Annotated in this window: 56 protein-coding genes (1 of these 56 cut by a window edge); 45 read left to right on the top strand and 11 right to left on the bottom strand. The window is 55.8% G+C overall.

Annotation, left to right across the window (positions count from 1 at the left end):
• A protein-coding gene (locus tag L991_RS03195; RefSeq protein WP_047392159.1) for a primosomal protein N' crosses the window boundary here: on the top strand, positions 1-1,471 show its 3' portion. 710 nt of this gene lie to the left of the window's left edge; only the last 1,471 of its 2,181 coding nucleotides appear in the window; the start codon falls outside the window, past its left edge; its stop codon occupies positions 1,469-1,471.
• Positions 1,472-1,520: 49 nt separating this feature from the next.
• Here the strand turns inward: L991_RS03195 and L991_RS03190 are convergent, their stop codons facing one another.
• From L991_RS03190 to L991_RS17900, 3 genes are all read right to left on the bottom strand, one after another.
• Positions 1,521-2,825, bottom strand: a complete 1,305-nt coding sequence (locus L991_RS03190; protein ID WP_047392155.1) for a replication-associated recombination protein A — start codon at positions 2,823-2,825, stop codon at positions 1,521-1,523.
• An 18-nt stretch (positions 2,826-2,843) separates the two neighbouring features.
• Positions 2,844-3,452 carry an outer membrane lipoprotein chaperone LolA gene (lolA, locus tag L991_RS03185; RefSeq protein ID WP_047392153.1) on the bottom strand — a complete coding sequence of 203 codons (609 nt, stop codon included), beginning with the start codon at positions 3,450-3,452 and terminating at the stop codon, positions 2,844-2,846.
• Between the two features lie 82 nt (positions 3,453-3,534).
• Positions 3,535-4,233 (bottom strand): OmpA family protein, encoded by a 699-nt coding sequence (locus tag L991_RS17900; protein WP_047392149.1) that lies wholly within the window; start codon positions 4,231-4,233, stop codon positions 3,535-3,537.
• A gap of 427 nt (positions 4,234-4,660) precedes the next feature.
• Between L991_RS17900 and gyrA the strand changes: the two genes are divergently transcribed.
• The 10 genes from gyrA to L991_RS16825 all read left to right on the top strand — a co-directional run bounded on the left by gyrA (position 4,661) and on the right by L991_RS16825 (position 13,405).
• On the top strand, positions 4,661-7,381 hold the full coding sequence (gene gyrA / locus L991_RS03175; protein WP_047392146.1) for a DNA gyrase subunit A: 2,721 nt from the start codon (positions 4,661-4,663) through the stop codon (positions 7,379-7,381).
• 42 nt (positions 7,382-7,423) lie between these two features.
• Positions 7,424-7,882, top strand: coding sequence for a PaaI family thioesterase (locus L991_RS03170; RefSeq protein ID WP_028450924.1), 459 nt, complete (start codon positions 7,424-7,426; stop codon positions 7,880-7,882).
• Positions 7,883-7,890: 8 nt separating this feature from the next.
• On the top strand, positions 7,891-8,292 hold the full coding sequence (locus L991_RS03165; RefSeq protein ID WP_231550473.1) for a PaaI family thioesterase: 402 nt from the start codon (positions 7,891-7,893) through the stop codon (positions 8,290-8,292).
• A 59-nt stretch (positions 8,293-8,351) separates the two neighbouring features.
• Positions 8,352-9,437, top strand: a complete 1,086-nt coding sequence (serC, locus tag L991_RS03160) for a 3-phosphoserine/phosphohydroxythreonine transaminase (protein ID WP_047392139.1) — start codon at positions 8,352-8,354, stop codon at positions 9,435-9,437.
• A 19-nt stretch (positions 9,438-9,456) separates the two neighbouring features.
• A complete protein-coding gene (locus L991_RS03155; protein ID WP_028450921.1) occupies positions 9,457-9,663 on the top strand; it encodes a hypothetical protein in 207 nt (68 codons plus the stop codon).
• The gene (gene pheA / locus L991_RS03150; RefSeq protein ID WP_028450920.1) at positions 9,663-10,745 is read left to right on the top strand and encodes a prephenate dehydratase; all 1,083 of its coding nucleotides are present in this window, start codon (positions 9,663-9,665) and stop codon (positions 10,743-10,745) included. Before L991_RS03155 ends, pheA begins: the two co-directional genes overlap by 1 nt.
• 42 nt (positions 10,746-10,787) lie before the next feature.
• Positions 10,788-11,369 carry a TIGR00730 family Rossman fold protein gene (locus L991_RS03145; protein WP_231550472.1) on the top strand — a complete coding sequence of 194 codons (582 nt, stop codon included), beginning with the start codon at positions 10,788-10,790 and terminating at the stop codon, positions 11,367-11,369.
• Positions 11,357-11,965, top strand: coding sequence for an N-acetyltransferase (locus L991_RS03140; protein WP_197053785.1), 609 nt, complete (start codon positions 11,357-11,359; stop codon positions 11,963-11,965). Before L991_RS03145 ends, L991_RS03140 begins: the two co-directional genes overlap by 13 nt.
• Before the next feature lie 36 nt (positions 11,966-12,001).
• A complete protein-coding gene (gene hisC, locus L991_RS03135; RefSeq protein WP_047392134.1) occupies positions 12,002-13,102 on the top strand; it encodes a histidinol-phosphate transaminase in 1,101 nt (366 codons plus the stop codon).
• A gap of 132 nt (positions 13,103-13,234) precedes the next feature.
• Positions 13,235-13,405, top strand: coding sequence for a DUF3460 family protein (locus L991_RS16825; protein ID WP_231550471.1), 171 nt, complete (start codon positions 13,235-13,237; stop codon positions 13,403-13,405).
• Positions 13,406-13,462: 57 nt separating this feature from the next.
• On the opposite strand, the gene L991_RS03130 is transcribed toward L991_RS16825, so the two are convergent.
• The 5 genes from L991_RS03130 to radC all read right to left on the bottom strand — a co-directional run bounded on the left by L991_RS03130 (position 13,463) and on the right by radC (position 18,701).
• Positions 13,463-13,954 carry a hypothetical protein gene (locus L991_RS03130; RefSeq protein WP_156128966.1) on the bottom strand — a complete coding sequence of 164 codons (492 nt, stop codon included), beginning with the start codon at positions 13,952-13,954 and terminating at the stop codon, positions 13,463-13,465.
• 78 nt (positions 13,955-14,032) lie between these two features.
• Positions 14,033-15,238, bottom strand: coding sequence for a branched-chain amino acid ABC transporter substrate-binding protein (locus tag L991_RS03125; RefSeq protein WP_028450916.1), 1,206 nt, complete (start codon positions 15,236-15,238; stop codon positions 14,033-14,035).
• A gap of 408 nt (positions 15,239-15,646) precedes the next feature.
• Positions 15,647-16,846 (bottom strand): branched-chain amino acid ABC transporter substrate-binding protein, encoded by a 1,200-nt coding sequence (locus tag L991_RS03120; RefSeq protein ID WP_047392128.1) that lies wholly within the window; start codon positions 16,844-16,846, stop codon positions 15,647-15,649.
• A gap of 138 nt (positions 16,847-16,984) precedes the next feature.
• Positions 16,985-17,965, bottom strand: coding sequence for a hypothetical protein (locus L991_RS03115; protein ID WP_052190544.1), 981 nt, complete (start codon positions 17,963-17,965; stop codon positions 16,985-16,987).
• 61 nt (positions 17,966-18,026) lie between these two features.
• Positions 18,027-18,701, bottom strand: coding sequence for a DNA repair protein RadC (gene radC / locus L991_RS03110; RefSeq protein ID WP_047392125.1), 675 nt, complete (start codon positions 18,699-18,701; stop codon positions 18,027-18,029).
• Between the two features lie 51 nt (positions 18,702-18,752).
• Between radC and coaBC the strand changes: the two genes are divergently transcribed.
• Together coaBC and dut are read left to right on the top strand one after the other, a co-directional pair.
• Entirely contained in the window at positions 18,753-19,952 is a 1,200-nt protein-coding gene (gene coaBC, locus L991_RS03105) for a bifunctional phosphopantothenoylcysteine decarboxylase/phosphopantothenate--cysteine ligase CoaBC (protein ID WP_047392122.1), read from the top strand.
• 100 nt (positions 19,953-20,052) lie between these two features.
• The gene (gene dut, locus L991_RS03100) at positions 20,053-20,508 is read left to right on the top strand and encodes a dUTP diphosphatase (RefSeq protein WP_047392119.1); all 456 of its coding nucleotides are present in this window, start codon (positions 20,053-20,055) and stop codon (positions 20,506-20,508) included.
• Between the two features lie 59 nt (positions 20,509-20,567).
• Here the strand turns inward: dut and L991_RS16275 are convergent, their stop codons facing one another.
• Positions 20,568-21,239, bottom strand: coding sequence for a glycerophosphodiester phosphodiesterase (locus tag L991_RS16275; RefSeq protein ID WP_052190543.1), 672 nt, complete (start codon positions 21,237-21,239; stop codon positions 20,568-20,570).
• A gap of 68 nt (positions 21,240-21,307) precedes the next feature.
• On the opposite strand from L991_RS16275, the gene L991_RS03090 reads away from it, so the two are divergent.
• From L991_RS03090 to L991_RS02995, 20 genes are all read left to right on the top strand, one after another.
• Positions 21,308-23,563, top strand: coding sequence for a patatin-like phospholipase family protein (locus L991_RS03090; RefSeq protein ID WP_231550470.1), 2,256 nt, complete (start codon positions 21,308-21,310; stop codon positions 23,561-23,563).
• 71 nt (positions 23,564-23,634) lie between these two features.
• A complete protein-coding gene (gene apbC / locus L991_RS03085; protein WP_081986460.1) occupies positions 23,635-24,798 on the top strand; it encodes an iron-sulfur cluster carrier protein ApbC in 1,164 nt (387 codons plus the stop codon).
• A gap of 141 nt (positions 24,799-24,939) precedes the next feature.
• On the top strand, positions 24,940-26,316 hold the full coding sequence (locus L991_RS16270; protein ID WP_052190541.1) for a cell division protein ZipA C-terminal FtsZ-binding domain-containing protein: 1,377 nt from the start codon (positions 24,940-24,942) through the stop codon (positions 26,314-26,316).
• Between the two features lie 71 nt (positions 26,317-26,387).
• A complete protein-coding gene (gene ligA, locus L991_RS03075; RefSeq protein ID WP_052190540.1) occupies positions 26,388-28,475 on the top strand; it encodes an NAD-dependent DNA ligase LigA in 2,088 nt (695 codons plus the stop codon).
• Between the two features lie 287 nt (positions 28,476-28,762).
• Positions 28,763-29,638, top strand: a complete 876-nt coding sequence (galU, locus tag L991_RS03070; protein WP_028450906.1) for a UTP--glucose-1-phosphate uridylyltransferase GalU — start codon at positions 28,763-28,765, stop codon at positions 29,636-29,638.
• A gap of 375 nt (positions 29,639-30,013) precedes the next feature.
• Entirely contained in the window at positions 30,014-30,316 is a 303-nt protein-coding gene (locus tag L991_RS03065; protein WP_047392114.1) for a YqjD family protein, read from the top strand.
• Between the two features lie 12 nt (positions 30,317-30,328).
• Positions 30,329-30,703, top strand: coding sequence for a phage holin family protein (locus tag L991_RS03060; RefSeq protein ID WP_047392112.1), 375 nt, complete (start codon positions 30,329-30,331; stop codon positions 30,701-30,703).
• The gene (locus L991_RS03055; RefSeq protein ID WP_028450903.1) at positions 30,696-30,962 is read left to right on the top strand and encodes a hypothetical protein; all 267 of its coding nucleotides are present in this window, start codon (positions 30,696-30,698) and stop codon (positions 30,960-30,962) included. The genes L991_RS03060 and L991_RS03055 overlap by 8 nt, the downstream gene beginning before the upstream one ends.
• Positions 30,963-31,028: 66 nt before the next feature.
• A complete protein-coding gene (gene cysM, locus L991_RS03050) occupies positions 31,029-31,907 on the top strand; it encodes a cysteine synthase CysM (protein ID WP_047392109.1) in 879 nt (292 codons plus the stop codon).
• Positions 31,904-32,212, top strand: a complete 309-nt coding sequence (locus tag L991_RS03045) for a SemiSWEET transporter (RefSeq protein WP_047392106.1) — start codon at positions 31,904-31,906, stop codon at positions 32,210-32,212. The genes cysM and L991_RS03045 overlap by 4 nt, the downstream gene beginning before the upstream one ends.
• Positions 32,196-33,062, top strand: a complete 867-nt coding sequence (locus tag L991_RS03040; RefSeq protein ID WP_052190539.1) for a 3',5'-nucleoside bisphosphate phosphatase — start codon at positions 32,196-32,198, stop codon at positions 33,060-33,062. Before L991_RS03045 ends, L991_RS03040 begins: the two co-directional genes overlap by 17 nt.
• A gap of 13 nt (positions 33,063-33,075) precedes the next feature.
• Entirely contained in the window at positions 33,076-33,699 is a 624-nt protein-coding gene (locus L991_RS03035; RefSeq protein ID WP_028450901.1) for an L-threonylcarbamoyladenylate synthase, read from the top strand.
• An 85-nt stretch (positions 33,700-33,784) separates the two neighbouring features.
• Positions 33,785-34,429, top strand: coding sequence for a site-2 protease family protein (locus L991_RS03030; RefSeq protein ID WP_047392104.1), 645 nt, complete (start codon positions 33,785-33,787; stop codon positions 34,427-34,429).
• Positions 34,430-34,454: 25 nt separating this feature from the next.
• Entirely contained in the window at positions 34,455-34,766 is a 312-nt protein-coding gene (locus L991_RS03025) for a hypothetical protein (RefSeq protein WP_052190538.1), read from the top strand.
• A gap of 413 nt (positions 34,767-35,179) precedes the next feature.
• Positions 35,180-36,382: an aspartate aminotransferase family protein gene (locus L991_RS03020; RefSeq protein ID WP_028450899.1), complete on the top strand. Its 1,203-nt coding sequence runs from the start codon at positions 35,180-35,182 to the stop codon at positions 36,380-36,382.
• A 271-nt stretch (positions 36,383-36,653) separates the two neighbouring features.
• Positions 36,654-37,361, top strand: a complete 708-nt coding sequence (locus L991_RS03015) for an SDR family NAD(P)-dependent oxidoreductase (RefSeq protein WP_047392101.1) — start codon at positions 36,654-36,656, stop codon at positions 37,359-37,361.
• A gap of 203 nt (positions 37,362-37,564) precedes the next feature.
• The gene (locus L991_RS03010; protein WP_028450898.1) at positions 37,565-38,494 is read left to right on the top strand and encodes a branched-chain amino acid ABC transporter permease; all 930 of its coding nucleotides are present in this window, start codon (positions 37,565-37,567) and stop codon (positions 38,492-38,494) included.
• A gap of 10 nt (positions 38,495-38,504) precedes the next feature.
• Positions 38,505-39,647 carry a branched-chain amino acid ABC transporter permease gene (locus L991_RS03005; protein ID WP_156128965.1) on the top strand — a complete coding sequence of 381 codons (1,143 nt, stop codon included), beginning with the start codon at positions 38,505-38,507 and terminating at the stop codon, positions 39,645-39,647.
• Positions 39,640-40,410: an ABC transporter ATP-binding protein gene (locus L991_RS03000; protein WP_047392097.1), complete on the top strand. Its 771-nt coding sequence runs from the start codon at positions 39,640-39,642 to the stop codon at positions 40,408-40,410. The genes L991_RS03005 and L991_RS03000 overlap by 8 nt, the downstream gene beginning before the upstream one ends.
• Entirely contained in the window at positions 40,407-41,120 is a 714-nt protein-coding gene (locus tag L991_RS02995; protein ID WP_028450895.1) for an ABC transporter ATP-binding protein, read from the top strand. Before L991_RS03000 ends, L991_RS02995 begins: the two co-directional genes overlap by 4 nt.
• Positions 41,121-41,290: 170 nt before the next feature.
• Here the strand turns inward: L991_RS02995 and L991_RS02990 are convergent, their stop codons facing one another.
• A complete protein-coding gene (locus L991_RS02990) occupies positions 41,291-42,271 on the bottom strand; it encodes a malate dehydrogenase (RefSeq protein WP_047392261.1) in 981 nt (326 codons plus the stop codon).
• 249 nt (positions 42,272-42,520) lie between these two features.
• Between L991_RS02990 and L991_RS02985 the strand changes: the two genes are divergently transcribed.
• The 12 genes from L991_RS02985 (at position 42,521) to sucD (ending at position 56,166) form a co-directional block, all read left to right on the top strand.
• On the top strand, positions 42,521-43,240 hold the full coding sequence (locus L991_RS02985) for a GntR family transcriptional regulator (protein WP_047392095.1): 720 nt from the start codon (positions 42,521-42,523) through the stop codon (positions 43,238-43,240).
• A gap of 118 nt (positions 43,241-43,358) precedes the next feature.
• On the top strand, positions 43,359-43,733 hold the full coding sequence (gene sdhC, locus L991_RS02980) for a succinate dehydrogenase, cytochrome b556 subunit (RefSeq protein WP_047392093.1): 375 nt from the start codon (positions 43,359-43,361) through the stop codon (positions 43,731-43,733).
• Positions 43,727-44,074: a succinate dehydrogenase, hydrophobic membrane anchor protein gene (gene sdhD / locus L991_RS02975; protein WP_047392090.1), complete on the top strand. Its 348-nt coding sequence runs from the start codon at positions 43,727-43,729 to the stop codon at positions 44,072-44,074. Before sdhC ends, sdhD begins: the two co-directional genes overlap by 7 nt.
• Before the next feature lie 2 nt (positions 44,075-44,076).
• Positions 44,077-45,852, top strand: a complete 1,776-nt coding sequence (sdhA, locus tag L991_RS02970) for a succinate dehydrogenase flavoprotein subunit (RefSeq protein WP_197053782.1) — start codon at positions 44,077-44,079, stop codon at positions 45,850-45,852.
• 13 nt (positions 45,853-45,865) lie between these two features.
• Entirely contained in the window at positions 45,866-46,579 is a 714-nt protein-coding gene (locus L991_RS02965) for a succinate dehydrogenase iron-sulfur subunit (protein ID WP_028450889.1), read from the top strand.
• A gap of 69 nt (positions 46,580-46,648) precedes the next feature.
• Positions 46,649-46,894, top strand: a complete 246-nt coding sequence (locus L991_RS02960) for a succinate dehydrogenase assembly factor 2 (protein WP_047392083.1) — start codon at positions 46,649-46,651, stop codon at positions 46,892-46,894.
• 41 nt (positions 46,895-46,935) lie between these two features.
• Positions 46,936-48,222 carry a citrate synthase gene (gltA, locus tag L991_RS02955; RefSeq protein ID WP_047392080.1) on the top strand — a complete coding sequence of 429 codons (1,287 nt, stop codon included), beginning with the start codon at positions 46,936-46,938 and terminating at the stop codon, positions 48,220-48,222.
• Positions 48,223-48,329: 107 nt separating this feature from the next.
• Entirely contained in the window at positions 48,330-51,137 is a 2,808-nt protein-coding gene (locus L991_RS02950) for a 2-oxoglutarate dehydrogenase E1 component (RefSeq protein WP_047392078.1), read from the top strand.
• A gap of 100 nt (positions 51,138-51,237) precedes the next feature.
• Entirely contained in the window at positions 51,238-52,425 is a 1,188-nt protein-coding gene (odhB, locus tag L991_RS02945; protein WP_047392076.1) for a 2-oxoglutarate dehydrogenase complex dihydrolipoyllysine-residue succinyltransferase, read from the top strand.
• Between the two features lie 96 nt (positions 52,426-52,521).
• The gene (lpdA, locus tag L991_RS02940) at positions 52,522-53,955 is read left to right on the top strand and encodes a dihydrolipoyl dehydrogenase (protein ID WP_028450884.1); all 1,434 of its coding nucleotides are present in this window, start codon (positions 52,522-52,524) and stop codon (positions 53,953-53,955) included.
• A gap of 134 nt (positions 53,956-54,089) precedes the next feature.
• Positions 54,090-55,259, top strand: coding sequence for an ADP-forming succinate--CoA ligase subunit beta (sucC, locus tag L991_RS02935; protein WP_028450883.1), 1,170 nt, complete (start codon positions 54,090-54,092; stop codon positions 55,257-55,259).
• Positions 55,260-55,281: 22 nt separating this feature from the next.
• On the top strand, positions 55,282-56,166 hold the full coding sequence (gene sucD / locus L991_RS02930) for a succinate--CoA ligase subunit alpha (RefSeq protein ID WP_028450882.1): 885 nt from the start codon (positions 55,282-55,284) through the stop codon (positions 56,164-56,166).
• A 129-nt stretch (positions 56,167-56,295) separates the two neighbouring features.
• Here the strand turns inward: sucD and L991_RS02925 are convergent, their stop codons facing one another.
• On the bottom strand, positions 56,296-56,592 hold the full coding sequence (locus L991_RS02925) for a hypothetical protein (protein WP_047392073.1): 297 nt from the start codon (positions 56,590-56,592) through the stop codon (positions 56,296-56,298).
• Positions 56,593-56,929 lie beyond the last annotated feature (337 nt).

The raw sequence follows: 56,929 nt of genomic DNA, 5'->3' as shown, positions 1-56,929 counted from the left end.
CGAACAGGCGCTGGTGCTGATTCCGGAAATCAACCTAACTCCACAACTAGAAGGTCGGTTTCGGGCGCGTTTTCCTGGCGTGCACATGGCCAGCCTGCATAGCGGGCTTAATGACACTGAGCGCGCATGTAACTGGCTGGCGGCGCTGCGGGGTGAAGCGCAAATTGTGCTGGGTACGCGCCTAGCGGTCTTTACCCCCATGCCCACGCTCGGGCTGATTGTGATCGATGAAGAGCACGATCCTTCATTCAAGCAGCAAGAGGGTTTGCGCTATTCTGCGCGCGATGTGGCGGTGTATCGGGCGCGGCAGGCGCAGGTACCGATTGTCTTGGGCAGCGCAACCCCAAGCATCGAAACCTGGGCCAATGCCCGCGCCGGGCGCTATACCACGCTGGCCCTGCCGGAGCGGGCGGTGCCGGGTGCGGTTTTGCCCAAAATTACGCTGTTGCCCGTCAAAAAAGCTGGCTTGATCGATGGCCTGAATCGCATGGCGCTGGCCGCGATGCATGCGGCGCTGGCTCGTGATGAGCAAGTGTTGGTGTTTATCAATCGGCGTGGGTATTCGCCGGTGCTGCAGTGTGGGGAATGTGGCTGGATGGCGGCCTGCCCGCATTGTTCGGCGCGCTTGGTGCTGCATCTACGTGATCGGCGCTTGCGCTGCCATCACTGCGGGCACGAAGCGCAGATTGATGCCAGCTGCCCGGATTGTGGCAATCAGGATCTCAAACCAGTCGGGCAGGGCACGCAGCGGCTGGAAGACGCTTTGGCGGTGCATTTTCCGGGTAAACGGATTTTGCGGATTGATCGCGATAGCACCCGCCGCAAAGGCGAGCTGGATGCAGTGTTGGCGCAAGTGCATGCCGGCGAGGCTGATATTTTAATCGGCACGCAAATGCTGGCCAAAGGGCATGATTTTGCCCGGCTAAATCTGGTGGTGGTGCTCAATGCCGATACAGGCTTGTATAGCGTTGATTTTCGCGCGGAAGAGCGATTATTTGCGCTACTCACCCAAGTGGCAGGGCGGGCTGGCCGGCGCGAAACGCCGGGCGAAGTGATGATTCAGACCGCGTTTGCCGATCACCCGTTTTACCATCAATTGCTCGGGCGGGATTACGCGCCCTTTGCTGAGCGCACCTGGCGCGAGCGGCAAGAGTTAGCCTTACCGCCGGCCGCTGCCTGGGTACTGTTTCGTGCCGAAGCCCCGCAAGCAGAAGAAGCACTGGCGCTCTTGCAGCAAATTCGCGCCTGCTTTGCGGGTTTGCCGGCGCAACTATTAGATGGCCTCACTCTGAATCAGCCGGTGCTGGCCACCATGGTGAAAAAGGCCGGAGTGGAGCGCGCGCAATGGCTGCTGAGCGCCGCAAATAAAAATCAGCTACAGCGCGCTTTGCATCAGGCTATGCCTTTTGTTGAGGCGATACAAACTGCGCGGGCGCGCTGGATTGTGGATGTCGATCCACTAGAGGTGTAGGGGTATTGCCTGCTAGCTTGTTCTATACAAGCTCTGCAGCAATATACCCCTATTTGTTACCAGCCTTGCGATCTAGCTCACGTAAGAACGCCAGCTTCTCGGCGATTTTGCTTTCCAGCCCTCGCTCGACTGGTTGATACCAGCCCGGCTCGGCTATGCCATCCGGGAAATATTGCTCACCCGCGGCATAGGCATGCGGCTCATCGTGGGCATAACGATAGGCATGGCCATAACCCAGCTCTTTCATCAGCTTGGTGGGGGCATTGCGTAGGTGCACCGGCACCTCGCGGCTACGATCCTGCTTCACAAAAGCCATGGCCTGCTTATAGGCTAGGTAGCCGGCATTACTCTTTGGTGCCGCCGCCAGATACAGCACCGCCTGCGCCAGCGCCAGTTCGCCCTCGGGCGAACCTAAGCGTTCAAAGGTGGTGGCGGCATCGTTGGCAATTTGCAAGGCGCGCGGATCGGCCAAACCAATGTCTTCCCACGCCATGCGCACAATCCGCCGCGCCAGATAGCGCGCATCTACACCGCCATCGAGCATGCGGCAAAACCAGTACAGTGCCGCATCGGGATGCGAGCCGCGCACTGATTTATGCAAGGCGGAAATCTGGTCGTAAAACTGATCGCCGCCCTTATCAAAGCGGCGCATCGCGCTGCTGAGGGCGTTGCGAATAAACTCGCCATCGACGGCTATGGAGCCCGTCGCTTGGGCGGCGGTCTGGCATTGCTGCAGTAAATTCAACAAGCGGCGCGCATCGCCATCGGCGTAGGTGATCAGCTGCTCGATGGCATCCTCGGCCAAATTTAAGTCGCTGAGGGCTTCGCTGTGCGCCCGAGCAATCAGCTGGCGCAGTTCGGCCGGGCTAAGCGCTTGCAGCACATACACCTGCGCGCGGGATAACAGGGCGGAATTTACCTCGAAAGACGGATTTTCGGTGGTAGCGCCAATCAGCGTAATCAGCCCGGATTCGGCATAAGGCAGTAAGGCATCTTGCTGCGATTTATTAAAGCGATGAATCTCGTCGACAAACAAAATGGTGGGCTTACCCAGCTGCAGATTCAGCTCGGCTTGTTCCATCGCAGCACGGATGTCCTTCACCCCGGAAAATACCGCGCTTAGCGCAATAAATTCGCAGGCAAAGGCCGTGGCGGTTAAGCGTGCCAGCGTGGTTTTGCCCACGCCGGGCGGCCCCCACAGAATCATTGAATGTGGCCGGCCAGATTGAAAAGCGAGACGCAAAGGCTTACCAGGCCCCAGCAAGTGGCTTTGCCCGATCACTTCGCTGATGTTTTGTGGGCGTAATAGCTCGGCCAGTGGCGCACTAGGCGGCGCTGAAAATAAATCACTCATATCCGATTGATCTGCTGCTTATTCACGGATGATATCGGTGCCCGCGGGGGGGGTAAATGTAAATTGCGCTGGATTGAGGCCACCATTGCGCTGAATTTGTTGCAAGCTGATGGTGGTGGTTTGATTGAAGTGATCATCCAGCTCCATCCGCTCAAGCTGGCCTTTGACCATGCCCAGCCGAATCTGTGCAAAACTGCCATCCTTGCTTTTGGGGGTGAGCGCAACCCACTCGGCTCCACCACGGCTTGGTAAATTTTGCAGTTGATAGCTGGCAGCCAGATTATTGCTGCCGGTGAGAATTGCGGCAGGGCTGGCATCGAGTGCTTTGCCGATCGGTTTGATGGTGACTTGCGCCAGATCGATATCATATAGCCACACCGATTGACCATTGCTGATAATGTCCTGCTGGTATGGCTTGCTGTAACTCCACTTGAATTTACCCGGGCGCTGCAGGGCAAACTGGCCGCTGGATTGTTCTTGTTTACCATTTTTATTGCGCACCACCTGATTAAAACTGGCAGCAAGCGTTTTCGTGTCCGCGAGGTATTTTTGCAGATCGCTAATATTGTCAGCGAAAGCGGGTTGAAGTATTAATGCGGCGCTGAGGGCAAGCAAACTAAGGCGCATAGAGCCTCCAAAAAACGGATAGAGCAGTTGTGACATAAAAAAAGCCCCGCAGTGCGGGGCCTTTGACATAGCAGGCTAAAAATTATTTAGCTTGTACGGTCTCAACGGTAACACCGTTCACTTCGATTTCAACGCGGCGATCGTTAGCCAGGCACTCGATCAGTTTAGCGCGAGTTTTCTTGGTGTTTTTGATCTCGTCGCAAGCGTTGCCAGTCACTGGGTTAGCTTTACCGCGACCTTCAACTTTCAGAGCCGCTTCTGGAGCACCTTTCGATACCAGGTAAGCTTTCACAGCTTCAGCACGACGCTCAGACAGCGCTTGGTTGTATTTGTCAGAACCCAGACGGTCAGTGTAACCAACGATTACAGCAGAGCCATCTTTTGGATCCAGATCTTTCACTTCGCCTACCAGTTTGTCCAGCGCGTCTTTACCAGCTGGAGTCAGGGTAGCTTTGTCGAAGGCGAACAGAGTGTCAGCTTTCAGAGTAAACTGTTTCTTAACTGCAACAGGAGCTGGTTTTGGTGCAACTGGAGTTGGAGTTGGCGCAGGAGCAGCAACTGTTGGCTCAACATAACCTGGGCAGCCTTTTACAGTTTTTGCTTTTTCAGCAGTCCAAGAACCGGTTTGCCAGCACTCACCCTTGTTGTTTTTAACCACGCCTTCTGGATTGGCTTCAGATTTAGTTTGGCTGTTGGTCACATAAGCGTCGGTTGCAGCTTGAGCGCCGAAAGATGCAAAGGCAGCAACGATGGCCAGTGAAGCGATAGATTGCTTGATCATGAGTGGTTCTCCGTTTGTAAAGCTCAAATTTGTAATTTAGTAAGGCCTATGTGGGCTTTTGGCCGGTTATAGACTACACCGTCGAAATTTAGCAGTATCGAAGTACTTATTCAAAATAAATATTCACAACGCTTCAGGCTGTGTGGCTTTGCCACCGAATCCCAGGTTGCTTGTTTCTGCTTGATTTCAGATAAATGTCATTTTAGTGGTTTCGCATTGTTTACGCCAAGGGTATTTCTGTAAACAAATGCACAATTTCCTTACATCTACAGCCTTTTTGGTCGTGTCGCGGGGCTGTGATAGAATCAGCTAGCAAAAACTAATCAGCGCCAGCTCTTACTGCAGCAGTGTCAAGCTGCAGGGGGCGTAAGCCCGTATACCTTTTGCACCATTTATCTTGATCACCTATTGAAGTTGCCACTTACGAATGTCAGAACAATTTAGCTTCGCGAAAGAAACGATTCCGGTTAGCCTCGAAGAGGAAATGCGGCATTCCTATCTCGACTATGCGATGAGCGTCATCGTAGGCCGGGCACTTCCCGATGTGCGGGATGGTTTGAAGCCCGTTCATCGGCGGATTTTGTTCGCGATGCACGAAAGCAGCAATGTCTGGAATCGCCCCTACGTTAAATGCGCCCGGGTGATCGGGGATGTGCTGGGTAAATATCACCCGCATGGCGACTCCGCTGCGTACGAAGCTTTGGTGCGGATGGCGCAGGATTTCTCGCTGCGTTACACACTGATTGATGGCCAGGGTAACTTTGGTTCGATCGATGGTGACCGTGCCGCAGCCTACCGTTACACCGAGTGTCGTCTTGAAAAAGTATCGAGCGAGCTGCTAGCTGATATCGACAAAGAAACGGTCGATTTCACGCCCAACTACGATGAAAAAGAGCTCGAGCCTACCGTCCTGCCAACCCGCATTCCAAACCTGCTAGTCAATGGCTCGTCCGGTATTGCCGTAGGTATGGCGACCAATATTCCGCCGCACAATCTTAGCGAAGTGATCGATGCCAGTTTGGCCTTGCTGGCTAATCCTGAGCTCAGCATTGATGAGCTGATTGATTTCGTTCCGGCGCCTGATTTCCCGACTGCTGGGATTATTTATGGTGTGGCGGGGGTGCGCGAAGGCTATCGTACTGGCCGTGGCCGTGTGGTGATGCGCGCGCGCACGCACATCGAAGACTGCGGTAAAAACAGCGACCGTCAAGCCATCATCGTGGATGAGCTGCCATATCAAGTGAACAAAGCCCGTTTGCTCGAGCGAATTGCCGAGCTGGTGCGGGAAAAAACGCTGGAAGGGATTTCAGATCTGCGCGATGAATCGGATAAATCCGGTATGCGCGTCGTAATTGAGCTTAAACGCGGTGAAGTTGCCGATGTGGTGCTCAATAATCTCTTTAAGCACACCCAGCTGCAAGATAGTTTCGGTATCAATATGGTGGCGCTGGTGGATGGGCAGCCACGCTTGTTGAATCTGAAGCAGGTGCTGGAATGCTTCCTCAAGCACCGCCGTGAAGTGGTGACGCGCCGCACGGTATTCGAGCTGCGTAAAGCGCGCGAGCGTGGCCATGTCCTCGAAGGCTTGGCTGTTGCGCTGTCCAACGTCGACGAAATGATCGCCCTGATTAAGGCCGCGGCAACCCCACCGGAAGCCAAAATCGCCTTGATGAACCGCGAATGGCGTTCCGAGCTGGTGGAAGACATGCTCTCGCGCACCGACATCAACGCTTCACGCCCGGATGGCTTGAGTGCCGACTTTGGTTTGACCGCCACCGGCTATCGCCTCTCGGATGTGCAGGCGCAAGAGATTCTGCAAATGCGGTTGCAGCGTCTGACCGGCCTTGAGCAAGACAAAATCGTTGGTGAATATAAAGAAGTCATGGATAAGATCCTCGACTTGCTGGATATCCTGGCACGCACCGAGCGTGTTACCGCCATCATTGAGGGTGAATTAAGCGAAATCAAAGCTGGCTATGGCGATGCACGTAAATCAGAAATCATCGCCCATGGTGAAGATTTGTGCCTGGAAGACCTGATTACACCGCAAGACATGGTGGTTACGCTAACCCACGGTGGCTATATGAAAGCCACCCCTGCTGAAGAGTATCGAGCGCAGAAGCGTGGCGGACGCGGTAAGCAGGCGGCGGCTACCAAAGATGATGACTTCATTGATAGTCTCTTTGTTGCCAATACCCATGACTATATCCTGTGCTTTAGCTCGCGCGGCCGCGTGTATTGGCTGAAGGTGTATGAACTGCCGCAAGGCGGCCGCACTAGCCGCGGCAAACCGATCATTAATCTGTTGCCACTGGAAGACGACGAGAAAATCAACGCCATCCTGCCAATCAAGGATTTTAGCGAAGACAAATATGTCTTCATGGCCACGGCGGACGGCACAGTGAAGAAAACGCCGTTGGCCGATTTCTCTCGCCCAATGAAGCGGGGCATTATCGCGATCAATCTGGAAGAAGGTAATTATCTGGTCGGCGTAGCGCTCACCCGTGGTGCGGGTGGTGTCGTCATCGACGACGAAGCTGCTGACGACGATGCAGTACTGGATGACGATAGCCAAGACGAAAGCGTGGAAAGCTTGAGCATCGATGATGATCAAGTGATGCTGTTCTCGGATGCGGGCAAATCGGTTCGCTTTAGCCAGAGTAAAGTACGCCCGATGGGCCGTAATTCCAAAGGCGTACGTGGCATGAAACTGGGTGACGAGCAGAAAGTGATTTCTCTGCTGGTGGCCAATTCAGATCAGCAAATGGTACTCACCGCTAGCAACGGCGGTTATGGCAAACGTACGCCAGTTGGCGACTTCCGTCTGTCTGGTCGCGGCACCCAAGGGGTGATCGCGATGGATCTCACCGACAAAACTGGCCTGAAACTGGTTGCGGCGAGCTTGGTCGACGAAACCGACGATGTGATGCTGATTACCACCGGCGGCGTGTTGATCCGCACCAAAGTGGCTGAAATCCGTGAAACCGGCCGTTCGGCGCAAGGTGTGCGGCTGATTAATCTGGATGATGGCGAGCAATTGTCGGGTCTGGAAAAAGTCTGCGAGCCGGATGATGAAGGCGATGAGCTGCCACTGGACGGCGAGGCGCCGGCTGCGGGTGCTGACGAGGCCCCTGCCAGCGGCGAATAATCTGATCGGCCGCCTCGCAGGCGGCGCTAACAAGGGGTGGTGATGAACGATTTGTGGTTACCCGTAGCAAATCCGGCTTTCTTTGCGCAAGTCGGCCCCTGGTTTATGGCGCTGCCGCATTGCAAAACCTTGGGGCTGGAGCTGGTGGCGGCCGAAAAGGGCAAAGTCACGCTCAAGCTACCTTTCAAGCCCGAACTGATTGGCAACCCGGAAACGCGGGTTTTGCACGGTGGGGTGGTTACTTCGCTAATCGACACCAGTAGCGGTGTGGCTCTGTATACCTTGCTGATGCAACCAGAAGCTGCCGCGACACTGGATTTGCGCATCGATTATCTGCGCCCGGCCAAGCCGGATCTACCGCTGTATTGCACGGCTGAATGTTATCGCCTGACCGAATCGGTGGCCTTTACCCGGGCTACGGCGTATCAGGATGATCCGACCAAGCCGGTGGCACACAGTGTGGCGACCTTTGCGCGTACTTCATCACCAACAGACAACTAGGGGGTATCGTGTCCTGCGATAATCTGGAAAAGGCGTTGGAGCAGATACCCTATGCCAAATTGCTGGGGGTGCAAGTCAGCCTGCAAGAGGGGCAGCCCCAGTTTTACCTACCCTATGCCGAGCACAATATCGGCAATATCTTGTTGCCGGCGCTGCATGGCGGTGTGATTGGCGGCTTTCTGGAAAACGCCGCCGTACTGCACTTGATGTGGGCGCGCGAATCGGCCGGTATCCCGCGGATTGTGGATTTCTCGATTGATTTTCTCCGCTCTGGCAAACCGCTGGATCTCTATGGCCAGTGCGAGATCGTGCGCCAGGGCAAGCGCGTTGCCAATGTGCTGATGACTGCTTGGCAAGATGATCGCAGCAAACCCGTGGCGATGGCGCGAGCCCATTTTCTGTTAAATTAAAGTCGGCGGCGCCGGCTGGCGCCACGGCGGTTTTCCCACCTTGATGTAGAGAATTTCCGATGACGCAAGTATTTAATTTTTCTTCGGGTCCTGCTGTGTTACCGGCAGACGTGTTGCGCCAAGTACAGGCAGAATTGCTCGACTGGCATGGCTCGGGGATGAGCGTGATGGAAATGAGCCACCGCGGCCCTGAATTTGGGCAAATCTTGGCCGAAGCCGAGGCCGATTTGCGGACTTTGCTGAATATCCCGGCCAATTACAAAGTGCTGTTTTTGCAGGGGGGGGCGCATTTGCAGTTTGCGATGCTGCCGTTTAACTTTGCCCCAGCAGGCAGTACGGTTGATTTTGTGAATACCGGGCATTGGTCTAAAGTCGCGATCAAAGAAGTGAGCCGTTACGCGCAGGTGAATGTCGCCGCCAGTAGCGAAGATCGCAATTTTAGTTATGTGCCGGCTGAAGACACTTGGCAGCGCAGCCCGAATGCGGCGTTTTTGCATTATTGCAGCAATGAAACCATCGGCGGCGTGGAGTTTAATTTCATACCCAAAGCCAATGGCGTACCGCTGATTTGCGATATGTCGTCCAATATTCTCTCGCGCCCAGTCGATGTCAGCCAGTTCGGCATGATTTACGCCGGCGCGCAAAAAAACATGGGGCCATCCGGGGTGGCGGTGAGTATCGTGCGCGAGGATCTGCTGGGTAAAGCCCGGCCGGAAACCCCAACCATGCTCAATTACACCACTTTTGCCGACAATGGCTCGATGTACAACACCCCGCCTTCATTCGGTATTTATGTGGCAGGCTTGGTTTACAAACACGTGCTGGCCCGAGGCGGCTTGGCGGCGATGGAAGCGCAAAACATTGCCAAGGCCAATATCGTGTATGCCGCGATCGATGCCTCGGCCGGTTTCTACCGTTGCCCAACCGCATTGGCAGATCGCTCGCGAATGAATATCCCGTTCACGCTGGCCGATAGCCAACTGGATGCGGCCTTCCTGCAAGGCGCTGAAGCGCGGCATTTGTTGCAGCTGAAAGGCCATCGCTCGGTAGGCGGCATGCGTGCCTCGATCTATAACGCGATGCCGGTCGCTGGTTGTCAGGCGCTGGCCGACTATATGCGTGAATTCGCACAACAACACGGCTGATCCAAATCAAGGAGCAAGCATGGCAGGTCAAGGCTCGGGTGGTAATGTAATTGCTGCGCTCTGCAGTTTCTTTATTCCTGGCTTGGGCCAATTGCTCCAAGGGCGTTTGCTGAAAGCGGCGCTGATGTTTGTGCTGGCTGGCGCCTTGTGGTTCATTCTGCTGGGCTGGGTGGTGCACCTGTGGTCCATTCTGGATGCGGCAAAATTTAATCCGGGTAATAACTGATGTCTGATGAGCAACTGAATTTATTAAAAGAACACCGTGATGCAATTGATGCGCTGGATGCGCAAATTCTGCAGCTGATCAATCAGCGCGCGCAGCATGCCCACCAGATTGGGGTTATCAAAGGCGGCGGCATTATTTATCGCCCTGAGCGCGAAGCGCAGGTGCTAACCCGTATCAAGGAAATCAACCAAGGTCCGCTCTCCGGCGAGGCAGTGGCACGCTTGTTTCGCGAGATTATGTCGGCCTGCCTGGCGCTGGAAAAACCACTGACGATTGCTTACCTTGGCCCGGAAGGCACCTTTACCCAAGCGGCCGCGATCAAGCATTTTGGCCATGCCGCGCATACCTTGCCTTGCGCCTCCATTGATGAAGTTTTCCGGGTGGTAGAAGCCGGTAGCGCCGATTACGCCGTGGCACCGGTAGAAAACTCGACCGAAGGCGCGGTAGGGCGCACACTCGATCTGATGGTGGGTAGTGCCCTGAAAATCTGTGGTGAAGTGGTGCTGCGCATTCACCATCATCTGCTGCGGGTGAACGAAGGGCTGGCGGGGATTGAGCGCGTGTATTCGCATGCGCAAAGCCTGGCTCAGTGTCACGAATGGCTGAATAAAAACCTGCCTAGCCACGTAGAGCGGATTTCGGTATCCAGCAATGCTGAAGCGGCACGGCTTGCAAGCCTTGATCCAAGCAGCGCCGCAATTGCGGGCGACGCCGCCGCCGAGAAATATAATCTGTTAAAACTGGCGCAGAACATCGAAGACGAGCCCAATAACACCACCCGCTTTTTGGTGCTGGGCCAGCAATATGCCGCACGCTCTGGCCGCGACAAAACCTCGCTGGTGATTTCTGCTCCAAATCGCGCGGGGGCACTGCATTGTGTGGTCGAGCCCTTGGCGCGCAATGGCGTGTCGATGACCAAATTTGAATCTCGCCCGAGCCGCACCGGTTTGTGGGAATACGTCTTTTTTGCCGATGTGGAAGGCTTTGTCGAAGACGCCAATATGCAAACGGCGTTGCAAGAATTGCAAGACGTGGCGGCCTTTGTGAAGGTGTTGGGCTCTTATCCTCAAGCTGTCATCTAGCCGCGCTAGATTGCAAGAGCCTACCTTTCAAAGAGAGAAACCATGATGACTCTTCGTGCCGTAACCGTATTTTGTGGTGCCCGCATGGGGCACAACGCGGTTTATCAGCAAGCCGCCCGCAGCCTGGGGCAAAACTTGGCCGCTCGTGACATCACCCTGATTTATGGCGGCGGCCATGTGGGTCTGATGGGCGCAGTCGCCGAAGGCTGCCTCGCGGCTGGCGGCAAAGTGATCGGGGTGATCCCCGAATTCATGGTCGAGCGCGAATTGGGCTACGGCGCCTGCACCGAGCTGGAAGTGGTGGATTCAATGCACACCCGCAAGGCGCGCATGGCTGAGCTGACCGATGGCTTTATAGCTATGCCCGGTGGGTTTGGCACTTTTGATGAGTTATTCGAAATTCTGACTTGGTCGCAAATCGGTTTGCACAACAAGCCGGTTGGGCTTTTGAATATCAATCAGTATTTCGAGCCGCTGCGCGCTATGGTGGCGCATGCGGTGCGCGAAGGTTTTGTCGGCGAGCGCGATGCTGCCAAGCTGCTGTGCAATGCCGAGGCCGAAGGGCTGCTGGATTTATTGCAGGCAGCGCCGAATCAAGCAGCGGGGGAGTGGTGGAAAACCTAAGTCTGGCCAATCCACAAGATGCCAAACGGGCGGCCGAGCTGATCTATGAATCAGATGCCGCCTTTTATGATTACTGGTTTGCGCTGCCGCGCGAACTGACGCTACTGAATTTAGCGCAGCTCTGGCAGGCCGAAGCGGGCAGCTACAGCTATCGTAACGCGCAGGTGCTGCGCAATAGCGAAGAAGCGCTGATCGCACTGGTATTTCATTACCCCGCCACGTATGGCGCGCAACTACAGCTATCTGATGGCTTGCAGGTCAATACCCTGCCACTTGATAGCGATATTTTGCGCGCGCGCCAGCGGCAGCTGGATTTTCTGTTTCCGCACTTACCACCCGATGCCTGGTATTTACGCACCATCGCCACTCATCCCGATTATCGCGACCGCGGCCTCGGTGCCCGTATGCTCGAGCAAGTGATGTTTGCCGCCCGCGAAGCCGGCTACGGCAGCCTGCATGTCGATGTCGATAGCGGCAACCCGGCTGCCGTGCGCTTTTATACCCGCCACGGCTTTGAAATCTGGGCCGAAACCCGCGTGCGCCATCTGGCGCAATTCAATCTGCCTGCCAGCCTGCGGCTGGTGAAATCGCTTTAGCCGCCTGCGCGACTTATCTTGCAAGGAACTCGCACAATGTCTCTCGCTGCACTCGCTCCGGATCATGTTCGCGCCATTGCGCCTTACCAACCGGGCAAACCGGTGTCCGAGCTCGCCCGTGAAATGGGGCTGGATCCGGCCGCTATTGTGAAACTCGCCTCGAACGAAAACCCGCTCGGCATGAGCCCACTGGCCCGCGCCGCGGTGGAGCGCGAGCTTGCCGAATTAGCCCGCTATCCAGATGGCAATGGCTTTGAGCTCAAAGCCAAAATCGCCAGCAAATTTGCCGTCAACCTCGATCAAATCGTACTCGGCAATGGCTCGAACGATATTCTGGAGCTGATCGCCCACGCCTTTTTGCAAACCGGTGATTCGGCGGTGTTCTCTGAATACGCTTTTGCCGTGTACCCGCTGGCCACACAGGCCGTTGGTGCTACCAATATCTGTGTGAAAGCGGTGGATTATGGCCACGATCTGGACGCCATGCGCGCCGCTATTCGCCCTGATACCAAAGTGGTGTGGATTGCCAACCCCAACAATCCGACCGGCACTTTGGCACGGCCCGGCGATCTGATCGAGTTTTTGGAGCTATGCCCAGCCAATGTCTTGGTGGTGCTCGATGAGGCCTACACCGAATACCTGCCGCGCGAAAAGCGTAGCGATTCGATTGGCTGGCTCAAGCAGTTTCCTAATCTGATCGTGGTGCGCACTTTCAGCAAAGCCTATGGTTTGGCGGGCTTGCGCGTGGGCTTTGCGCTGGCCAATCCGGCGGTGGCTGATATTCTCAATCGCGTGCGCCAGCCGTTTAATGTCAATAGCCTCGCTCAGGCCGCTGCCTGCGCTGCACTGGATGATGTCGAGTTTCTGCGCCGCTCGGTTGAGGTGAACACCGCCGGTATGCAGCAAATCACCACCGCTTTGCGCGAGCTGGGGCTGGGGTTTATCGAAAGTCATGGCAACTTTGTGACTTTCCATTGTGGCGATGCGGCGCTACTGAATCAGTTTATGCTCGAGCGCGGCGTGATTGTACGGCCATTGGCTGGTTACAAGATGGCTAATAGCCTGCGCGTGTCGATTGGTTTGCCCGAAGAAAACGCCCGCTTTATCGAAGTGCTACGCGAGGCCATGGCTGACTAGGGGTATTGCTCTGTAGCCATTTAAAATCAATGCATTCGATGTGGTACCAGCTGGGGTATAGAAATCTCGCTCCGGCTGCCTGCCTCGGTTATAATGACGCCAATCACAAGAATCAGTTTGCCGGGGTTGATGATGTTTGATCGCAAGTATGTTTCCGAATACACCCAATTCATGAACCAGTTTTTGCAAGAAAATCCTGAAGTGGCCAAAGGCCAGCTGGAAGGTCGCGCATTGCTGTGGGATAAAGCGCCCATCGATCTGGACGAGCGCAAACGCAACGACGAATCGCGCGTAAACAAATAAGCGCGGTTAAGTCGGCCCAATAAAAACGCCATCGCAGGATGGCGTTTTTTATTGCCTCTAGTCTGCTGCATATTGCCAGCGGCGCTCCCTAAAATCGTAAAAATGTTTGGCATAGATCATTTTATTATCGAGGTAGAGTAGCGCAGGGGGCTTGGGGAGATAGCGTAGTTTATGTTCTTCCCAAATATCTTCTGCGCTCAAACCTAGCTCGGCCAGACTTTGGGGGTAGCGGTGATGCTGCATTTGAAATTGCCGCACTTGTGAAACGACTTTTTCAGCAAACTCCTGCCGTGCTTGTGCGCGCAGAGAATGCACAACATGGCTCAAACCTAACCCAGTTAGCCAGATTAAACCTACGATAAGCACATGCTGCCATCTGGCACAGCCAATCAAGCTTTGCAGGCTGCGCACCAACAGCCAAATACTGAGCAGGGCCGCAGCAAAAAATACCCAGATGTAGCCAAAATCCATGCATGCTAGCGTCGAGACACCGAGGCACATTGATAGCGCCAGTCGGTACTCGGTAATGAATGACGTTAATTTGCTCATGGCTTGGCTCATCTAAAAGTAAAAAGGGAGGCTAAGTGCCTCCCTTGCTGTTACCCGCTAGCGGGTGCGGTGCGCGAATTATTTCGCTGCGCCACCGCCGACCACTTCCAGCGTTTCCCACTTGCCGCCTTTCACGGTGTAGAGGGCAATCGCACCATTTTTGATGTCGCCTTTCTCATCAAAAGTCACCGAGCCAGTTACGCCTTGGTAGTCGGTTTTGGCCAGCTCTGGCAAGTACTTCGCTGGATCAGCCGAGCCCGCTTTTTGCATCGCCGCTACCATTACTTTGACTGCGTCGTAGCAGTATGGGGCGTACAGCTGTACTTCGGTGCCAAACTTGGCTTTGAATTTATCCAGGAAAGCCTGACCGCCAGCCAGTTTGTCTTTTGGCATGCCTGGTGAAGAAGAAATCATACCTTCGGCATCGGCGCCAGCCAGTTTGATGAATTCTGGTGTTTGCGTGCCGTCACCACCCATTACTTTTGCGTTCAGACCCAGTTTCTTGGCTTGTTTTTTCAGTGGCGCTGCTTGCGCATCCATGCCGCCGTAGAAAATCAGATCAGGTTTGGCACCCTTGATGCTGGTCAGGATCGCGTTGAAGTCGGTTTCCTGATTGGTGGTGAATTCACGTTTCACGACTTCAGCGCCCGCAGCTTTGGCGGCTTTTTCAAATTCGTCGGCCAAACCCTGACCATATGCTGTACGGTCATCGATGATGGCTACCTTTTTCGCGCCCAGTTTCACGGCGTATTCGCCCAGCACTTTACCTTGCTGTGCATCGTTGGCCATCACGCGGAAGGCGGTTTTAAAGCCTTGTGCGGTGTAGGCTACTGCGGTGGCCGATGGTGAAATTTGGGCAATGCCCGCATCCGAGTAAATTTTCGAAGCTGGGATGGTGGTGCCAGAATTCAGGTGGCCGATCACGCCGGCTACTTTCTGATCAACAAAACGCTGGGCCACGGTGGTGGCAGTTTTCGGATCGGCCTGGTCGTCTTCCGACACCATTTCCAGTTTCATTTTTTTGCCGCCGATATCCACGCCGCCGGCTTCGTTGATTTCATCAATGGCCATTTTCACGCCATTTTCATTGTCTTTACCCAGGTGGGCGATATTACCGGTCAGCGGAGCGGCGTGACCGATTTTGATGATGTCACCGGCTGGGGCGGCTTCGGCTTTGGCCGCTGGCTGGCTGGCCGCTTCCGGAGCGGCGGCGGGTTCTTGTTTGCCGCATGCGGTCATGGCCACAATGGCGGCAGCGATCAGGCTGTAACGGGCGATTGTCATGTCGAAGTATCCCCAAGGGTGTGTTTGTTTGGTTGCGCGATATTCATGTGTACCGACTTATTCCAATGCGGCGCATGAGTGCGTGAATGCATTAGAAGGCACAAATATCCCCTTAGCAATGTAGCCCATTGAATAAGGATAATCCTGTAGTTGCACCGCAACAGTAGTGCGCAAAATCAACCATAACAGTTTTAAACGCTAACACTGTAAGGTGAAAACTGGCCGCAAGGGCGCATCTCAGCTGCGCTGCAGAATGCCGGATTGCAAGTAATGGTTTCGCCGTGTGTAAGTTTTTGCGTGGGTGTTGTCGCGACAGCCAAAGTGGCTAAATGTTGCACTAATGCGACGAATGACCATAAAAAAGGGAGCCAGCTGGCTCCCTTTTTTAGCGCTAATGCTTGCGGGCGGTTATTTCGCCACGGCGCCACCAACCACTTCTACGATTTCCCACTTGCCGTTTTTCACGCTGTAAACCGTGATCGCGCCATTGTTGATATCGCCTTTGGCATCAAAGCTGATCGGGCCAGTAACGCCTTGATATTTGATCGCAGCCAGTTTTGGTAGGTACTTAGCTGGCTCAGCTGAGCCGGCTTCTTGCATGGCTTGCACCATGATTTTCACCGAGTCATAGCAATACGGTGAATACAGCTGCACTTCATTGCCAAACTTGGCTTTGAATTTATCCAGGAATGCTTTGCCGCCAGCCAGTTGGTCTTTAGGCGTGCCTGGGCTCGTGGCCAGCATGCCTTCAGCGTCGGCGCCGGCCAGTTTGATAAATTCGGGGGTTTGCGCGCCATCGCCGCCCATGATCTGAGCGTTGATGCCCAGCTTTTTGGCTTGTTTTTTCAGCGGCGCTGCTTGCGCATCCATGCCACCGTAGAAAATCAGATCAGGCTGCGTGCCCTTAATGCCGGTGAGTAGGGCATTGAAATCGGTTTCGTTGTTGCTGGTGAATTCGCGTTTAACGATTTGCGCGCCAGCGGCTTTGGCGGCTTTTTCAAATTCATCGGCCAAGCCCTGACCGTAGGCGGTACGGTCATCCACGATAGCGATTTTTTTCGCGCCCAGTTTCACGGCATATTCGCCCAGCACTTTGCCTTGCTGCGCATCATTGGCCATCACGCGGAAGGCGGTTTTAAAGCCTTGTGCGGTGTAGGCCACCGCGGTGGCCGAAGGTGAAATCTGCGCAATGCCGGCATCGGAGTAAATTTTCGAGGCTGGAATCGTCGTGCCTGAATTCATGTGGCCAATCACACCTGCCACTTTTTGATCGACAAAGCGCTGCGCCACGGTCGTTGCGGTTTTCGGATCGCCCTGATCATCTTCCGACAGCATTTCCAGCTTCATTTTCTTGCCGCCGATATCTACGCCGCCTGCCGCGTTGATCTCGTCGATCGCCAGCTTCACGCCGTTTTCATTGTCTTTACCAAAATGCGCGGCGGGGCCGGTCAGGGCGGCCACATGGCCGATCTTGATCACGTCGGTCGCGGTTTCGGCGGCCGCTTGTGGCGCGCTGGCATCGGCCGCTGGTGTTTGGGTTTGTTGTTTGCACGCAGCAAGGCCGGTAATGGCGGCTGCAATCAGGCTGTAGGCAGCAATTTTTTTCATGATGGGAATCGAGTCCAAGCGTGTTCAGTGGTGTGGGCAGACGCACGGCACCTGCGTGCCCTTATCTTGCGAGGACGTATGCAAAATAAATACTGGGGTATTCCTGTAGATGGCTGTAAGTGATTGATTGAAATTGTTTTAAACGCTGAGATCAAGCTGCTGCAGGCTGCCGGCCTGGCCATTTTCGCGCAGGTAAATGCCACTGGCGCGCAGCTGTCCTAGATTGCGGTTTTGGCCGTCATTCAGATCAAAATCGGCTTTGGCGTAGCCCAGATACAAGGCGCCAATCTGGGCCTGCGCCAGCGATTGCAATTGATCATTGCCACTGGCGTCTTTGAGCCAGATTTTCAGCTCGCCAAATATGGCGTCACCTTCATCAATCCAGCCATTGCGGTCCTGATCAAATTGGGCAAGATCAGCAAAGCCATTGCCGCTTTTCGCGCCAAAAAGCTCGCCACCATGATTGATTTTGCCATCCTGATTGCGATCGAGCGCCAGATAAGCGCTGCCGTGATTAAGCAGGCTGATGTTCTCGCGTCGGCCATCCTGATCCAGATCGAACTGGAAAGTTTGCGGGCTAAGCGTCGCCGCTGGTGCGGCGTAGTTGAGCACCAGGGGGTCTTTTTTCGGCCGCGCTGCGCTGCCGGTGGCGACATCCAGCGTGACGCTGCGCTGAAATTGCCGGCTGAGGCTTAATTCGGCGCTAAAGCTGATGTGCATGCCATCGCTGGTTTCAATGGTGCCGCTGGCGGCGTACTGGGTGCTTTCCTGTACTTGTTCCTCGGCGGCGTAATGCAAAATAAAACCGCCCTCATCTAAGGTGGTGGGGGTATTACTCTCAGTGTTAGGTTTGGATTGCTCTTTGGGGTGATACTCGGTGAGGGTAATCGATTCGCCGAGCATGATTTCCAAGAGCGAGCGTATCAGCTTGAGCCGTGGGTCATTATCGATGGCAGCTTGTAATTCTTCCTGCACGCGGGCCGGGGCGGAGATATCGACCGTGCTGCTGGCGGGTGTGCTGGGCCGTGGGGGTTGATATTGCAGCGATAATTTTTCACTGCGATGCTGGTTAAATTGGCGCTGGGCACTCAATTGCAGTTGGCTATCGGTGATACGCATGGTCGGCTCCGCTGGGGGGGCGATCTGCCCCTATCAGCGCTATCGGCAGCCTGGCCGCGAGTTATAGCGCGCCGCGTTCGGCCAAGGACACCACCTGATGAGCGGCAACGATGAAATGATCCAGAAGCTGGATATCCAAGAGCTGCAGCGCGGCCTGTAATTGGCGGGTGAGTTGCAGATCGGCAGCTGAAGGCTCGGCCTGCCCGCTAGGGTGGTTGTGCGCCACAATCACCGCCGCGGCATGGTATTGCAGCGCCAGTCGGGCGAGTTCGCGCGGATAAACATGGGTTTCAGCAAGGGTGCCTTTGCTCAGCACCTCGGCGCGAATCAGCCGGTAGCCGCTATCGAGTAGCAAGACATGAAATTCTTCCTGCGCCAAACCGCGCAGCCGCAAACGCAGCAAATCGCGCACAGCGGCCGGATTATGCAAGGCATCGCGCTGGGCTAGCTCTTCGCTCAGCGCACGGCGGCTCATTTCCAGCACCGCTTGCAGCTGCGCGTATTTGGCGTCGCCCACGCCGGCTATCGGCGCAAAATCGCTCAGGCTGGCGGCAAACAGCGCTTGCAGCGAGCCAAAATGGCTGAGTAAATCTTGCGCGAGCTCCACCGCCGATTTGCCGGGCAAGCCCACCCGTAAAAAGATCGCCAAGAGCTCGGCATCGCTAAGGGTGCTGGCGCCGCGCTGCAACAATTTCTCGCGCGGGCGACTTTCGCTGGGCCAATCGCTGATCGACATGGGCTTTTTCGGTAAACTAGACGATTCTTTCTAGCAAAAGGCGCGCAGGACGTGAGCCCGAATCCAAAGAAAAAAATCGTGCTGGGCGTGAGCGGCGGGGTGGCGGCGTATAAATCGGCCGAGCTCACTCGACTGCTCGTGAAGGCCGGCTACGATGTGCATGTGGTGATGACCGAAGCGGCCACCCACTTCGTCGGCCCGGTCACCTTTCAAGCCCTGAGTGGCAATCTGGTCTACACGGATCAGTGGGATCCGCGCCGGCCCAATAATATGCCGCACATTGATCTCACCCGCGGCGCGGCGGCGGTGCTGGTGGCGCCGGCATCGGCTGATCTGCTGGCCAAGCTCGCCAATGGTTTGTGCGGTGATTTGCTGACCACCTTGCTGGCCGCACGCGATTGCCCGCTGCTGGTGGCGCCGGCGATGAATCGGCAAATGTGGGAAAACCCGCCCAATCAGCGCAATATCGCGCAATTAAAAGCCGATGGTGTCACGATTCTCGGCCCCGGGCATGGCGAGCAGGCCTGCGGTGAAGTGGGTGATGGCCGCATGCTGGAAGCTGAGCAACTGTTTGAATTACTCGAGGCGGCGCTGCAGCCCAAAGCCCTGAGCGGCCAGCGCGTGCTGATTACCGCTGGGCCCACCTTTGAGCGCATTGATGCCGTGCGCGGGATCACCAATGTCAGCAGCGGCAAAATGGGCTATGCGATTGCCCGCGCGGCCTACGAGGCCGGCGCCGAAGTGGTGCTGGTGTCGGGCGAAACCAGCCTGCCTACGCCGATTGGTGCGCGGCGCATTAATGTGAAATCGGCGCAGCAAATGTTGGCCGCGGTGGAAGCCGAGGTGGCGCGCGCAGATATTTTCATTGGCGTAGCGGCGGTGGCTGATTATTACGTGCTCAACCCTTCCGAGCAGAAAATCAAAAAAGACGCGCATATCCTCACGCTGGAATTAGCGCCCAACCCGGATATCCTCGCGGGGGTTTCCGCCCGCGAGCAGCCGCCATTCTGTGTCGGCTTTGCGGCCGAATCGGAAAACCTGCTGGAGTATGCCGAAGCCAAGCGCCAGCGTAAAAAGCTGCCGCTGCTGGTGGCCAATCTGGTGCAAACCGCTTTCGGGGCGGATACCAATGAAGTGGTGCTGCTGGATGATCATGGCGAAACCCGCCTGCATTCGGCGCCTAAAATCGAAATCGCCCGCAAGCTGGTGGCGCATATTGCGCGGCTGCTGCCGGAATATCGCCGCGACTAAGTGCTGGCCTGCCCGATTTATGCTGCGCTCCCCTTGGGGTATTGCCAGCCAAGTTATGAATTAATTGATTTTGAGGTAAATACCTCGCTGGAGTATTGTAATGAGCCAATCCGTCATTGATGTCAAAATTCTCGATCAACGCCTGCATGACAATTTGCCCGCCTATGCCACGCCTGGCTCGGCCGGGCTGGATCTGCGCGCCTGCCTTGATGCGCCGCTGGAGCTTGCGCCCGGCGCCACCACGCTGATCCCGACCGGGATGGCGATTCACCTTGATGACCCGAGTCTGGCGGCCATGATTTTGCCGCGCTCGGGGCTAGGCCATAAGCACGGCATCGTGCTGGGCAATCTGGTGGGGCTGATCGATTCGGATTACCAAGGCCAGCTGTTTGTGTCGGTATGGAATCGCGGCAGCAGCAGCTTTATCATCCAGCCGCTGGAGCGGATTGCCCAGCTGATTATTGTGCCGGTGGTGCAGGTGGGCTTTAATCTGGTGGATGAATTTGGCGCCTCCAGCCGCGGCGAGGGCGGCTTTGGTAGCACCGGCAAGCAGTAATCTCGCGCCTCATTCACATCTAAGCGCCAGCTGGCCAGCAACGCAGGCCGGCGCGGCGCTTAGGCGGGGCGGGGGCTCAGGCCCGGTAGTTGCTCGGTTTGATCGCTAATCAAACCCGCCAGCGGCCAGCCCAGCACTGCTGCATATTCGCTTGGGTGTTGTACGCCATACAGCCAGCAGGGCACCTGATTGCGGCTCAGTTCGCTAATTTGCTCAGCGTTGGCGATTTCATAATCAAACACCAGCCCCACGGCGCGGGGTACGGTGGCCAGCATGGTAAAGAGGCCAATCGTGCGCACTGGCGCATTGGCCAGCAACAGGGCGCAAGGTAGGCGCGTTTCGCGCGCCAGTGTCAGGATCAGCGGGTGGTGAAACGAGCTGATCAGGCCATGAAAGGGCTGCGCCAAGCTGGCCAGCACCGCGCGCGTGGCCGGTAGGCTATCGGCCGATTTGAGTTCCAGATTCCAGAATGCCTGCGGGAAAGCCGCCAGCGCCTGAGCTAAGCTCGGCACGGCGTAACCTTGAATCTCGCTAAGTTCTTGCTGGCTGAGCTCGCTCACCAAGGCGCCGTTGGCGGCGGTGCGGTCATGAAACAAAATCGCCTGCCCATCGCGATCAACCCGGATATCGGTTTCAAAGCCCGCCATCCCGGCGGCCCAGGCTGCGGCAAACGCGGCTAATGTGTTGTCGGGATGACTGCGGGTCCAGCCGCGATGCGCAATGAAATACATGTCGGGTACACTCGATGCTGCGGTAAAAAGCCGCAGCGAAGAAAAATGACGATCAGGAATCTGCAATGATGGCACGCCGGCCTTGGATGGCTTTGCTTTCGCTGCTCTGCGCGCTCGGCGCCAGTGTAGCACCGACCCACGCGCAAGAACCACAGCCCACCAGCAAGGGCAGTAACAATGCCAGCGCACCGGCCTGGGCGGCCAAAGGTCAGCGCCCCCGCATCGGGCTGGTGCTCGGGGGTGGCGGCGCGCGCGGCTTTGCGCATATCGGGGCGCTAAAAGTGCTGCAGGATAATCGCATTCCGATCGATTGTGTGGTGGGGACGAGTATCGGCTCGCTGGTGGGCGCCGCCTATGCCGCCGGCCGCACGCCGGACGACATGGCCGCACGGGTTGGCAAAGCCAATTGGGATGACCTCTTGTCATCCACCCTGCCACGGCAGGTGAGCTCTTATCGGAAAAAACAGGATGACGCGCTGGCGCTGATTCCGCTGGAGCTGGGCATTGGCGATGATCTGCAAGTTAAACTGCCCAATGCCGCGATTAGTACGCAGAAAATCGAGTTTTTCCTGCGCGACCTGACTTTTGCCGGCACCGCGCCCAATTTTGACGCGCTGCCGATTCCGTATCGGGCGATTGCCACTGATCTGGCCACCGGTGAAATGGTGGTGTTTAAAGAGGGCGATCTGGTCACCGCCATGCGCGCCAGTATGGCGGTGCCGGGGGTGTTTCCGCCGGTGTTGCAAGGCGAGCGCTTGCTGGTGGATGGCGGCTTGGTGCGCAATGTGCCGGTGGATGTGGCGCGACAAACCTGCGCCGATGTGGTAATCGCGATTGATGTCGGCTCTGAGCCCTTGCGCCGCGATGAGCTCACCAGCGTGCTGTCGTTTGCCGATCAATACACGCGGCTGATGATGATTCAAAACGTGAAACCGCAGCTTGAATCCCTCACCGCCGATGATGTGCTGATTTCGCCAGCGCTGGGCAATCTCTCCTCCAGCGATTTTAAAAAATCGGCCGAGCTGATCAATGCCGGCGAGCTGGCCACGCTGAAAGTGCTCAGCCAGCTGCAACGCTATGCCTTACCGGCCGACGAATACGCCGCTTGGGATGCCCAGCGGGTGGGGCAACATCTGCAATCCAAGCCGGTGTTGGCCGTGAAGGTGAAAGACAGCGTGCACGTGAACCCGGAAGTGGTGAAAAAAGAGCTGGATGTCCCGCTGAACGAGCCGCTGGATATCGCCGAATTTCAAGATAATCTGTCGCGCGTGTACGCACGTGGCGACTTTTCACAGCTGGATTACGAGCTAACCCGCGATCCGGCCGGGCAGGGCGATGAGCTCACCGTACTGCCCATCGAGAAAAGCTGGGGGCCCAATTATCTGAATCTGGGGCTGGGCTTTGGTTCGGATTTTCGTAATTCCACCCCGTGGAGCTTTAGCGCCCAATATCGCCGCACCTGGATGAATTCCCTGGGCGCCGAATGGAAAACGCTGGTGAAACTGGGCTCGAGTCAGGTCTTGCAGAGCGAGTTTTATCAGCCATTACAGCTCGATGGGTTGGTGTTTTTGTCGCCCTATTTGCAGTTGCGTGATCAGCCGATTGATTTGTGGCTCGATGGCGAGCCGATTGCCAGTTATTCGGTGCAACGCAATAGTTTCGGCGTGGATTTGGGCTCGACGCTAACCAAATACGGCGAGCTGCGTCTCGGGGCGGTGTTTAATGATTATCGCCTCACTAAACAAGTCGGGCTGGGCGCGCTGGATGATGATACAGGGCGCGATTATGGTCTGCGCCTTAGCCTGCATTACGATCAGCTGGATAATTACTTCTTCCCGAAAGAAGGTCAGTATCTCAATCTGCAGGGGTATATCTCGCTAAAAGACAGCCTGGGTAGCTTTGAAGACTATACCCGCCTGTTTGCCGAATACCGCATGGCGCGCCCGATGGGCAAAGGCGCGTGGCAGCTGACGCTGCGCGGGCAGGAAACCACGGGCAATGCACCGCTGTATACCGATATCCGCTGGCTCGGCGGCTTTTTGAATATGTCCAGCTATGGTTACCAAGAGCGGCTGACCAATCGCTTTCTGTATGCTTCATGGCAGTATTATCAGCCCACGAGCTGGCTGACCGGTTCGTATTGGGGGCTGGGGTTGGAATTCGGTAAGAACTTTGATGCCTTTGACTTTATTGCCGGCGATACGATGTTCAGTGCGGTGGCGTATCTGGCCTACGACAGCTTTATGGGGCCGGTGTATCTGGGGGCGAGCTATGGCGACAATAACCAGGCCACCTTGTACTTTATGCTGGGTAAACAGTTCTAAGCCCATGACATCCTCTTGTAATGACGGCGCCCGCCCTGATCTATTGCGGGCTACCGTTTTTCCGAATGACTATGTCTATTTTTGATCGCTGGCTGGGTAAAGCCCCGGCCGAAACAGGAACACCTGCCGTGACTGATACCGCCACTCATCCGCTGCTGGACAGCGTTCGCCAGACTTTAGCCACCCTGATCGATCCCGATTCAGGCAAGGATTATCTGAGCAGCAAAAATGTGAAAAATCTCAGCTGCGATGCGGGTGTGGTGTCGCTGGATTTGGTGCTGGGCTATCCGGCGCAAAGCCAATTTGCGGCGCGCGAAGCACAGGTGGCGTCGGCCTTGGCGGCAATTCCGGGAGTGGTGAAAACCGAAGTCAAAGTCAGCAGCCAGATTGTGGCGCACAGCGTAGCGCGCGGTATTCCGCTGTTGAAAGGCATTAAAAACGTCATTGCCGTGGCCTCGGGCAAGGGCGGGGTGGGTAAATCGACCACGTCAGCCAATCTGGCGCTGGCGCTGGCGGCAGAAGGCGCCAAAGTGGGCTTGCTGGATGCCGATATTTACGGCCCGAGCCAGCCACAAATGATGGGCGTGGCCGGCCAGCATCCCGAATCGGACGACAATAAACACATCAAACCGATTGATCAGCACGGCGTGCGCAATATGTCGATCGGTTTTCTGATCGACCCGGAGCAGCCGATGGTTTGGCGCGGCCCGATGGTCACGCAGGCGCTCACCCAGCTATTGCACGACACCGAGTGGGGCGAGCTGGATTATCTGGTGATCGACCTACCACCGGGTACTGGCGATATTCAGCTCACGCTTAGCCAGAAAGTGCCGCTGACTGGCGCGGTGATTGTGACCACGCCGCAAGACATTGCCCTCTTGGATGCGCGCAAGGGCCTGAAAATGTTTGAAAAAGTCGGCGTGCCGATTTTGGGTATTGTCGAGAATATGAGCATGCATATCTGCAGTAATTGCGGACATGCCGAGCCGATTTTTGGTGAAGGCGGCGGCGAGAAAATGGGCGCTGAATATGGTACCGAGCTGATTGGCAAGCTGCCGCTAGATTTATCCATTCGCCTGCATGCCGATGAAGGCCGCCCCACGGTGGTGGCGCAGCCCGATGGCGAAATTGCGGCGATTTACAAGCAGATTGCCCGCAAGGTGGCGGTGAAAGTGGCGGCGAAGGCGCAGGATTTCTCCAGTAAATTCCCGAAAATCGTCATTCAAAGTACATAATTTCGGTCAAAGTAAGCCGCAGCGATAGGCTGCGAGCCGGCAAGTCTGGTATCCTGTTGCGTGAATGGCCAAGATGGCTGTGAATCACGCCACAGGATACAACAAGAACAAGCCCAAACGGGCTAGCTGAGACATAACACGATGACCGACACGCAATTGGGCGCGCTAATCATCGCCGGCGCATTTGTTGGCGCAGTATTTGCCTATAACCAGTGGCAAGAGTATCGCTACAAAAAGCAGGCCAACAAAGCATTTGCCCGCAATCAGGATGATGTCCTGATCAATACCCCGAAAAATGTCGTGCGCCAGGGCGAAAGCCAGCGCCTTGAGCCAGTGCTCGATACGCCTGCGCGAGTGTCCGAGCCGGTGACTGAGCCGCCAAGCACCGAATACGATGTGCCTGAGCTCAATACCGAAGCGCCCGCCAAAGCGCGCTACGACGACGATATGCCGGATGACATTCCTGATTTGCCACCCGGATACCGCCCGCAGTATCTGCAGCAAGAGCAATACCGCGCTAAGCCTGAGGGCTATACCCCGGTTATCCAGCCGGTAGAAGAGGCGCAGGAGCGCCAATTTGCCCCTGAGCCGGTATTAGTTGCCAGCCGCCCAGAGCCGGTGCAGCCAGTGGTTGCGAGCTACAGCGCCCCTGCTGCCCCAAGTTACACAGCCCCCGCCGCCGCGCCGGTGCTGAATTTAAGCGCGCTGGACGAAGCCGATGATGGCATGCTGGTCACCAGCCTGATTGATCCGGCGGTGGATTTTATTGCCGAGATTCATGCCGGCACGGCGATTGCCGCGAGCGAAGTACCGCCATTTCCGGCCAATAAACGCGTGCAGGTGATTGGCTTAAATCAGCTCGATCAGTGGGAAGTAGTAACCAGCACGAGCCGTAATCGCTATCTGGAACTGCGCGCTGGCCTGCAAATGGCCGATCGCCAAGGCCCGATTACCCAAGAAACGCTCAATGCCTTCTGCATGGGTGTGCAGCAATTTGCCGATGAGCACGAAGCCGTTGTGACTTTCCCGCAACGCTCGGCCAAGCTGGGCGCGGCGCGTGATCTGGATGAATTCTGTGCATCGGTTGATGTGTTGATCGGGCTGAATTTGCCGGCCGGGCAGCGCCCGATTCCGATGGAAAAAGTGCGTATTCATGCGGAAAATGCGGGCCTCGTGCGCGCTAATGACGGCACTTTCCAATACCGTAGCGATTCGGGCAAAACCCTGTTTGTGCTCGCCAATCAGGATCAAACCCCGCTGATGGCTACTTCAATGGGTCTGAGCTTGCTGTTTGATGTGCCGCGGGTTGCGGGCGGGATTGCGGTATTTGATTACCTGACCGAATTTGCGCAAAGCCTGTCGCAAGCGCTGAATCTGCCGCTGGTGGATGACAATGGCAAAGTGCTGAATCCACAAAGCCTTGCCAATATCCGCCGCCAACTGGCCGAGCTGTATGCCAGTATGGATGATCGCGGCATTGCGCCCGGCTCGGTGGTGGCGCTGCGGCTGTTTGCCTGAGTTTTTTAGCGATAAAGATGAATTGATCAACGCCGCTCTTGAGCGGCGTTGCTGTTTTGAGGTGCAGAAAAATGACTTCCGAAGTGCAGGCACAGGCCGCCCAACTGCGAGCGCAGCTCAATCAATATGCGCATGAATATTATGTGCTGGATGCGCCCAGCGTGCCCGATAGCGAATACGACCGGCTGTTTCAGGCCTTGCAAGCGCTAGAGCTGGCGCACCCTGAGTTGCAAACGCCCGATTCGCCCACTTTGCGCGTGGGTGGCAAGCCCTTGCCGGAATTTGCGCCGGTGACGCATGCGGTGCCGATGTTGTCGATCCGCACTGAAACCGATGTCACCGCCGCCGGGGCGCTGGCCTTTGATGCCAGTGTGCGCAAAGAGCTGGATTTATTGCCGCTTGAGCCGGCAATTGCCTATGCCGCCGAGCTTAAATTTGATGGGCTGGCGATTAATCTGCGCTACGAACATGGTCTGTTGGTGCAGGCCGCCACCCGCGGTGACGGGGCCACTGGCGAAGATGTGACGCAAAATATTCGCACCATCGGTCAGATTCCGTTGCGCTTGCGAGGCGAAGCGCCGGCGGTACTGGAAGTGCGTGGCGAGGTGTATATGCGCCGCGATGATTTTGCCCTTCTGAATGAGCGGCAATTGGCCGCCGGTGAAAAAACCTTTGTTAATCCGCGCAATACCGCCGCTGGGGCAGTGCGGCAGCTTGATCCGGCTATTGCCGCGCAGCGGCCTTTGTCTTTCTATGGGTATGGGCTTGGCGAGGTTGTTGGTTGGGCGGCACAGCCGGATACCCATGCCGGTATATTGGATGCTTTGCAAGCCTTTGGCTTCCCTGTGTGTGAGATTCGCGAAGTGGTGCAGGGTGGCGAAGGGCTGGCGGCATTTCATGCCCGCGTGGCCGCGCTGCGCGATAACTTGCCGTTTGAAATTGACGGAGTGGTGTACAAAGTCAATTCGCTCGCCCACCAAGCGCAACTGGGGTTTCGCAGTCGCGAGCCGCGCTGGGCAGTGGCGCATAAATACCCGGCGCAAGAGGCGCTCACCATCGTGGAGGCCATCGATATTCAAGTCGGGCGCACTGGCTCGCTCACGCCGGTGGCGCGACTACAACCGGTGTTTGTCGGCGGGGTAACCGTCACCAATGCCACGCTGCACAATCAGGATGAAATCGATCGTAAAGACGTGCGGGTGGGCGATACCGTGGTGGTGCGCCGCGCTGGCGATGTGATACCGGAAGTGGTGTCGGTGGTGCTGGAGCGCCGTCCAATGCAGGACGTACCGGGGGCGGATTTATTTAGCCCGCAGCGCGAGCCGCAATATCCGCCGTATCGGATTTTAGAGTTGTACCCCAGTTGCCCAGTGTGTGGCAGCAAGACTGTCCGCGAAGAAGACGAAGCACGGGTGCGCTGCACGGGCGGGCTATTTTGTTCGGCGCAGCGTAAAGAAGCGCTCAAGCACTTTGCTGGCCGGCGCATGCTGGATATCGAAGGCTTGGGCGACAAGCTGATTGAGCAATTGATCGAGCAGGAATTGGTTAAAACCCCAGCCGATCTATATCGGCTAACCCTTGAGCAGTTGGCCGGGCTGGAGCGCATGGCCGAAAAATCAGCGCGTAATTTGCTCGACGCCATCGAAGCCAGCAAAGCCACCACCTTGCCGCGACTGATTTATGCGCTGGGTATTCGCAATGTGGGCGAAGCTACGGCCAAAGATCTGGCCCAGCATTTTGCTTCGCTGGATGCACTGATGGCGGCCGATGCGGAGGCCTTGCAAGCAGTCAATGATATTGGCCCGATTGTCACACAATCGATTCTGGCGTTTTTTGCCGAGCCACATAATCGCGAAGTGGTGGCGCAGTTGCTGGCTGTTGGCCTGCATTGGCCGGCGATTGAGGCGCGGCGAGCCGATGGCGCGCTGGCCGGCAAAACCGTGGTGATTACCGGCACGTTGCCCAGCTTGAGTCGCGATGAAGCCAAAGCTTTGCTTGAAGCCGCCGGCGCGAAGGTATCGGGCAGTGTGTCGAAAAAAACCGATTATCTGCTGGCTGGGGAAGCCGCCGGCAGCAAGCTGGAAAAGGCCCAGAGCTTAGGAGTGGCCATTTTGGACGAAGCGGCGCTGCGCGTACTGCTGGCTGAGGCGAGTGAGTGAGGTGGGCAGGAGTGAGGTAGATTAATTGTTTAATTTTTTAAACAATTAATCTTTTGTGAAGGGGGTTGACTTGGGTGTTTATTTAATTGAACATGCAAGCTATGCGAAAGACAGAAGCACTCCGCCTTTTTGGTAGTCAGATCCGTTTGGCCGAAGCCCTTGGGCTCGGTCGTTCGGCGGTCTCGCAATGGGGCGATGAACTCAATACCAAGCAAACCGATCAGGTAATGGGCGCGGCCCTGCGCCTGGGTTTGCTGGGTGACCTTCAATCACAGCAAGGAAGCAGCATGCAAAAGATTCGTAAAGCCGTATTCCCGGTTGCCGGGATGGGGACTCGTTTTCTGCCCGCCACCAAGGCCAGCCCAAAAGAAATGATGTCGGTGGTCGATAAGCCGCTGATTCAATATGCGGTGGAAGAAGCCCTCGCGGCCGGGATCACCGAGATGATTTTCATCACCGGCCGACACAAACGCAGTATCGAAGATCACTTTGATAAAGCGGGTGAACTTGAAGCCGATCTGGAAGCCAAGCAAAAGACTAAATTGCTGGAAGTGCTGCGCGGCATTATCCCGAAATCTGTAACCTGCATTTATATCCGCCAACCAGAAGCGCTGGGTCTGGGGCACGCGGTATTGTGCGCCAAGCCGGTCGTTGGTGATGAGCCTTTTGCCGTGATTCTGGCGGATGACCTGATCGATGGGCATGGCGTTTCGGAAATGAAACGCATGGTCGATTTGTTCGACGATACCCACTGCTCGGTGCTGGGGGTGGAAGAAGTAGCGCCGGAAGAAACCGGCAGCTACGGGATTGTAGAAGTAAACCCGAGCGCGAATCGCCTGCGGGTGAACAATATCGTGGAAAAACCAAAACCAGAAGAAGCGCCATCGAATCTGGCCGTAGTCGGTCGTTATATTCTGACGCCGCGCATTTTCCATCATCTGCAGCATGTGCAGCCAGGTAAAGGTGGCGAAATCCAGCTGACCGACGGGATTTTTGCGCTGATGCAAGAGCAGCACATTCTGGCGCACAAGCTGGAAGGTACGCGTTACGATTGCGGTAGCAAAATTGGCTTCCTGAAAGCGACAGTGGAATTGGGCCTGAAACACCACGAGGTGGGCGCCGAATTTACCGCGTATATGAAAGACTTCTGCAAAACATTTTAAGTTTAGCCCCGCGCATTGAAAGTCAGCTGGGTATGTGCCCACGGCTGAAATGTTATGCAACAGCCCGCCTTGGCGGGCTCAGATTAATGACAACCCCACTCGCGAAGCGAGGCTCCCCTCAAGGAGGGGACGGGAGGGGTGGGAACAGAACATCAAGGCTGCAGATTGAAAGCCTTATTTCCTAGGCTCGGCTTTGCCGAGACTTGATGTAGATTGTTTTGCCACGTTGTTAGCAGCCTGAGCCCGCCATGGCGGGCTGTTGTTTTTGCTGGCGCAAATATTGACTATGCAGGGGCGTGGGGCTTTGTTAGCATGAGTTTGGCGCTTTGATTTCAAGTCGCTGACAACTTTCGTCTAGCCCAGAGGAGCAATACCATGGCAGCTCAGCATGAAACGCAATTAATCGATGAAACCAAAGACGCGCTGCGCGAAACCGCGCAGCTGATCGAGGCAGCAGCCAACGCGCAGGGGGAAGAGGCCAAGCAGCTGTACGCTAAAATTGCCGACAATCTGCGCACCGCCAAGCATCGGCTGGTCGAGCTAGAAACCCAGGCGGTGGATAAAGCCAAACAAGCGGCCAAGCAAACGGATGAATACGTGCATGCGCATCCATGGCAAGCGGTGGGTATTGGTGCGGCGGTTGGCTTGTTGATCGGTTTTCTGGTTGCGCGCCGCTAAGCAGGAGTCAGCATGGCCATGATACGCGAAGCCCTAGCCGGTCTTTTATCTACGCGCTTGAGTCTTTTGGGGCTGGAATTGCGTGATGAGCTTGATCGGGTTGCGCTGATGGTGGGGCTGGCCATCGCGGCCGCCCTGGCGCTCTTGCTGGGTTTGTGTTTCTTTGGCCTGCTGCTGTTGTTTGGTTTTTGGTCTTATCGAATCGTGATTTCGGCCATCTTTGCTGTGCTGTTTCTGGGGTTGGGCCTGGTAGCTTGGCTGTGGCTGCGCCGCTTGCAAGCTGAGGCGAGTCAGCCGTTTCCCTTAACTACGGCCGAGTTTGCCCAAGATAAACAGCTGTTGGCGCAGCTGTTTAACCGTCCGCCTGCGGAGGCCGCTGATGAGTAACAGGCTACGCGAACAGCAAAAACTGCATCTGTGTTATCAAGCGCAGTTACATCGTTTGCAGCTGCAAACCCAGCTCCGCGCGCAGGCGCAGCCGGCTGAGTTGTTGCGTTCGGCCGCAGGCAATGGCCAGCTGTGGTCTCTGCTGCTGCGTGGCCTTGCGCACTGGGGGCGCCAGCGTCCGCTATGGTCGGCACTGGGGCGTGGGGCCAAGTTGATGGGTGTCGTGTTGGCGGTGGCGCGGCTGTTGCGGAATAAATAATCATCCTCATCATCGCGTATCCCCTAGCTTGCGTATAATCATGCCAGCTATGGAGTAGACGCTTGCATGTTTAAATATCTGGAAGATTTCGTCGGGAACACCCCGCTGGTAAAACTCAAACGCCTGCCGGGCAATACCAGCAATACCATCCTGGTCAAGCTCGAAGGCAATAATCCGGCCGGCTCGGTGAAAGACCGGCCCGCGCTGTCGATGATCCGCCATGCCGAGGCGCGCGGCGATATTCAGCCTGGCGACACGCTGATCGAAGCCACCAGCGGCAATACCGGCATCGCGCTGGCGATGGCGGCGGCGATGATGGGCTACCGCATGGTGCTGCTGTTGCCGAAAAATTCCAGCATCGAGCGGATACAAACCATGAAAGCCTACGGCGCGGAGGTAATCCTGACCGAGGGAATGGAAGCCGCCCGCGATCAGGCCGAGGCCATGGTGGCAGCCGGACAAGGGCTGTTGCTCGATCAATTTGCCAACCCAGATAATCCACTGGCGCATTACGAAACCACTGGCCCGGAAATCTGGCGCGATACCGCCGGCATGGTGACGCACTTTGTTTCCAGTATGGGCACCACCGGCACCATCATGGGCACGCGGCGTTATCTGAAAGAACAAAACCCGGCGATCCAGATTGTGGGCGTACAGCCGTGCGATGGCGCGCAAATTCCGGGTATCCGTAAATGGCCGGCCGACTATGTACCGAAGATCTGCGATTTTTCGCTGATTGATCAGGTGCTGGAAGTCGAGCAAGCCGAGGCCGAAGCCATGACCCGCCGCCTAGCACGCGAAGAAGGCATTTTCGCCGGGATTTCCTCAGGGGGCGCTTTGGCGGCCGCCCTGCGGCTCTCCGCCACCGTGGAAAACGCAGTGATCGTCAGTATTGTTTGCGATCGCGGTGATCGTTATCTCTCGACCGGGGTGTTTCCGGCATGAGCCCCGCGCTGATCGAAGGTTTGGGTTTACTGGCCGGTACGCTCACCACCATCTCTTTTGTGCCGCAGGTTTGGCAAGTGTGGAAAAGCCGCTCGGCCAAAGACATTAGCCTGGGGATGTACTGCATTTTTGTCAGCGGCGTGGCGCTATGGCTGGGGTATGGGCTGCTAGTTGGCTCGGCGCCTGTGTATCTGGCCAATACCATCACTTTGATTCTGGCTGGCGCCGTGCTGGTGATGAAGCTGATTTTTGATCGCCGGCCACCGGCTGCTAATGAGGCTAAACCCGATGACCACGCCGGTTGATTTGCATTGCCATTCCAATATCTCGGATGGCATCTTGCCGCCCGATGAAGTAGTGCGCCGCGCCCATGCGCGCGGTTGCCAATTATTTGCCCTGACCGATCACGACGATACCCGTGGCTTGGCGCTGGCGAAAGCCACTGCCGATGAGCTGGGGATGGGCTTTGTCAATGGTGTGGAAATCTCGGTCAGCTGGGGTAAGCATACGCTGCATGTGGTGGGGCTGGGTTTTGCCGCCGATGATCCAACCTTGCTGGCCGGCTTGGCGCAAGTGCGCTCGGGGCGGGCCGAACGGGCCGAGCGGATGGCGGCGGGCCTAGAAAAACTGGGCCTGACCGGCATTTTGGAAGGCGCGCGCAAATATGCCGATAATCCGGAAATGATCAGCCGCTCACATTTTGCCCGCTATCTGATTGAAATTGGCCGCTGCAAAGACATGAAGGCGGTGTTTAAGCAATTTATGGTGCGTGGCAAACCCGGCTTTGTGGAGCATGAATGGGCGCGCCTGCATGAGGCGGTGGAGTGGATTCGTGGAGCGGGCGGAGTGGCGGTGCTGGCGCATCCGGGCCGCTACGAAATGGGCAATGAAACCATGCGCGTGCTGCTGACCGAATTTAAGCGCCAAGGCGGCGAGGCGCTGGAAGTGGTGTCTGGCAGCCACGGCCATGCCGATGTGCATCGCTTTAAAAATCTGGCCAAGGAATTTGGCTATCTGTGCTCCAGCGGCACCGATTATCACGCCACGGGCGAAGGCGCGCGCGAGCCGGGCTTGAATGCCGATTTGCCCGAAGGCTGCGAGCCGGTGTGGACACGCTGGGCGCCGACGCTAGGGCCGCTGCCGCGCCCCCACTGAAACTGGAATAACCATGTCACAATTTTTCTCGATTCACGCCGAAAATCCGCAGCCACGCCTGATTAAGCAGGCGGTGGAAATGCTGCGCGCCGGCAAGCTGATCGTTTATCCCACCGACTCGTGCTATGCCTTTGGCTGTGCGCTGGATAATAAAGACGGCCTGGAGCGCATCCGTAAAATCCGCCAGCTGGATGACAAACATCACTTCACACTGGCCTGTAGCGATTTATCGCAGCTGGGCAGCTACGCCAAAGTGGATAACCGCACTTTCCGCATGCTTAAAGCCGCTACGCCGGGTAGCTACACCTTTATTTTGCAGGCGACCAAAGAAGTGCCGCGCCGCGTCTGGCATCCGAAAAAGCAAACGGTGGGCCTGCGCGTGCCTGATCATCCGATTGCGCTGGCTTTACTGGCCGAGCTGGGCGAGCCCATGCTTTCCACCACGCTGATGCTGCCGGGCGAAGAATACCCGCTGACCGATGCCTGGGAGATTCGCGAGCAGCTGGAGCACGCGGTTGATCTGGTGATCGAGGGTGGCTATTGCGGCACCGAGCCGACCACGGTGGTGGATTTATCTGACGACTATCCGCATGTGCTACGCGAAGGCAAAGGCCCGCTCAGCCCGTTTGGGCTGTAAGTGGTGTAAATACTGACCTAGGGTATAGGCTGAGCAGGCCGTAAAATAGGCTGCCCAACGATATACCCTCAAGCAAGGGAAGTGTATGGAACTCAATCTGATCCAGAATATTGCCATCTGGGCCTTGCCGGTGCTGTTTGCCATCACCGTACATGAAGCCGCGCACGCCTACGCGGCCAAACGCTTTGGCGACCCGACCGCGTTTTTAATGGGGCGGATGACGTTGAACCCCATGAAACACATCGATCCGATCGGCACCGTGGCCTTGCCACTGCTGTGCTTATTGCTGCCCGGCGGCTTTCTGTTTGGCTACGCCAAGCCGGTGCCGGTGAATTTTGGCGCTTTGCGCAATCCCAAGCACGATATGCGCTGGGTAGCGGCGGCTGGCCCGTTGGCCAATTTGGGCATGGCAATTGGCTGGGCGCTGCTTTACCGCTTCGGGCTGGAGTTTTTGCAGGGCAATAGCTTTCAGCTGCCGCTGGTGCTGATGGCCCAAGCCGGGATCCAGATCAATGTGATTCTGATGGTGCTCAATCTCTTGCCGCTGCCACCGCTGGATGGTGGACGCATTCTGGTGTCGATCTTGCCGCCGGCGCAAGCGCAATTGGTGGCGCGCATCGAGCCGTACGGCTTTTTCATTTTGCTCGGCTTATTGATTACCGGCCTGTTGGGCACCATTCTGGCGCCATTTATGGGTATGGTGATGAAGCTGATTCACTGGATTATGTAGCGGACAACTACGGGCGGGGGTAGGTATGGCACAAGGTAAACCAGGCAGTATTCTGTGGCCGCTGGCGCTGATTGTGATTGGTGCGGGGTGGTTGTTGCATCGGCTGGATGTGCTGCCCAGCGTGAGCTGGATCATCATCCTTGGTCTGATCGCCGCCGGCGTGGCCGTGCTGCTGCTGGAAGGGCTGAATAAATCGTCGATTGTGCTGGGGCCGATGCTGATCGCCGGGGGGGGGCACCACGTTTGCGCAGCAATATTTGCAGCTGGCGCGCAATGTGCAGGTACCGCTCTTGCTGATCTTGTGTGGTTTGCTGATGCTACTGGCCCGCTCACATAAAATACCGCCGGCTGGGACTAAGCCGTGGCAGCGCTCACAACGTGAGCTCCTGGCCGAACGCGACGCCGCCCAACAGCAGGTGCGTGATGTGTCGCCGCGCGAATAGGCTAGGGTATTGCTTGATAAGCTAATTGATTCATTGCGTGCGGTGATATACCTATGGTTGTATTGGTGGTGCTCACGAGCTGAATTACAGCGCGAATGCCACGCTTTGCCCGTGTTCAATCCGCCAGGCTGGGTGGTAAGCTGGCCGCAGATTGCGGTTATTTGCCGCACGATCTGCACCATGATTGTTTTTATGGGTGAACAGTAAGTTCACCACCACGCGCAGCTAAAGCGCTTTGTGTTTTGCCTGATGCTGTTAACATGTGTCGGCATGCTGTTCAACCGTCGTTCGAAAAGGAAACTTGATTATGTCGCTGTCCCGCTCCGATTTTGACCAATACATGGTCCCCAACTACGCCCCTGCCGAATTTGTGCCCGTGCGTGGTGCTGGTTCGCGCGTGTGGGATCAGGCTGGCCGCGAGTATCTTGATCTGGCCGGCGGCATTGCTGTGAATTCACTTGGCCATTGCCATCCGGTGCTGGTTAAGGCGCTGACCGAACAGGCGAATAAGCTGTGGCACGTCTCGAACGTGTACACCAATGAGCCGGCGCTGGCGCTGGCGCAGCAATTGGTGGCCAGCACCTTTGCCGAAAAAGTGTTCTTCTGTAACTCGGGCGCTGAAGCCAATGAAGCGGCGCTGAAACTGGCGCGGCGCGCGGCAATTGAGCGCTTTGGCGAGAAAAAACATAAAGTGCTGTCGGCACTCAATAGTTTTCACGGCCGCACATTCTTCACCGTAACCGTGGGTGGCCAGCCGAAGTATTCCGATGGTTTCGGCCCGAAACCCGAAGGCATTGCCTACTTTGAATACAACAATCTCGATAGCGTCAAAGCGCTGATCGATGATGACACTGCTTGCGTGATTCTGGAGCCGATTCAAGGCGAGGGCGGCGTGTTGCCGGCTGATCCGGCTTTCCTGCAAGGCGTGCGCGAGCTGTGTAATCAGCACAATGCCTTCCTGATTTTTGATGAAGTGCAATCCGGCATGGGCCGCACCGGTTCGCTGTTTGCCTATCAAGAATACGGCGTGGTGCCGGATATTCTGTCAAGCGCCAAGAGTCTGGGTGGCGGTTTCCCGATTGGCGCGATGCTCACTACGGCCGACATTGCCAAACATCTGGTGGCAGGCACGCATGGCACCACCTATGGCGGTAACCCACTGGCTTGCGCCGTAGCTGGCGCCGTGTTGGCCGAAATCAATACGCCCGCGGTGCTGGAAGGCGTGAAGACCAAACACCAGCAGCTGAAAGCCGGTGTAGAAGCCATCAACGCCAAATATCCGCTGTTTAAGGAAGTACGCGGCATGGGGCTCTTGCTGGGGTGCGTGTTGGCCGATGGCTACAAAGACCGCGCCAAAGAGGTCTTGAACGCCGCCGTGAAAGAAGGCCTGATGGTGTTGATGGCTGGCCCGAATGTGGTGCGGTTTGCGCCTTCGCTGGTGATTAGCGACGAAGAAATCGCCACAGCACTCAGCCGCTTTGAAGCTGCCATTGCCAAGCTGGTTGGCTAAGCGCTAGTCGCTGTTCAATCCCGCCCTTGGGCGGGGTAGGCAGCTGACAAACCCCACTCGCGTAGCGAGCCTCCGCTCAATGAGGGGACGGGAGGGGTGGGAATAGAACATCAAGGCTGCAGATTCAAGCCCTTATTTCTAGGCTCGGCTTGGCCGAGACTTGAAGCAGATTGTTCTTCCACTTTGTCAGCAGCCTGACCCGCCCTTGGGCGGGTTTTTTTATGCCGTGATTTTGGTAATAAAGCTAATTAAACACGCGAGGTAAAGCAGGATGCGGCTGGTTTTGATTGTGGGTGGCTCGCAAGGGCTGGGCTTGGCGCTAGTGCAGGCCTATACGGCGGCGGGCTGGCAGGTGATTGAGTTTTCTCGCTCAGGTACTGGGGTGGGGCATGTTGATCTGGATATTTCACAGCAAGACTTGGCGAGCTATACCCATGAACTTAACCAGCTGGCTACGCAACCGTGGCAGGAAATCATCCTGATCAATAGTGCTGCCAGCATTTTGCCGATTGCCGGCGTGGGGCAGATGGCGGAGGGTGAGCTGCTGGCAGCGTTAACTTGCAATCTGGTGAATGCCATTCGCCTGATCGAGCATTTTGTGCGGCTATTTGCTACCCATCCGGCGCGTAAAGTGGTGGCACAGATTTCATCGGGTGCAGCGTTGCGGCCGATTGCCGGCTGGAGCCTGTATTGCGCTAGCAAGGCAGGGTTAGAGCATTATTTGCGCGTGCTGGTGCTGGAGCAGGCGAGTCAGCTGCAGCCGATTCGGGTAGTGAGCATCGACCCCGGCGTGATGGATACCGCGATGCAGGCCAGCATCCGCGCGGCCGATTCCGCCCAGTTTGCCGAGTTGCCACGTTTTCAGGCCCGCTATGCCGCGGGCGAGCTACGGGCGCCTCGTCAGGTGGCTGCGTTTATCTTCGAACAGCTAGCCTGCGTGCAGGGCGGCGAGCGCCTGGTGATGCAAGATGAGGCGTGAGATGAGCGTGGCTAATGTTTTTTACCATTAGGGCTAATCCTAATCAGGGAAAAACGCAGTATTCCACGCAACAGCAAACAGGTATTTTGTCGCGATACCGAACTGTAACGGTAATATTTACCCCAATCTGTTTGGATTGGGTATAAAACGGTCGGGCCACAGGCACCGAATCGTACCTAGAAACCTGAATAAGGGTGGCGAGCGTGGACATCTTTTTGCAACAACTTATCAATGGCCTGGTGGTCGGCAGCATTTATGCGCTGATCGCGCTGGGCTACACGATGGTGTACGGCATCATGCAGCTGATCAATTTCGCCCACGGCGAAATTGTGATGATCGGCGCGATGGTGACTATTACCTGTATCAATCTGCTCTTGGGTATGGGCGTGCAAATGCCTGGCCCGGTGTTGCTGCTGGTGGGCCTGTTAATGGCGATACCAGTGTCGATGTTCTTAGGCTTTGCCATCGAGAAAGTGGCCTATCAGCCGCTGCGCAAAGCGCCGCGCTTGGCGCCGCTGATTACCGCGATTGGGGTATCGATCGTGCTGCAGCAAGTGGCGATGCTGATCTGGGGCCGTAACTACCGACCTTTCCCATCCATCTTGCCGACCGAAGTACATATTATTGGTGGCGCGGCGATTACCGATCTGCAAATCGCCATCATCGTACTGGCGCTGCTCTTGATGGGCGGGCTGTTCTACCTTATTGAAAAAACCAAGCTGGGCCGCGCCATGCGTGCCACCTCGCAAAACCCAGAAGTCGCCAAACTGATGGGCGTGAATGTCAATCACATCATTTCCATGACCTTTATCATCGGCTCGGCGCTGGGCGCCGTTGCGGGCGTGATGGTAGCGGCCAACTACGATCAGGCACATGCCTATATGGGCTTTATGATCGGTCTGAAAGCCTTTACTGCCGCGGTTTTGGGCGGCATTGGCAATATCGGCGGCGCCGTTTTGGGCGGGATCTTGCTGGGCATCATCGAAAGCTTGGGCTCGGGTTATCTCGGTGACCTGACTGGCGGGGTATTGGGGAGTCATTACAAAGACATCTTTGCCTTTGTGGTGCTGATTATTGTGCTGGTGTTCCGTCCATCTGGTTTGATGGGCGAGCGTGTGGCTGAGCGCGCCTAAGGAGACTGTCATGCACGAAACCATGAAAAAAAATCCGCTGTTGCTGGCGATCTTCGCCACCTTTGTGATGGTGCTGCCTTGGGTCTTGGGCGGTTTCTTTGAAAATGGCAATTCCTGGCTGCGCGCGGTCGACTTTGCCTTGCTCTATATCCTGCTGGCCTTGGGCCTGAATATCGTGGTTGGGTACGCCGGCTTGCTTGATCTGGGCTATATCGCGTTTTACGCGGTGGGCGCTTATCTGTATGCCTTGCTCAATTCGCCGCATCTGGCCGAAGTTTTGCCCGCTTGGCTTAGCCATCCGCCATTTTTGGTGATGATGGTGCTGGCGGCGATTGTGGCCGGGGTGTTTGGGGTCTTGCTGGGTTCGCCGACGCTGAAACTGCGTGGTGACTATCTGGCGATTGTGACGCTGGGCTTTGGCGAAATTATCCGGATCTTTATGAATAATCTGGATCGCCCGGTGAACATCACCAATGGCCCGCAGGGGATTAACCATATCGATGCGGTGCAGATCGCCGGCTATGATTTTGGCCGCCCGATTGAGTTTCTGGGGCTGACGTTCGAGAAAATCCATCTCTACTACTATCTGATCCTGGCTTTTTGCGCGCTGATTATTTTTGTGTCGATGCGACTGCAAAATTCGCGGATTGGTCGCGCCTGGGTGGCGATTCGCGAAGACGAAATTGCCGCCAATGCGATGGGGATTAACACGCGCAATGTGAAACTGCTGGCCTTTGCCATGGGGGCGAGCTTTGGTGGGGTATCTGGTGCGCTGTTTGCCAGCTTTCAGGGCTTTGTGTCGCCTGAATCCTTTGTGCTGATGGAATCCGTGATGGTGCTGTGTATGGTGGTGCTGGGCGGTATGGGCAATATCCCGGGGGTGATTTTGGGCGCGATTATTGTGTCGATTACGCCGGAGCTGTTGCGCGACATCATCAACCCGCTGCAAATGGCGATCGCGGGTAAGCGCGTGGTTGATCCAGAAAATCTGCGGATGCTGGTATTTGGTCTGGCCATGATCATCATCATGCTGGTACGCCCAGAAGGCTTATGGCCATCGAAGCGCCGCCGTGCCGAGCTGCACCCGAAAACCAAAGAGATTGCTTTGCAAGAAAAAGACAGCCTGCAAGACGCGGAGCGCAACCATGACTGATGTATTACTGAAAATTAGCGGCATCAATAAACGCTTTGGTGGTCTGCATGCGTTGAGCGATGTAGGTCTGACGATCAAGCAGGGCGAAATTTACGGCCTGATTGGCCCGAATGGCGCCGGCAAAACCACGCTGTTTAATGTGCTAACGGGTCTGTATCAGCCGGATGAAGGTGAATTTACCTTCAATGGCAAAGATCTATTTCGCAAAAAACCTAATGTGGTAGTGGAGGCGGGCATTGCCCGTACCTTCCAGAATATCCGCCTGTTCGCCAATATGAGCGCGCTGGAAAACGTGATGGTTGGCCAGCACGTGCGCTCGGTGACGGGCGTGTTTGGGGCGATTTTGCGCACCCCGAAAGCCAAGGCGGAAGAAGCCGCTATCACGGCCAAGGCCGAAGCCCTGCTGGCCTATGTGGGCATTGCTGATCGTGCGCAAGAGCTGGCGCGGAATCTGTCGTATGGTGATCAGCGCCGCTTGGAAATCGCCCGCGCGCTGGCGACCAATCCCACCTTGCTGGCGCTGGATGAGCCGGCAGCCGGGATGAACCCGAAAGAAACCGACGATCTGAAAAAGCTGATGGAAAAAATCCGCGCCGACGGCGTGACCATCTTGCTGATCGAACATGATGTGAAACTGATGATGGGCTTGTGTGACCGGATTGCGGTGCTCGATTACGGCAAGAAAATTGCCGAAGGCGTACCTGAAGAAGTGAAAAGCAATCCGCGTGTGATCGAAGCCTACCTGGGAGTGGCGCCCGAATGAGTACCTTACTGCAAGTCAATGATCTGAAAGTAGCCTATGGCGGTATTCATGCCGTGAAAGGCATTAATCTGGAAGTGAAGCAGGGCGAATTGGTGGCGCTGATCGGGGCCAATGGCGCGGGTAAAACCACCACGCTGAAAACCCTGATGGGCATGGTGAAGCCTGCTGGCGGCGATATCCTGTTTGATGGTCAATCTACCAGCAAGCTGGCGCCGCACGAATATGTGAGCAATGGTCTGGTGATGGTGCCGGAAGGGCGGGGGATTTTTAGCCGCCTGACGGTAGAAGAAAATCTGCAAATGGGGGCCTACAGCCGCAATGATAAAGCCGAAATCGCCCATGATCTGGAGCGGGTTTACTATCTATTCCCGCGCTTGAAAGAGCGGCAAAAGCAGCTAGCCGGTACTTTGTCCGGTGGCGAGCAGCAGATGGTGGCAATTGGCCGGGCGATGCTGAGCCGGCCTAAATTGCTGCTGCTGGATGAGCCATCGATGGGTTTGGCGCCGATTATCGTGCAGAAGATTTTCGAGATCATCAAAATGATCGCCGCCGAAGGGGTGACCATGCTGCTGGTGGAGCAAAATGCCAAGCTCGCTTTGCAAACCGCCAACCGCGGTTATGTGATGGAATCAGGCCGTATTACCTACAGCGATGATGCTGCTGCTTTGCTGGCGAATGAAAAAGTGCAGCAGGCGTATCTGGGCGAATAAACTCAGACTGCTTGCCAGAAAAAGCCACCGCTTGGTGGCTTTTTTATTGGGTATGGCTTTGTAGGTATTGTTGATAATTGATTTCAGGTCAATACCCGTCAGGGTATTTAGTTGAATTGACGTAAAAAAAGCCCATCCTGAGATGGGCTTTTTGCACGGACTATGGCCGCTTAGCCGAGCAGGTGTTTCACTGCATCGCGCTCTTCAGACAATTCTTTCGCGGTCGCATCCATGCGCGCGCGGCTGAATTCGCTGATTTCCAGACCTTGGATGATGGTGTATTGGCCATCTTTACAAGTCACTGGGTAGCCGTAGATCAGGTCTTCGTAGCCGTATTCGCCGTTGGCCGGTACGCCCATGGTGACCCAATCGCCTTCTGGTGTGCCCAGCACCCAGTTGCGGATGTGGTCGATGGCCGCATTCGCAGCTGAAGCCGCCGATGACAAACCGCGTGCCTTGATGATCGCTGCGCCACGTTGTTGTACGGTTGGGATGAACTCAGATTCCAACCATTTCTGATCGTTGATCAGGTTGGCTGCGTTCTGGCCTTTCACTTCCGCGTGGAACAGATCTGGGTACTGCGTTGCTGAGTGGTTACCCCAGATGATCATTTTCTTCACATCAGTCACGGCAGAGCCGGTTTTCTGTGCGATTTGCGTCAGTGCGCGGTTGTGGTCCAGACGCATCATGGCGGTGAAGTTGGCTGGATTCAGATCCGGTGCATTTTTCATCGCGATGTAGGCGTTGGTGTTGGCTGGGTTGCCAACTACCAATACTTTAACGTCACGGCTAGCCACTTTATTCAGTGCTTTCCCTTGGGTCGTGAAGATCGCGCCGTTGGCTTCGAGCAGGTCTTTACGCTCCATGCCTGGGCCGCGTGGACGTGCGCCTACCAAGAGGGCGATGTCCGCATCTTTGAACGCCACTTCTGGATCGTCGCTCTGGATGATGCCTTGCAGCAATGGGAATGCGCAGTCATCCAGTTCCATCACTACGCCGTTCAGGGCTGGCAATGAAGGGGTGATGTCCAGCAGTTGCAGGATCACTGGCTGATCCGGACCCAACATTGCGCCTGAGGCAATGCGGAACAACAGGCTGTAACCAATCTGACCAGCAGCACCAGTGACGGCTACGCGTACAGGTTTTTTCAATTGAGACATTTAGTGCGACTCCGAGTAGTGGCGAGGTACTCGCCAACAACAACAAGACATGTTTTTTGTGCGTGTTCAGTTACACAACTCAAGCTGAATAGCTTTGATGTATAGCAAGCCAAAGTGTAGCACGCTGTTGCTTTTTTGGGAAAAGTTCGGCGGTTTTACTGGCGAAAATGTATTGTATCTTTTGTCTTATATAAGACTGTAGTAGACTCCGTGCTGACAACATGATAAAAAGTGAGTGCGATGAAAAAGTTGGCAGCACAGCCTTTGTATAAGCAAGTCATCCGCGAAGTAATGAGCGCGGTCGAGGCTGGCGAATGGCAGGAAGACGAAAGTCTGCCCAGCGAAGTGGAGCTGGGGCAGCGTTTCGGGGTAAGCCAAGGCACCGTGCGCAAGGCGCTCGATCAGTTGGTGGCTGAGGGCGTATTGTACCGCCGCCAAGGTGTTGGGACTTTCGTCGCTGGAATGAGCGATTTTTTAATGCGTGGCCGCTTTGCCTTGCTGAGCGATCCGCGTGGTGAATCACCAAAGATTGAATTGCTGGGTTGTGTGCGCATTCATGCCGGCGAGCAATTGGCCGAGATTCTAGGCCTGCGCCGCGGGGCGGCGCTGTGGCAAGTGCGGCGTTTGTTGCGTGTGGCCGGGCAAGTGATTGGTTTGGAAGAATTGCTGCTGCCAGAGGCGAATTTTCCGCAGTTAGAAATGCGCCGGATTCGCGAGCTGAAAGGCAATTTGCGCGAGTTGTGCTGGCGGGATTTTGGTGTGCGGCTCTTGGATGGGCAAACCCGCTACCGGGCGGTGAGTGCGGGCTCAGCCGAAGCGCGCTTGTTGCAAGTGGATGTGAATGAGCCGCTGCTGCAGCTGGTGCGGCTGGCCACAGATTATGCCGGTAAGCCGCAAGTCTGGAGTGTGGCTTGGCTTAAGACCGAAGAGCTGGCTTTTTCGCCTGCCGAGGATGAGTAGGCGCAGACTGTGCAGTATGTAGTGTGAAGGATTGTTTTTGCTGGGGCATTGATGTGCGTCAGGAAATCAGTAGTGCAGTAGTTTCTTTTTGTTTGGTCAATACAGAGGAATAGAGCGTATGCAAAAAGCACGCCCCAAGCACCTCGCGCTGTGGCAGATCCGTTTGCCATTGCCGGGGATTGTGTCCATTCTGCACCGCGTCAGCGGCGCGCTGATGTTCGCAGCCATCCCTTTCATGCTCTATGCACTGGAAGGTTCACTGTCATCAGCTGAGCGCTTTGAGGCATTCAAGGCCTGTATTGCCCATCCGCTGGTTAAGTTGTTCCTCTTGGCGGTGCTCTGGGCTTATCTGCACCACGCCTGTGCGGGTTTCCGTTTTCTGCTGCTGGATATTCACAAAGGCACCGATCTGCCAACCGCTCGCCTGAGCGCGAAGCTGGTTCTGGTGGTGAGCCTGACACTGACCGTGATTATTGGGGTGCTGACATGGTAAATCGTCATGTAGTTGGCGCGCACTACGGTTTGCGCGATTGGCTGGTGCAACGTGTTACCGCCGTGATTATGCTGGCTTACACCATCGGTGTGCTGGCTTTTATTTTGTTGGCTAATGGCGCGTCGTTCGAAGCCTGGCAAGCCCTGTTCGCCTGTACCTGGGTGAAAGTGGTGACCACCGTTACCCTGTTTGCCTTGCTGTGGCATGCCTGGGTTGGTGTGCGCGATATCTGGATGGATTACATCAAGCCGGTGGGCTTGCGCCTGACCATGCACGTACTGACGTTGCTGTGGCTGGCCGGTAGTCTCGTTTACATGGTTAAAGTAGTGTGGGGTGTATGAAGATGAGCAGCATTCCTGTTCGCAAGTTTGACGCCATTATTGTTGGCGCGGGCGGTGCTGGTCTGCGCGCCGCATTGCAGCTCTCTGAGGCGGGTATGAAAACCGCCGTACTGTCGAAAGTATTCCCAACCCGTTCGCACACTGTTGCTGCGCAGGGTGGTGTTTCGGCATCGCTGGGTAATTCTGAGCCAGATCACTGGCACTGGCATATGTACGACACCGTCAAAGGGTCGGACTGGCTGGGTGACCAAGACGCGATCGAATTTATGTGCCGCGAAGCGCCAAATGTGGTGATCGAGCTTGAGCATTTCGGGATGCCATTCGATCGCAACTCGGACGGTACAATTTACCAGCGTCCGTTTGGTGGCCATATGAGCAACTTCGGTGAAAAGCCGGTGCGTCGCGCCTGTGCGGCCGCAGACCGGACTGGTCACGCCATGTTGCACGCTTTGTACCAACGCAATGTACGCGCCAATACCCAATTCTTTGTGGAGTGGATGGCGCTGGACCTGATTCGCGATAGCGAAGGCAATGTGCAAGGCGTGGTGGCCATGGAAATGGAAACCTCGGAAATCGTGATTTTCCAAGCCAAAGCCACGCTGTTTGCGACTGGCGGTGCGGGCCGGATCTTTGCTTCATCGACCAATGCCTTTATCAATACCGGTGATGGCTTGGGTATGGCAGCGCGGGCCGGTATTCCGCTGGAAGACATGGAGTTCTGGCAATTCCACCCCACCGGCGTAGCCGGTGCTGGCGTGTTGATTACCGAAGGCGTTCGCGGTGAAGGCGGTATCTTGCGCAATGCTAATGGCGAGCGCTTTATGGAGCGCTATGCGCCAAACGCCAAAGACCTGGCTTCACGCGACGTGGTTTCGCGTGCGATGGTAACCGAGATCAACGAAGGCCGTGGCTGTGGTCCGAACAAAGATCACGTTCTGCTCGACATTACTCACCTCGATCCAGAAGTGATCATGTCAAAACTGCCAGGCATCCGCGAGATTTCGATCAAGTTTGCCGGTGTTGATCCAATCAAAGCGCCAATTCCAGTGGTGCCAACCTGTCACTACCAGATGGGCGGTATTCCGACCAACTACCGCGGCGAAGTCGTGGTGGAAGATCAGGTGGTAAAAGGCTTCTACGCCGCCGGCGAATGTGCATGTGCATCAGTTCACGGCGCGAATCGCTTGGGTACCAACTCGCTGCTCGACTTGCTGGTGTTTGGTAAATCATCCGGCAACAGCATGATCGACTTCATCAAAGGTCAGCCAAAAGATCTGCCTGAGCTGGTGATGAACGACGTTGAGCGCTCGGTAGCGCGCGTAGCTCGTCTGGATAACCAGACTCAGGGTGCCAATGTCAATGAAGCCCGCACTGCGATGCAGCGCACGATGCAAGCGCACTGTGGCGTGTTCCGCTTCAATGACATGCTGCAAGAAGGTGTGAAGAAAATCCTCGAAGTGGAAGCGATGGTGAAAAACACCGTGATCGCCGACAAATCGAAAACCTTCAACACGGCCCGCCTGGAAGCACTGGAACTCGAAAACCTGATCGAAGTGGCCAAAGCCACCATGATCTCTGCCGAGGCGCGCAAAGAATCACGTGGCGCCCACGTGCGTGATGATGCGGCAGATACCGCAGAAAACCCGAACGGCCGTGATGACCAGAACTGGTTGAAACACACCCTGTGGCATCGCGAAGGCAATCGTCTGACCTACAAGCCCGTAAATCTGAAACCGCTGAGCGTCGAGACGATCGCGCTGAAGACCCGTTCGTACTAAGAGGTTGCTGAAGATGACTACCCAAACCGTTAAATTCCGCATTTACCGCTACGATCCGGATAAAGACGCTAAGCCGTACATGCAAGACATCAGTGTCGAAGTTGATCCAAGTACCGAGCGCAAACTGCTCGATGCATTGGTGAAACTCAAAGTGGTGGACGAATCACTGTCATTCCGCCGTTCATGCCGTGAGGGCGTGTGTGGCTCGGATGCGATGAACATCAACGGCAAAAATGGCCTGGCCTGTATTACCGATCTGGCCAGCCTGAAACAGCCGATTGAAGTGCGTCCATTGCCAGGCCTGCCGGTGGTGCGCGATCTGATCGTCGACATGACGCAGTTCTTCAAGCAATACCACTCGATCAAGCCGTATGTGATCAACAACAGCCCGGCGCCAGATCGTGAACGCCTGCAAAGCCAGGAAGATCGTAAAGAGCTCGATGGCTTGTATGAGTGTATTCTGTGCGCTTGCTGTTCGACGTCTTGCCCGTCATTCTGGTGGAACCCGGATAAATTCGTCGGCCCAGCCGGTCTGCTGGCGGCGTATCGCTTTATTGCCGATACCCGCGATGAAGCAACCAGCGAGCGTCTGGATGATCTGGAAGACCCGTATCGCCTGTTCCGTTGCCACAGCATCATGAACTGTGTGGATGTGTGCCCGAAAGAGCTCAATCCAACCAAAGCGATCGGCAAGATCAAAGACCTGATGGTCAAACGCATTAGTTGATGTAAGGGGTATAGCCCTGCGGGCCAAGGTCAGTTGAGCTTGCAGGGATATACCCGCCTGGGGTGAGAAATGGATGAAGTAGAACTCAAGCGCATTCTGTGGCGCTCCCGCCGCGGTTTGCTCGAGCTGGATCTCCAGCTCGAACGATTTGTTGAACAGGTTCTGCCAACCTTGACCACCGCCGAGCTGGCCGTTTACGAACAAGTTCTGATGCTGCCAGACTGGGATTTTCTAGAGTATGTGAATGGTAAGTCGGTCTGCCCGGACCCGGAGCTTGCCACGATGATCGCGCGCATTAGTGCGGCACAACAATAATGGACCTCGGCATCGCCGAGCCGTTTTACAGGAGCAACACGATGGATAAGAAAGTCACACTGACTTACAACGATGGCCAGGACACACTGGAGTTCCCGGTTCTCAATTCAACGCTGGGCCCGGATGTGGTCGACATCCGCAGCTTCTCCAAAACCGGTATGTTCACGTTTGACCCCGGTTTCCTGGCGACCGCCAGCTGCGAATCGAAAATCACTTTCATCGATGGCGACAAAGGTCAGTTGTACTATCGCGGTTATCCAATCGAACAATTGGCTGAAGAAGCTGATTACCTGGAAGTATGTTACCTGCTGATCAACGGTGAGCTGCCAAACCAAGCGCAAAAAGCCGAGTTTGAAAAAACCGTGATGAGCCACACCATGGTGCACGAGCAACTGACGGCCTTCTTCAAAGGCTTCCGTCGTGATTCGCACCCAATGGCCATGATGGTGGGTGTGGTGGGTGCGCTGTCAGCGTTCTATCAAGACAGCCTGGATATCAGCAACCCAGAACACCGCAAAGTGGCGATGTTCCGTCTGATCTCTAAGATCCCAACGATTGCGGCAATGTGCTATCGCTACAATCAAGGTCTGCCATTCGTTTACCCACGTAACGATCTGAGCTACACCGCGAACTTCATGCACATGATGTTCTCCACTCCGTGCGAAAAATACGAACCAAACCCAGTTCTGGTGCGCGCACTGGATGTGATCTTCACGCTGCACGCTGACCACGAGCAAAATGCTTCGACCTCAACCGTGCGTCTGGCTGGCTCTTCTGGCGCCAACCCATTTGCGTGTATCGCTGCCGGTATCGCTTGTCTGTGGGGTCCATCGCACGGTGGCGCCCATGAAGCTGTACTGCTGATGCTGGACGAAATCGGCGCGGTTGAAAACGTACCGGCCTTTATGGAAGGCGTGAAAGCGAAAACCCACAAACTGATGGGCTTTGGTCACCGGGTTTACAAAAACATGGACCCACGCGCCAATGTAATGCGCCGCATCTGTCACGAAGTATTGAACGAACTCGGTCTGCAAGACGATCCGAAGTTCAAACTGGCGATGGAGCTGGAAAAAATCGCGCTGGAAGATCCGTACTTCATCGAGCGTAAGCTGTATCCAAACGTCGACTTCTACTCAGGGATCGTGCAATCTGCCTTGGGCATCCCAGTACCGATGTTCACCGTGATCTTCGCGCTGGCACGTACCGTGGGCTGGATCAGCCACTGGAACGAAATGATTTCCGATCCAGGCATGAAGATTGGTCGTCCGCGCCAGCAATACACCGGTGCTGAGAAACGCGACTACGTACCTTTGGATAAACGCGGCTAATTGCGCGTTGCGGCGCCGACAGGATGGCGGCGCCGCGGCAATGACCGGCTAATGGCGAAGCAGGGAAGACAACCTGCGCCAGCAGCACACAACGGAAATACACGGCAATGATGAAAGAACTTTCAACCAACTCCCAGCTGTTTGGTGGGAATGCGCCGTTCGTCGAAGAACTGTACGAACAATATCTGATCGACCCATCGTCGGTCGATGCGCAATGGCGCGGCTATTTTGACCAGCTGCAACAAACTCCGGGCGCGGTGGCGCGCGACGTCGTGCGGGCCCCGATCGAAGAATCGTTCCGCCAGCTGGCCCGTCAACCACTGCGCGCGGTCGGTGTGGCTGATGAAGCCGCAACCGAGCGCCAAGTGAACCTGCTGCGCTTGATTTCAGCCTACCGCATTATGGGTAGCCGTCAGGCGAAACTCGATCCGCTGCAGCGGATGGATAAAGTCGCAGTCCCCGAGCTCGACCCGAAAACCCATGGCCTGACAGACAGCGATATGGCGATCAAGCTGGGTACCAATATCAATGGTCTTGAGCGCGCTACGCCGACGGAAGTGCTGGGCTTTCTGCAGCAAACCTACTGCGGTACCGTGGGTCTGGAATACATGCACATCACCAACGGTGATGAGCGCAAATGGGTACAAGAGTTTTTCGAATCGCGTCGCTCGCAGCCAAGTTTTAATGTTGAGCAGAAAAAGCGCATTCTGAAGCAAGTGACTGCGGCTGAAACGCTGGAACAGTATCTGCACAAAAAATACGTAGGTCAAAAACGCTTCTCGCTGGAAGGCGGCGATAGCATGATTCCTGCGGTTGATTACCTTGCTCAAGCTGCTGGCGCCGCCGGCGTGCAGGAAATCGTGATCGGGATGGCTCACCGTGGCCGTCTGAACATGCTGGTGAATATCCTGGGCAAACAGCCACGCGATCTGTTCGGCGAGTTTGAAGGCCGCTACAACACTCAGCTGGCTTCCGGCGACGTGAAATACCATATGGGTTTCAGCTCGGATATTCCTACCCCAGGTGGCCCACTGCACCTGACTTTGGCTTTCAACCCATCGCATCTGGAAATCGTGAATCCGGTAGTTGAAGGCTCGGTGCGCGCGCGTCAGCATCGCCGTAAAGACCTGACCGGCGATCAAGTATTGCCACTGTTGATCCACGGTGATTCAGCCTTTATCGGTCTGGGTACTAACCAAGGCACGTTCAATCTGTCGCAAACCCGTGGTTACGGTACCGGCGGTACGGTGCATCTGGTGATCAATAACCAAGTGGGCTTCACTACCTCGGATATCCGCGATAACCGCTCTAGTTTGTACAGCACCGACATCGCCAAGATGGTAGAAGCACCGATTCTGCACGTGAACGGTGATGATCCTGAATCAGTATGTCTGTGTATGGAAGCGGCGCTGCAATATCGCCAGAAATTCCACAAAGACGTGGTTATCGACCTGGTTTGCTACCGCAAACACGGCCACAACGAAGCGGATGATCCGTTTGTCACCCAGCCGATGATGTACAAAAAAGTGGCGGCCCACCCAGGCCCGCGCAAAGTGTACGCCGATCAGCTGATCGCCCAAGGTGTGGTGACGCAAGCTGAAGCCGAAGGCATGATTCAGGCCTATCGCGATGCGCTGGACCGTGGCGAGCACGTTGAGCAAACCACGCTCACCGACTACAAACGCTCATACGCGCAAGACTGGACTAAATACCTGGGTACGCACTGGCGTCATCCGGTGAATACTTCGGTACCACAAGCGGATCTGGTGCGCCTGACCGAGAAATTTACCAGCATTCCAAATGGCTTTAAGCTGCGTGCCAACGTTGAGAAAATCATCAAAGAGCGCGTGCAGATGGCCAAAGGCGAGCTGCCGGTGGATTGGGGTATGGCCGAGCATCTGGCGTATTCCACCCTGCTGACCGAAGGCATCGGTGTACGTATTTCTGGTGAAGACTCAGGCCGCGGTACGTTTAACCACCGTCACGCCGTGTTGCACGATCAAAACCGCGAGAAGTGGGATCAAGGTACTTTCGTGCCATTGCAACACCTGTCGGATAACCAAGGCCACTTCCTGGCGATCGATTCGATCCTGAATGAAGAAGCGGTATTGGCTTTTGAATACGGCTACGCGTGTTCAGCGCCCGATGAGCTGACCATCTGGGAAGCGCAGTTTGGTGATTTCGCCAACGGCGCACAGGTGGTGATTGATCAGTTCATTACCTCGGGTGAAACCAAATGGGGCCGTCTGTGTGGCCTGACCATGATGTTGCCACACGGCTACGATGGCCAAGGCCCAGAGCACTCGTCTGCGCGCGTCGAGCGTTATCTGCAGCTGTGTGCCGAGCACAATGTGCAAGTGGTGATGCTGTCTGAATCAGCGCAGATGTTCCATGCCCTGCGCCGCCAAATGCTGCGCCCATATCGCAAGCCGCTGATCATCATCATGAGTAAGCGTCTGCTGAAAGCGAAAAACGCTTCTAGTCCGATCGAGCACTTCACCAGCGGCGAATTCCGCCCCGTGATTGGCGAGGCGCAAGACATCGATGCGAAGAAAGTGAAACGCGTGATTTGCTGCTCTGGTCAGGTGTATTACGACCTGCTGGCCGGCCGCACCGAGCGCGATATCAAAGACATCGCGATTGTGCGGATCGAGCAGCTGTACCCATTCCCAGCCGAAGAGTTGCAAGCCGAATTGGCCAAATACTCGAATGCCAAGGAAATCATGTGGGTACAGGAAGAGCCGAAAAATCAGGGCGCCTGGTACCAGATTCGCCACCGCCTCGAAGCGGTGCTGGCACCTAAGCAAGCGCTGAGCTTCGCCGGCCGACCTTCTTCAGCTTCACCGGCGGTTGGCTATATGAGTAAGCACAATGCCCAGCTCAAAGCCTTCGTCGAAGAGGCCATGACCTTGTAATCCAGCACGCGGCACCCGCAAGGGTGGCCGCGTTTTTGGCGTTTGCCGCTCCAGCGGGGGGCAAACCAGCAGTATTAAAAAATTGACCGGAGTAAATCCAATGAGCGTAATCGAAGTCGTTGTACCTCAGCTGCCAGAATCCGTATCCGAAGCCACCCTGATTTCTTGGAAAAAGAAAGTCGGTGAAGCGGTTGCCCGCGATGAAAACCTGATCGACATCGAAACCGACAAAGTCGTGCTCGAAATCCCTGCACCGCAAGCAGGCGTACTGACCGAAATCGTGGCGCAAGATGGCGCTACTGTTGGCAGCCTGCAAGTGATTGCCAAGATTGATACCGCCGCTGTCGCCGCAGCGGCGCCAGCAGCTGCCGCACCGGCCGCAGCCCCTGTTGCCGCGGCTGCTGCAGCGCCTGCTGCCGCAGTAGCCGGCAGCAGCGCTATGCCTGCTGCGAAAAAACTCGCCGCTGATGCGGGCGTGAACGTCAACGACGTGGCCGGTACTGGCCGCGGTGGTCGCGTACTGAAAGAAGACGTACAAAACCACCTGGCTAAGCCCGCTGCGCCTGCCGTGGCCGTACCAGCTGGCGAGCGCCCAGAGCAGCGCGTGCCAATGAGCCGTCTGCGTGCACGCGTGGCCGAGCGTCTGCTGCAATCACAACAAACCAATGCCATCCTGACGACCTTCAACGAAGTCAACATGAAGCCGCTGATGGATCTGCGTAATAAATACAAAGACAAGTTCGAAAAAGAGCACGGTGTGAAACTGGGCTTTATGGGCTTCTTTGTGAAAGCCGCCGTTGCTGCGCTGAAAAAATACCCGATCGTGAATGCCTCAGTCGATGGCAACGACATCGTTTACCACGGTTACTTCGATATCGGTGTAGCGGTAGGTAGCCCTCGTGGTTTGGTGGTACCGATCATCCGTAACGCTGATCAATTGTCTTTGGCTGACATCGAGAAAACCATTGCTGACTTTGGCAAACGCGCCCAAGAAGGCAAGCTGGGCGTCGAAGAGCTGACTGGCGGTACTTACACCATCTCGAATGGCGGTACTTTTGGCTCGATGATGTCTACGCCGATCATCAACCCACCGCAATCGGCCATTCTGGGCATGCACGCGACCAAAGAGCGCGCGGTGGTAGAAAACGGTCAAGTTGTGGCTCGTCCAATCATGTATCTGGCGCAATCTTACGATCACCGGATCATCGACGGTCGCGAAGCCGTACTGAGCCTGGTGGCGATCAAAGATGCGATCGAAGATCCAGCGCGCCTGTTGCTGGATCTGTAAGCCTATTGCTAGGGGTATAGCTCTGTAGGCTATATACCTGTTTGCTTGTAATGAGATACCCCGGCTGGTTGTCCAGCCGGGCACACAGGAAAAAACATGTCACAATCATTTGACGTCATCGTAATCGGCGCAGGCCCTGGCGGCTATGTGGCGGCGATTCGTGCGGCACAGCTGGGTTTTACTACCGCGTGTATCGACGAATTCAAAAACAAGGAAGGCAAAGCGTCACTCGGCGGCACTTGCCTGAACGTGGGTTGTATTCCATCGAAAGCCCTGCTCGAATCTTCAGAAAATGTTGAGCGTGTTGAGCACAAATTCGCCGCCCACGGCATTACCGTGGAAGGCATGAAATTTGATGTGGGCACCATGCTCGAGCGTAAAAACGGCATTGTGAGCAAGCTGACCCAAGGGATTGGTTATTTGTTCAAAAAGAACAAAGTGACCAGCCTGCATGGCCACGGCAAGATCGTGGGCCGCAATGGCGACAAATGGCAACTGGAAGTGGCTGATGGCGAGCAAGTGCAAGTGGTAGAAGCCACGCACGTGATTCTGGCTACCGGTTCAACTCCACGCCAGCTGCCACAAGCCCCAGTCGATAACGTACTGGTGCTGGATAACGAAGGCGCGCTGTCGATTCCAGCCGTACCAAAACGTCTGGGCGTCATTGGCGCGGGTGTGATTGGTCTGGAAATGGGCTCGGTGTGGAAACGCCTGGGCTCGGAAGTCACCATTCTGGAAGGCGCGCCTGGTTTCTTGTTGGCCGCTGACGAAGCCATCGCCAAAGAAGCACACAAAATCTTCACCAAAGACCTCGGTCTGGTGATCAAAACCAGCCTGAAAATCGGCAATGTGACCAAGGGCGCAAACGACGTCACCGTGGAATACAGCGACGCCGATGGCAATGCGTTTACCGAAACCTTCGACAAGCTGATCGTCTCAATCGGCCGCGTACCGAACACCTGGAATCTGGCCGCAGACAGCGTTGGCCTGCCGCTGGATGAGCGTGGTTTCGTGGTGGTAGATGGCGAATGCCGCACCAGCCTGCCTAATCTGTGGGCGATTGGTGACGTTGTCCGTGGCCCGATGCTGGCGCACAAAGCCTCGGAAGAGGGCGTGGCCGTGGCGGAGCGTATTGCGGGTCAGCACCCACATATCGATTTCAATACCGTGCCTTGGGTGATCTACACCAGCCCAGAAATGGCCTGGGTGGGTAAAACCGAGCAAGCGCTGAAAGCCGAAGGCGTTGAATACAAAAAAGGCCAATTCCCATTCAGCCCGAACGGCCGTGCGCTGGGCTTGGGTGAGACCGCCGGTTTTGTAAAAATGCTGGCGTGCGCCAAAACCGACCGCATTCTGGGCGTGCATATCATCGGCCCATTTGCGTCTGAGCTGATTACTGAAGCCGTGGTGGCAATGGAATTTAACGCCTCGGCCGAAGACATTGCTCGCATCGTGCACGCGCATCCGTCACTGGCCGAAGCCATGCACGAAGCGGCGCTCGGTTGCGACAAGCGCGGTCTGCACTCTTAAGCCAAGCGAATCCAAAGGGTTTAACCCTGAGTTAACCCGATTGTAATGGGCCAGGCGGACACTGTCTGGCCTACGTAGTACGAAACGGCAGCGTGAGCTGCCCCAAACACACTCCTCACAAAGGATAAATTGAGATGAATCTGCACGAGTATCAAGCCAAGGAACTGCTGGCGAAATATGGTCTGCCAGTCCAGAAAGGGATTCTGGCGCACACTGCTGAAGAAGCCGCGGCTGCCTACGATACGCTGGGCGGTAAATTCGCCGTGGTGAAAGCGCAAGTGCACGCGGGTGGCCGTGGTAAAGCCGGTGGCGTAAAAGTAGTAAAAAGCCGTGAAGAAGCAGCGGCTGAAGCTACCCGCCTGATCGGCACCAACTTGGTCACTTACCAGACTGATGCCAACGGCCAGCCGGTCAACAGCGTACTGGTGTGTGAAGACATGTACCCAGTACAACGCGAGCTGTATCTGGGCGCGGTAGTCGATCGTGGTACTCAGCGCATCGTATTCATGGCCTCAACCGAAGGTGGTGTTGAGATCGAGAAAGTGGCTGAAGAAACCCCAGAAAAAATCATCAAGGTTGAAGTAGATCCGCTGGTTGGCATGCAGCCATACCAAGCGCGTGAAACCGCTTTTGCGCTGGGCCTGGAAGGCGCGCAAATCGGCGCGTTCACCAAACTGATGCTGGGCGCTTACGATGCTTTCGTGGCCAACGACTTCGCCCTGTTCGAAGTAAACCCACTGGCCCTGCGTGAAAACGGCGAGCTGGCTTGTGTGGATGGCAAAATCAACCTCGACTCAAACGCCCTGTACCGTCACCCAGCGCTGCTGGCGCAACGCGACAAATCGCAAGAAAACGAGCGCGAAGTGAAAGCTTCTGAGTTCGATCTGAACTACGTGGCACTGGAAGGCAATATCGGTTGTATGGTGAATGGCGCCGGTCTGGCGATGGCCACCATGGACATCATCAAACTGAAAGGCGGCCAACCTGCCAACTTCCTGGACGTTGGTGGCGGCGCAACCAAAGAGCGCGTCATTGAAGCCTTCAAACTGATCCTGGCCGATACCTCAGTACAAGGCGTACTGATCAACATCTTCGGTGGTATCGTGCGTTGCGACATGATTGCTGAAGCGATTATCGCGGCCGTGAAAGAAGTGAACGTCACTGTACCTGTAGTGGTTCGTCTGGAAGGTAATAACGCCGAATTGGGCGCGAAAATCCTCGACGAATCAGGTCTGAAACTGACTTCTGCCCAAGGTCTGAACGACGCAGCCGAGAAAATCGTCGCTGCAGTTGCGGCTTTGTAATCTCAGCACAAAGGGAAAAAAAATGAGCGTTTTAGTAAATAAAGACACCAAAGTGCTGGTGCAAGGTTTCACCGGCAAGAATGGTACTTTCCACGCTGAGCAAGCGCTGAAAGTAGGCACCAAAGTAGTGGGTGGTGTTACCCCAGGTAAAGGCGGCTCAGAGCACCTCGGCCTGCCAGTATTTAACACCATGCGCGACGCCGTAGCGCAGACTCAGGCCGATGCCTCTGTCATCTACGTACCTGCAGCTTTCGCTAAAGACTCGATTCTGGAAGCCGTTGATGCGGGCGTGCAACTGATCGTATGTATCACCGAAGGCGTGCCAACCATCGACATGCTGTACGTGAAAAAAGCCGTGGATGAAGCCGGCGTGCGTCTGATCGGCCCGAACTGCCCAGGTATCATCACCCCGGGCGAGTGCAAAATCGGTATTATGCCGTGGCACATCCACAACCCAGGCCGCATTGGTATCGTGTCTCGCTCTGGTACACTGACTTACGAAGCGGTAGCACAAACCACCGCTCTGGGTCTGGGCCAATCAACGTGTATCGGTATCGGTGGCGACCCAATTCCAGGTACTAGCCACATCGACGCCCTGAAACTGTTCCAGGACGATCCTGATACCGATGCAATCGTGATGATCGGTGAGATCGGCGGTACTGCGGAAGAAGAAGCGGCAGAATTTGCTAAATCTTACGTAACCAAGCCAGTTGTTGGTTACATCGCCGGTGTTACTGCGCCGAAAGGCAAACGTATGGGCCACGCTGGCGCGATCATCTCTGGCGGTAAAGGTACTGCCGAAGAGAAATTCAAAGCCTTCGAGCGCGCTGGCATCGCCTACACCCGCAGCCCAGCTGAAATCGGCAAAACCATGTTTGAATTGCTGAAATCAAAAGGCATGATCTGATTCAAGCGTTGAATTGATCTAAAAAAAGCCACCTTCGGGTGGCTTTTTTGTGGGTATTTACTTGATCGCTAAGCAAATATTGGTATTTGGGTTGATACCACGGGCGGGTATTTGCGGTTTGGTACTCAATCAGCTGGCCCGGCGCGCCCAATACTGGCGAATGCTGCTCGCAATGCCGGTAAGGAAATAATACAAACCACCCATGCTGTGGGCTTTGTTGTATTCCTCTAGCGGATAAACCATGCCGCTATTGAAATGAGCAATCGCGCTCGCGTCGTCAGCGGCATAAATCATATCGCCATGCACCTCAAAACCAGCCACCAACAGCGCTTCCTTGGCCGCTAGAAAATCGCGGCGTTCAGTCGATAAATACCGCACTTCTTTGCTGTGGCCGCTGCCACGTTGGAAAAACTGATATTTAGCCATGGCTTGATCCTGTTATTGAACTTGCACTTGGGGCTGTGAGCGCACTTTGATTGCGAGGCAAAAAGCCAATTTGCAACCAAAGCGCGCATTACATGTTTCGAGCATAAATTCGCATGGCTTACGTGTCTATTCGTTTTATCCGAATGCAGTGTCAGTTTTAAGCTGAGGATGGAGATCAAAGCGCGCTGGGATATCGGTCGCACAAGGTTACGAATAGTGTGGTCGCGCTGGTGAATTGAACGGCTTCTTTTTGTCTGCAATTCGGCGAGGCTGTGTAAAAACAAATGGGATCATTATCAACAAAAGCGCAATTACAGCTATTTTTTGACTTTGTTGC

Origin of the sequence: Chitinibacter sp. ZOR0017, assembly GCF_000799095.1 — a bacterium.
GTDB classification, from domain to species: domain Bacteria; phylum Pseudomonadota; class Gammaproteobacteria; order Burkholderiales; family Chitinibacteraceae; genus Chitinibacter; species Chitinibacter tainanensis.
Note: the sequence above shows the minus strand (reverse complement) of the source record. Positions and strands in the feature narration are given on the sequence as shown.

What these genes read in the sequence shown, in the direction of transcription:
- sucD (WP_028450882.1), top strand. Translation starts at nt 55,282, where the DNA reads ATGAGCGTTTTAGTAAATAAAGACACCAAAGTGCTGGTGCAAGGTTTC.
- L991_RS03045 (WP_047392106.1), top strand. Translation starts at nt 31,904, where the DNA reads ATGAGCCCCGCGCTGATCGAAGGTTTGGGTTTACTGGCCGGTACGCTC.
- lpdA (WP_028450884.1), top strand. Translation starts at nt 52,522, where the DNA reads ATGTCACAATCATTTGACGTCATCGTAATCGGCGCAGGCCCTGGCGGC.
- hisC (WP_047392134.1), top strand. Translation starts at nt 12,002, where the DNA reads ATGTCTCTCGCTGCACTCGCTCCGGATCATGTTCGCGCCATTGCGCCT.
- ligA (WP_052190540.1), top strand. Translation starts at nt 26,388, where the DNA reads ATGACTTCCGAAGTGCAGGCACAGGCCGCCCAACTGCGAGCGCAGCTC.
- apbC (WP_081986460.1), top strand. Translation starts at nt 23,635, where the DNA reads ATGTCTATTTTTGATCGCTGGCTGGGTAAAGCCCCGGCCGAAACAGGA.
- L991_RS02925 (WP_047392073.1), bottom strand. Translation starts at nt 56,592, where the DNA reads ATGGCTAAATATCAGTTTTTCCAACGTGGCAGCGGCCACAGCAAAGAA.
- L991_RS03125 (WP_028450916.1), bottom strand. Translation starts at nt 15,238, where the DNA reads ATGACAATCGCCCGTTACAGCCTGATCGCTGCCGCCATTGTGGCCATG.
- L991_RS16270 (WP_052190541.1), top strand. Translation starts at nt 24,940, where the DNA reads ATGACCGACACGCAATTGGGCGCGCTAATCATCGCCGGCGCATTTGTT.
- L991_RS03115 (WP_052190544.1), bottom strand. Translation starts at nt 17,965, where the DNA reads ATGCGTATCACCGATAGCCAACTGCAATTGAGTGCCCAGCGCCAATTT.
- lolA (WP_047392153.1), bottom strand. Translation starts at nt 3,452, where the DNA reads ATGCGCCTTAGTTTGCTTGCCCTCAGCGCCGCATTAATACTTCAACCC.
- L991_RS03005 (WP_156128965.1), top strand. Translation starts at nt 38,505, where the DNA reads ATGCACGAAACCATGAAAAAAAATCCGCTGTTGCTGGCGATCTTCGCC.
- L991_RS02985 (WP_047392095.1), top strand. Translation starts at nt 42,521, where the DNA reads ATGAAAAAGTTGGCAGCACAGCCTTTGTATAAGCAAGTCATCCGCGAA.
- L991_RS17900 (WP_047392149.1), bottom strand. Translation starts at nt 4,233, where the DNA reads ATGATCAAGCAATCTATCGCTTCACTGGCCATCGTTGCTGCCTTTGCA.
- L991_RS03170 (WP_028450924.1), top strand. Translation starts at nt 7,424, where the DNA reads ATGAACGATTTGTGGTTACCCGTAGCAAATCCGGCTTTCTTTGCGCAA.
- L991_RS03000 (WP_047392097.1), top strand. Translation starts at nt 39,640, where the DNA reads ATGACTGATGTATTACTGAAAATTAGCGGCATCAATAAACGCTTTGGT.
- L991_RS03025 (WP_052190538.1), top strand. Translation starts at nt 34,455, where the DNA reads ATGGCACAAGGTAAACCAGGCAGTATTCTGTGGCCGCTGGCGCTGATT.
- L991_RS03035 (WP_028450901.1), top strand. Translation starts at nt 33,076, where the DNA reads ATGTCACAATTTTTCTCGATTCACGCCGAAAATCCGCAGCCACGCCTG.
- dut (WP_047392119.1), top strand. Translation starts at nt 20,053, where the DNA reads ATGAGCCAATCCGTCATTGATGTCAAAATTCTCGATCAACGCCTGCAT.
- L991_RS03015 (WP_047392101.1), top strand. Translation starts at nt 36,654, where the DNA reads ATGCGGCTGGTTTTGATTGTGGGTGGCTCGCAAGGGCTGGGCTTGGCG.
- L991_RS03065 (WP_047392114.1), top strand. Translation starts at nt 30,014, where the DNA reads ATGGCAGCTCAGCATGAAACGCAATTAATCGATGAAACCAAAGACGCG.
- L991_RS03190 (WP_047392155.1), bottom strand. Translation starts at nt 2,825, where the DNA reads ATGAGTGATTTATTTTCAGCGCCGCCTAGTGCGCCACTGGCCGAGCTA.
- L991_RS02965 (WP_028450889.1), top strand. Translation starts at nt 45,866, where the DNA reads ATGACTACCCAAACCGTTAAATTCCGCATTTACCGCTACGATCCGGAT.
- L991_RS03060 (WP_047392112.1), top strand. Translation starts at nt 30,329, where the DNA reads ATGGCCATGATACGCGAAGCCCTAGCCGGTCTTTTATCTACGCGCTTG.
- L991_RS03120 (WP_047392128.1), bottom strand. Translation starts at nt 16,846, where the DNA reads ATGAAAAAAATTGCTGCCTACAGCCTGATTGCAGCCGCCATTACCGGC.
- L991_RS03090 (WP_231550470.1), top strand. Translation starts at nt 21,308, where the DNA reads ATGGCACGCCGGCCTTGGATGGCTTTGCTTTCGCTGCTCTGCGCGCTC.
- L991_RS03040 (WP_052190539.1), top strand. Translation starts at nt 32,196, where the DNA reads ATGACCACGCCGGTTGATTTGCATTGCCATTCCAATATCTCGGATGGC.
- sdhD (WP_047392090.1), top strand. Translation starts at nt 43,727, where the DNA reads ATGGTAAATCGTCATGTAGTTGGCGCGCACTACGGTTTGCGCGATTGG.
- sdhA (WP_197053782.1), top strand. Translation starts at nt 44,077, where the DNA reads ATGAGCAGCATTCCTGTTCGCAAGTTTGACGCCATTATTGTTGGCGCG.
- odhB (WP_047392076.1), top strand. Translation starts at nt 51,238, where the DNA reads ATGAGCGTAATCGAAGTCGTTGTACCTCAGCTGCCAGAATCCGTATCC.
- L991_RS02950 (WP_047392078.1), top strand. Translation starts at nt 48,330, where the DNA reads ATGATGAAAGAACTTTCAACCAACTCCCAGCTGTTTGGTGGGAATGCG.
- gltA (WP_047392080.1), top strand. Translation starts at nt 46,936, where the DNA reads ATGGATAAGAAAGTCACACTGACTTACAACGATGGCCAGGACACACTG.
- L991_RS03020 (WP_028450899.1), top strand. Translation starts at nt 35,180, where the DNA reads ATGTCGCTGTCCCGCTCCGATTTTGACCAATACATGGTCCCCAACTAC.
- L991_RS02960 (WP_047392083.1), top strand. Translation starts at nt 46,649, where the DNA reads ATGGATGAAGTAGAACTCAAGCGCATTCTGTGGCGCTCCCGCCGCGGT.
- L991_RS03145 (WP_231550472.1), top strand. Translation starts at nt 10,788, where the DNA reads ATGATGACTCTTCGTGCCGTAACCGTATTTTGTGGTGCCCGCATGGGG.
- L991_RS03055 (WP_028450903.1), top strand. Translation starts at nt 30,696, where the DNA reads ATGAGTAACAGGCTACGCGAACAGCAAAAACTGCATCTGTGTTATCAA.
- radC (WP_047392125.1), bottom strand. Translation starts at nt 18,701, where the DNA reads ATGTCGATCAGCGATTGGCCCAGCGAAAGTCGCCCGCGCGAGAAATTG.
- pheA (WP_028450920.1), top strand. Translation starts at nt 9,663, where the DNA reads ATGTCTGATGAGCAACTGAATTTATTAAAAGAACACCGTGATGCAATT.
- L991_RS03155 (WP_028450921.1), top strand. Translation starts at nt 9,457, where the DNA reads ATGGCAGGTCAAGGCTCGGGTGGTAATGTAATTGCTGCGCTCTGCAGT.
- galU (WP_028450906.1), top strand. Translation starts at nt 28,763, where the DNA reads ATGCAAAAGATTCGTAAAGCCGTATTCCCGGTTGCCGGGATGGGGACT.
- L991_RS03130 (WP_156128966.1), bottom strand. Translation starts at nt 13,954, where the DNA reads ATGAGCAAATTAACGTCATTCATTACCGAGTACCGACTGGCGCTATCA.
- L991_RS16825 (WP_231550471.1), top strand. Translation starts at nt 13,235, where the DNA reads ATGTTTGATCGCAAGTATGTTTCCGAATACACCCAATTCATGAACCAG.
- sdhC (WP_047392093.1), top strand. Translation starts at nt 43,359, where the DNA reads ATGCAAAAAGCACGCCCCAAGCACCTCGCGCTGTGGCAGATCCGTTTG.
- sucC (WP_028450883.1), top strand. Translation starts at nt 54,090, where the DNA reads ATGAATCTGCACGAGTATCAAGCCAAGGAACTGCTGGCGAAATATGGT.
- cysM (WP_047392109.1), top strand. Translation starts at nt 31,029, where the DNA reads ATGTTTAAATATCTGGAAGATTTCGTCGGGAACACCCCGCTGGTAAAA.
- L991_RS16275 (WP_052190543.1), bottom strand. Translation starts at nt 21,239, where the DNA reads ATGTATTTCATTGCGCATCGCGGCTGGACCCGCAGTCATCCCGACAAC.
- gyrA (WP_047392146.1), top strand. Translation starts at nt 4,661, where the DNA reads ATGTCAGAACAATTTAGCTTCGCGAAAGAAACGATTCCGGTTAGCCTC.
- serC (WP_047392139.1), top strand. Translation starts at nt 8,352, where the DNA reads ATGACGCAAGTATTTAATTTTTCTTCGGGTCCTGCTGTGTTACCGGCA.
- L991_RS03030 (WP_047392104.1), top strand. Translation starts at nt 33,785, where the DNA reads ATGGAACTCAATCTGATCCAGAATATTGCCATCTGGGCCTTGCCGGTG.
- L991_RS02995 (WP_028450895.1), top strand. Translation starts at nt 40,407, where the DNA reads ATGAGTACCTTACTGCAAGTCAATGATCTGAAAGTAGCCTATGGCGGT.